The organism is Thiomicrospira sp. (assembly GCF_014859555.1).
In the GTDB taxonomy this organism is placed as follows: Bacteria; Pseudomonadota; Gammaproteobacteria; order Thiomicrospirales; family Thiomicrospiraceae; genus Thiomicrospira.
In genome coordinates this window covers 1-44,493 of record NZ_JACUTY010000011.1, presented here as the reverse complement: position 1 = coordinate 44,493, position 44,493 = coordinate 1, and the positions used below count along the sequence as shown (strand labels likewise).

Sequence of the window (44,493 nt, the reverse complement as noted above, 5' to 3'; positions counted from 1 at the left end):
TTGGGCTGTAGCTATTGTTGGTTTACGGTCTTCGACCTAAACCAACCTACTGTTTGGGGTTTAAATATAGTAGGTCGGCTTAGTGAAACGTAAGCCGACAAGATTTGCTTGGTGATACATAAAAATAAGAGAGAACAATGAACAGTTTGAATTTTGCGCAGATTATTGCAGATGAGTTAAAGGTTAAGTCAAGCCAAGTTGAAGCCGCCATTGCGTTGTTAAACGAAGGCGCAACCGTGCCGTTTATTTCGCGTTATCGTAAGGAGGCCACCCAAGGGTTGGATGACATTCAGTTGCGCCAGCTCGAGACGCGGTTGGGCTATTTAACCAGTCTACAGGAACGCAAACAAACCATTCTTAAAAGCTTAGAGGCGCAACAAAAACTGACGCCTGAACTGCAAAGTGCAGTGGAAAATACCTTTAGCAAAACCGAGCTGGAAGATATTTATCGGCCTTATAAACTCACGCGTAATTCTAAGGCGTTAAAAGCCAAAGAAGCCGGGCTTGATCCGTTGGCGCAGGCGTTATTAGCCAATCCAAAACTTGATCCATTTGCCGAGGCGCAAGCTTATGTTAATGCGGAAAAAGGCATAGAAACCGCCGAAGCCGCATTAAGTGGAGCGCAGGATATTTTGACCGAACAATTGTCACAACCACCAGGCCTGGTGGCACAACTGCGTGAAACCTTGTGGCGCGAAGGGATCGTAACCAGCCGTTTGGTTAAAAATCAGGTTGATGAAGGCGAGAAGTTTAAAGACTATTATGAGTATGACGAACCGATTCGTAAGGTTCCTTCGCACCGTGCTTTAGCTTTATTTCGTGGAGAACAGGCGGGCATTCTTAAGCTTAAGCTCGAATTGCCGCAGGTTGAATCGTCTGCTTCTCATCCGTTTTTGGCGCGGATTCAGCAGTTTCATCAATTACAGTTTGAGCGTTTAGCGAGCCAAACCTTCTTTAGCCAAATTATCCACCAGGTCTGGCGCTTGAAGCTTGCTAAATCACTCGAAACGGAATTGTTTAGTCGTTTACGTGAAATGGCGGAACAGGGCGCAATAGAGGTATTTGCACACAATTTAAAAGACTTATTATTGGCCGCTCCGGCGGGTGCTAAGGTGACTTTGGCGCTTGATCCAGGCTTTCGTACCGGCGTGAAACTCGCGATAGTGGATCAAACCGGCAAATTTTTACATCATGGCGTGATCTACCCGCATGCGCCACAAAGCCAGTGGGATCAAAGCAAACAAACGCTGGCTAAACTGATTAAAGACTATGGTGTTAAGTTGGTGAGTATCGGCAATGGTACCGCCTCACGCGAAACCGAGCAGTTGGTTAACGAGGTGTTAACGCAAAACAAACTTACTAATACCCAAAAAGTGGTGGTGTCAGAGGCGGGCGCATCGGTTTATTCAGCTTCTGAAATCGCCCAGCAAGAATTCCCGCAATTGGATGTGACGATTCGTGGTGCGATTTCGATTGGCCGTCGTTTGCAAGATCCGCTTGCCGAGTTGGTTAAAATTGACCCAAAAGCGATTGGTGTGGGTCAATATCAGCATGACGTGAACCAAACCGCGTTGGCGTTATCTTTGCAAAATACGGTCGAGGATTGTGTGAACTCGGTTGGGGTCGATTTGAATACCGCATCGAGCGCATTATTGAGTTATGTATCCGGTTTGTCGTCGCGTTTGGCACAAGAAATTGTTAAATGGCGTGATGAAAATGGCTCGTTCCGTAATCGCCAGCAATTAAAGAAAGTGCCACGTTTAGGACCAAAAGCATTTGAACAGTGTGCGGGTTTCTTGCGCATTCGCGAAGGGGAGCATCCGTTAGATCAATCGGCGGTGCATCCTGAATCCTATGAGATCGTTGAAAAAATGGCGTCAAAATTGGGGGTGGATTTGGCGCATTTAATTGGCCAAACCGAACAGGTTAAACGCATTAACGCGACCGAGTTTGTGAATGAAAACATTGGGTTAATGACGCTTCGTGATATTTTGTCTGAACTCGAAAAACCCGGTCGTGATCCGCGTCCAAGTTTTGAGGTGGTGAAGTTTGACGATGCGATTACCGAAATTAAAGACTTATCACCAGGCCTGGTGCTTGAGGGTGTGGTGACTAATGTGACGCATTTTGGCGCGTTTGTGGATGTGGGCGTGCATCAAGACGGTTTGGTGCATATCTCACACTTATCAAACGGCTTTGTCAGCGATCCACATACGATTGTTAAAGCCGGGCAGATTGTGAAGGTCACGGTATTGGAAGTGGATGAGGCGCGCAAACGCATTAGCTTGTCGATGAAAACTTCACCAACTATAACTGCACCAAGCCTGGCTGCATCGACTAAAAATATTGACAAAAATAATCAGTCACAGCAAAGCCAGGCTAAAAATTCTAATGCACCGAGCCATCATAGTTTGGGCACCTTAGCGGATAAATTCGCCGCACTGAAAAACAAATAATCTGGTTTACTCGAAGAGGTTCTGTTAAATTATTTAATGCGCATAACTTATGCGCATTAAAGCATGAGGTAACTATGTCTTCTTTATTTGATAAAACAGCGGCAAAAAAACCGACAAATGTCAGCTTAAACAGTGATTTGTTAGCGAAGGCACGTGCTGAAAATATCAATATTTCAGCAACGTTAGAGCAGGCATTGTTAGAGAAGTTAAAACAAAATGCACGCGAAAAATGGTTAAGCCAGAATCAAGCGGCGATTAAATCCATGAATAAGTTTACGCAAAAACATGGGCTTTTTTCAGATGAGCATCGAGTGCTGTAATGGCGCAGTTCACGCTCTATAAAAATGAGAGCCTAGCATCAAAGGAAATTTACCCTTTTTTTGTCGACATCCAACATGAATTGCTGAGCAACCTTAATACAAGGGTTGTGATCCCATTATCGCCACTTGAGTTGGTTGACCAGCATTTAGACCGACTCACTCCAGTCATCGAGCTTAATCAGGCTGATTATGTAATGATGACGCATCTCCTTACTTCTATTTCAAAAAAGCAGCTTAGTGAGTCAGTCATTTCCGTTGAGGCGCATCGAGATACCATCATGTCCGCAATTGACATGTTGGTTTCGGGGATTTAAATCTCGCTGATAATCTGGCTTTCTGCCCAGCGAGATTTGGGGAGGCTGGCGTTAAAGTCATCGGCTTGTTTATAACCCAGCGCCACCACGGCGAGTGCTTTATAACCTTGGCTTGCTAGATTAAATTCTTCATCCAATACTTGGGTATCTACGCCTTCAATCGGGACCGCGTCTAAGCCTAAAGCACCGGCGCCTAATAACAAAGCGCCCATGTTTAAGTAGACTTGTTTTTCCATCCAGCATTGAGTGTCATGCCAATTTACGCGGTGTAGGTCTGCATAAAAGGTTCGAACCGCATTGACCTTATCTTTCATTTCTTGTGAGTCAATCCGGCCATCAGCCTCTTCTTGGTTGGTGATGGCGTGGATATAGTCGTCACTGAAGTCGGTTTTTACACAGTAAACAATCACATGTGAGCAATTGAGGATTTTGGACTCATTCGCCACATAAGAGCCTTGGGCGGCTTTAGCGATGCGCGTTTTGCCTTCATCTGTGCCACTCATAATAAAGTGCCAAGGCTGAGAATTCACACTTGATGGGCTTAAGCGTAGCAGGGCTTTAACTTGTGCCAAATCCGAATCGGAAATTCGGCGAGTTTTATCAAACTTTTTGGTGGAATAACGGGTTTGTGCGATTTCAACTATGTTCATTTCGATAGCCTTTATGTATTCAATAATGTATTTAAAACCAATTATAAAAAGGTTATATCGGCGTGTGTTTGCTGTTTAAAACAGGTCGCGATTAAGCGTTCCGCTGCGGATTCGACCGTTTCGTTTTGGCAAGGTGGTTCGCCTGGATAAAGTTTGCTACGGAAGTGGCTGGCGAGTGCGGGGAAGTGTGCAATCACACCTTGTAAATTGGCATTTTCTTCGACCACGAGCTGGGTGAGTTGTTCTAAACCGGCTTTGGCCACGGCATAAGCGCCATAATATTGCTGATTGTTTTTTACGGCTTGGTCAGAAATGGTGACTAACCAGGCCTGGTGGCTGGCTTTGAGTTTAGGCAAACAGGTTTGAATTAGATGGAAATTAGCATTCAAGTTGGTTTGCATGACTTCGTACCATTGCAGTGGGTCAAAGTGTTCAATCGGCGTTAAAGCGGGCAAGATGGCCGCGTTTAGAAATAAACCGTCTAGTTTTGGAAACGCGTCCAGTCCTTCGGCGAGTTGTTCAAATTCGGCTTGCGCTGAACCGGCTAAGTTCATCGGGAACAAAAACACGTTATTCCAACCGCTCGCATCTAATTCGTCATAGAGTTTATTGAGTGCTTTTAAATCACTATCTAGCAGAATCAGCTGATGTTGTGGGTTATGCAAATGTTGGGCTAACGCACGACCCAAACCATTGGCCGCGCCGGTGATTAAAAAGGTTTTGTTTTCGGTTAAATTTTGTTGTAAATCCATTAGTTAAAACGCTCTTTTAGAAACTGAGTAATATCGTATGGCGTGCGGAAAATAAAATCGGCCTGGTCTAAATTGTCGATTTTATCTTCTGGCAAATAACCAAATAAAGCTGCACCCGTTTGCATGCGGGCATTGATGCCGGCTTCGATATCGCGAGGGTGATCACCTAGATACAAGCACTTTTCGGGCGCAAAACCGCATTGCTCGGCGGCTAACCACATAGGCTCTGGATTGGGTTTACGAATCGGCAAGGTATCGCCACACACAATACTTTGTGGGGCACTTGGGAAATCAATGTTTTTTAACAGGTGATGGGTTAATTTTTCTGGCTTATTGGTGACGATGCCCCAAGGAATGTTTTTTTCGGCCAAATGCACCAGGCCTGGCAATAGGCCGGGGAAGACTTGAGTGTGCAAAGCAATATGATCGTAATAGTTGGCTAAAAACTGTTGGCGACGTTGTTCAAATAAATCATCATCGGCCTCTGGAAAAGCTAAGCGGGTAAGGGCGGCGCCACCTTGCGATACCGTATTGCGAACTTCCGCATAACTTGGCGGGGTTTGGCCTAGCTCGGCACAGATTAGGTTTAAGGCGTAGCTAAAATCGTATGAGGTATCAAGCAGGGTGCCGTCTAGGTCAAATAAAATGCATTCAATTGGGGTCATGGTTTGGGTTAATCCAGCTTTTGAAAGGCCATTAAGTAGTTAATGTCAATGTTGTGACTTAAAGCATAGTGTTTTAGTAATGGATTGAAGTCGATACCTGATGAGTCTATGAGTAACAGACCCTCTTTACGCGCCATTTGTGAGAGTTCGCTGGGCTTGATGAATTTGTCATGATTATGAGTGCCACGCGGCACTAGGTTCAACAAATATTCGGCGGTAATAACCGCTAACAACAAGGATTTATTGGTACGATTTAACGTCGAGAAAAACACATAACCACCAGGCCTGGTGGCTTGTGCCGCGGCTTGAATAATCGCTTGCGGGTTGGGCACGTGTTCGAGCATTTCCATGCAGGTCACCACGTCATAATGTTGAGGATATTGTTGTGCGTGGTCTTCGGCTGAGATCAGTTGGTAGTCCAATTCAATGCCCACGTCTAAAGCGTGCAGTTTAGCAACATTTAAAACGTCTTCAGCCAAATCAATCCCGGTGACATTCGCGCCCAATTTGGCCATGGATTCACTTAAAATACCGCCACCACAGCCAATATCGAGCGTGGTTTGGTTTGCTAAAGCTACATGACGCTGCATAAACTCTAGCCGTAGTGGGTTAATTTTATGCAACGCACCAAATTCTCCCTCGGTATCCCACCAAGTTTGTGCATGTTGGTTAAAATTGTGCAGTTCTTGTTGATCAAAATTGTCTGAGACGTTCATAGGGCTTATGTCAGCTTTTTAGTTAAAACACATAGGGCGATATTCTACTGGATTAAAAACGCTTTGTACCCGCTTATTTTTTGCATTTCGCGTTCATAGTCTGGTCATAATTCGGTTATAATGCATACTTTATGTCAAAAATATAATTAGATTGGATGCTCCATGTCAGACTTTGCACGTGAAATACACCCGATATCGCTTGAAGATGAAATGAAACAGTCTTATTTAAGTTACGCGATGAGCGTAATTATAGGACGAGCGTTGCCAGATGTACGCGATGGTTTAAAACCCGTTCACCGCCGTGTCTTATTCGCCATGAATGAATTGAAAAACGATTGGAATAAGCCGTATAAAAAATCGGCACGTGTGGTCGGTGATGTAATTGGTAAATACCACCCGCACGGTGATACGGCCGTGTATGACACGATTGTTCGTATGGCACAACCTTTCTCTTTACGTTATATGTTAGTTGATGGCCAGGGTAACTTTGGTTCGATTGATGGTGATAACGCCGCCGCCATGCGTTATACCGAAGTGCGTATGTCTAAAATCGCACATGAGCTGCTAGCCGACTTAGAAAAAGAAACGGTTGATTTCACAGCAAACTATGACGGTTCTGAGCATGAACCAAATGTAATGCCAAGTCGCATCCCTAATTTATTGGTGAATGGTTCTTCCGGTATTGCGGTGGGTATGGCGACCAATATTCCGCCGCATAACTTAAGCGAAACCATTGATGCCTGTTTAGCGTTAATCGAAAACCCAGACATTGATGTGGCCGGTTTGATGGAACACATTCCCGGTCCAGATTTCCCAACCCGCGCCATTATTAACGGCACACGCGGTATTCGCGAAGCCTATGAAACCGGGCGTGGTCGTGTACAAATTCGTGCACGTACTAAGATCGAAACCGATAAGTCCGGCAAGCAAACTATCGTAGTCTACGAAATTCCTTATCAAGTTAACAAAGCGCGTTTGATTGAACGTATTGCGGAATTAGTTAAAGAAAAGAAAGTTGAAGGCATCACCGCGTTACGTGATGAGTCTGACAAAGATGGCATGCGTATCGTCATCGAATTGCGTCGCGGCGAAGTACCGGAAGTCATGATTAACAATCTATATAAACTGACCACAATGCAAACCGTGTTTGGTATCAATATGGTGGCGTTGATTAACGCCCAGCCAAAGTTGCTTAACCTGCGCGAAATTGTAGAAGCCTTTGTACGCCACCGCCGTGAAGTTGTCACGCGTCGTACCATTTTCGAACTGCGTAAAGCCCGCGAAAAAGCACATTTACTAGAAGGTTTGGCGGTTGCGCTAAGCAATATTGATGAAATGATTGAATTGATCAAATCATCGCCTACTGCCAGTGTCGCTAAAGATCGTATGTTGGATCGTAACTGGCCAGCTGGCAACGTCATCCAGCTTTTGGAACGAGTAGAAGCAAAAGATACGCGCCCTGAAGAACTCGATGCTAGTTTTGGTATGGTGGAATCGGATATTTATCGTTTATCACCGACCCAGGCTCAAGCTATTTTGGATATGCGTTTAAACCGTTTAACCGGTTTAGAACAAGACAAAATTTTAGAAGAATACAAAGGTTTGATCGAAAAGATCTTTGAATTCCTAGAAATCTTGCGTAACCCGGATCGCTTAACCGAAGTGGTTCGCGAAGAATTGGTTGAAATTAAAACGCTTTACGGTGATGCACGTCGTACCGAAATTGACCATGCTTACGTTGATCTAGATGAAGAAGACTTAATCGCAGTTGAAGACCGCATTGTGACTTTATCGCAAGACGGTTATATCAAAACTCAGCCAGTCAGCGATTATCGCGCGCAAAAACGCGGTGGACGCGGTAAATCAGCCACTGCGATGAAAGAAGAAGACGAAGTTGGTCAAATCCTGGTCGCCAGCACACACGATATGCTGTTGTGTTTCTCAAACCGCGGCAAACTGTACTGGCAGAAAACTTGGCAGTTACCTTTAGCTAGCCGTGGCGCGCGTGGCAAGCCAATTGTAAATGTATTCCCACTAGAAGATGGCGAGCATATTTCAGCAATCTTACCAATTAGCCAATTTGATGATGAGCACTTTGTGTTTATGGCCACCAAACATGCGGTGGTCAAACGTGTACGTTTGACTGATTTCTCACGTCCACGTGCCAACGGCATCATCGCGGTTGATTTATTGGATAACGATGAGTTGGTCGGCACCGCGCTTACCAACGGTAATCAAGAAGTTATGCTGTTTGCCGATGGTGGTAAAGCGATTCGCTTTAAAGAGTCGGATGTGCGTGTAATGGGTCGTCAGGCCCGTGGTGTGCGTGGTATGAAACTCGCCGCTGATCAAACCATTATTAGTATGCAAATTGCAACACCGTCAACGTTGATCTTAACCGCCACCGAACATGGCTACGGTAAATGTACAACAGTTGAGGATTACTCAACCATTAACCGAGGCGGCCAAGGCGTGATTTCGATCAAGACTTCCGAGCGCAACGGCAAAGTAGTCTCGGCCTTGTCGGTGGTGCCTGAGCAAGAAGTGGTATTGATTACCAATAAAGCCACGTTGGTACGAACTCGTGTAAGCGAAATCTCAGTAGTAGGTCGTAACACACAAGGCGTTAAGTTAATTAACGTTGGTAAAGACGAAGCGGTTGTGGGTCTGGCGGTGGTTAATGCGTCAGATGATGACGATATCATGGATGAAGATGCCGTTGAAACGGATGGCAGCGTCGTTGCAACTCAAACTACCACAGTGGTTGAAGACGCGCAAAACACACAAAATGAATCAACTCAAGCTGAGGAACCGGATGATTTTCAGCTTGATTTAATTGATCCTAACGAAGATAAATAAACTCGGAGAAAGCCTGAAAAATGTCAAGAGCCTTTAATTTTAGCGCCGGGCCAGCCATGTTGCCAGAAGCTGTAATGCGCAAAGCGCAAGCGGAAATGCTGAACTGGAACGACACCGGCATGTCTGTGATGGAGATGAGTCACCGCTCAAAAGAATACATGCAAATGGCCAAGCATGCCGAGCAGACACTGCGCGAAATTATGGGCATTCCTGATAACTATAAAGTTTTGTTCACCCATGGTGGCGCGTCTTTACAGTTCAGTGCGATTCCATTAAACCTAAGCCAACCTACTGATGTGGCTGATTATTTTGATACGGGTGTTTGGTCGCATAAAGCGATTAAAGAAGCCCAGCGTTATGTGAATGTAAATGTGGTGTGTGAAAACCACCACCGCATTCCCGATTCATCAGAATGGTCGTTATCTTCAAACGCCAAATATGTGCATTACACACCTAACGAAACCATTAGTGGTGTAGAGTTTATGCAGCCGCCGCAGGTGAATGTACCTTTAGTTGCGGATATGTCATCTACGATTTTGTCACGTCCAATTGATGTCTCGCAATTTGGCGTGATTTATGCGGGTGCACAAAAAAATATTGGCCCAGCCGGCTTAGCGATTGTGATTGTGCGTGAAGATTTGCTCGGGAAAGCCCGTAATGACACGCCGATTTTAATGAATTGGCAAGTTACCGCTGAAAACGATTCAATGTATAACACGCCGCCTACCTATGCCTGGTATTTAGCCGGCCTGGTGTTTGACTGGATTAAAGAGCAAGGCGGTGTGGAGGCGATGGCTAAACACAACCAAACCAAAGCCTCAAAACTTTATGCGGCGATTGATTCGAATCCTTTCTACAGTAATCCGGTTGAGCCCAGTCAGCGTTCATGGATGAATGTACCCTTTACCTTAAAAGACCCAAGTTTGGATGCACTTTTCTTAGAAGAATCCAAAAAAGCCGGTCTATTAAACTTAAAAGGTCATAAAGTTGTCGGTGGTATGCGCGCCAGTATTTATAATGCGATGCCAGAAGAAGGCGTGGAAGCGTTAATAACGTTTATGAACGACTTTGCACAACGCCACGCATAAATGAAGAGTTTGCGCATGACACCGAATACACAAGAAGCCGAACAACTGAATACCATTCGCAATGAAATTGACGCAGTTGATGCCAAAATTCAGGAACTGATCAGTGAACGCGCACGTTGCGCACAAAAAGTCGCGGACATTAAAACCCAAGGCGGCAAGGTTGAAGCGGTTTTTTACCGCCCAGAACGTGAAGCCCAAGTTTTACGCGCCGTTAAGCAACGAAATAAAAGCCCGTTATCGGATAATGATATGGCGCGTTTATTTCGCGAGATTATGTCGGCCTGCTTGGCACTTGAACAACCGATCAAGGTCGCGTATTTGGGGCCAGAAGGCAGTTATACGCATGCAGCGACCATTAAACAATTCGGTTCGTTTGCGCAACCTTATGCTGTTTCAACCATAGAAGACGTCTTTAAGTCGGTCGAAACCGGTGTCACCCACTATGGTTTGGTGCCAGTTGAAAACTCCACTGAAGGTGTAGTAAACGCCACCCAAGACAGTCTGATCACCATGCGTGCGCATGTCACCGGTGAAGTGGATTTAGCAATTCACCATTGCTTGTTATCCAACGCCAAAGATATGGGTTCAATCTCTAAAGTGGTGGCACATGCCCAAGCTTTAGGCCAATGCCGAAGCTGGTTAAAGAACAACTTACCTGGCGTTGAGCTGGAAGCGGTTGAATCTAATGCGTTAGCTGCCAAAATGGCGCAGGCTGACACATCATTGGCGGCGATTGCTTCTGAGCAGGCGGCGGTTTTATATCAATTGACGATTTTAAAATCACACATTGAAGATGTCAGCGATAACACCACCAAGTTTTGGGTGATTGGGACTGAATCCACCTCACCCAGCGGAGAAGATAAAACCGCATTGGTGTTATCCATTCAAAACCGAGCGGGTGCTTTAGCCAAAATTTTAGACAGTTTCGCAAAACGCGAGATTGGTATGACTCGAATTGTATCTCGACCATCCAACAATAAAAAATGGGATTATGTGTTTTTTATTGATATTGTGGGTCACCAAACTGACCCCAAAGTAGCCGAAGCCTTAAAAGAAGTAGAAGCGCAAACCAGCTTTTTCAAGCTATTGGGTTCTTATCCGGTTTCACCACTCGAATAAATCGCTAGAAAACGCTTAGATTGAACCCATTTAACTTTAGAGAGCCCTGTATGAATCCCGTATTTGAACATTTAGTTCAGCCGCAAATTCAATCAATTCAACCCTATGTTCCCGGCAAGCCGGTAAGCGAACTGCAACGTGAACTTGGGTTAAAACACATCAGTAAGTTAGCATCTAACGAGAATCCGCTAGGCGCGAGTCCGAAAGCTTTGAGCGCTATCGAGATTGCCCTCAAAGACATTGCACGTTATCCAGATGGAAATACGTTTTATTTACGCAAAGTATTGAGTGATTTCTTGTCGGTACCGGCTAGCCAAATCGCGTTAGGGAATGGCTCGAATGAATTGCTTGAGTTGGTTGGCCGAGTTTTTTGTGCTCAAGGCGATGAGATTGTTTACTCGCAATATGGGTTTGCGGTTTATCCGATTACGGCGCAAATTGTAGGCGCAACAGGCGTAGAAGTTCCGGCCAAAAATTACGCTCATGATTTAGATGCGATGGCTCAGGCGGTCACGTCAAAAACCAAACTGATCTATGTCGCTAATCCAAATAATCCAACCGGAACGCTATTTGGTCGAGCCGAATGGGAAAGCTTTATGCAAGCCGTGCCTGAAAATGTAATGGTGGTGCTAGATGAAGCCTATTTGGAATATGTTGAAACATCCGACTATCCGAATGGTTTGGATTATTTAGCTCAATATCCAAACTTGATCGTGTCACGCACTTTTTCGAAAGCTTATGGTTTAGCCTCTTTGCGTGTGGGTTACATGGTGGCAAGTGAAGAAATCATCTCTTATATTAATCGGTTACGTGCGCCATTTAATGTGAATCATTTTGCCCAAGTTGCGGCGGCCGCGGCTTTGCAGGATCAGCAATTTGTTTTGCAATCGGTAGAACTTAATCGCCAAGGTAAACAACAAATTTGCGAAGCTTTAGTTGGTTTGGATATTCCATTTATCCACTCAGAAGGCAATTTTGTGTGTGTTGAGTTTGGTGATAAGGCTTCAGAAATAAACACCAAGTTGTTGCATCATGGCGTGATTATTCGCCCAGTTGGGAATTATGGTCTAAACCATTTTTTACGTGTTTCGATTGGTAATCGCAGCGAAAACCAACACTTTATTGATGCCTTACATCAGGTGCTTTAAGCTATGAGAATAGGGCGTCTTTGTGTAATCGGGGTCGGGCTAATCGGTGGTTCGTTTGCCTTAAAACTCAAACAACTGGGTTTAGTCGACGAAGTCGTCGGTTACGGGCATCGAGTTGAAAATTTAGAGAAAGCCGTTGCTCTCGGTGTAATAGACCGTTATGAAACGGATGTGACTTTGGCGGTAAAGGGCGCGGATCTAGTGATGCTAGCGGTGCCATTGGGTGTCATTGGCTCGTTATTTGCCGAAATTGAACCACATCTAGATGCAAAAACCATTGTGACGGATGCCGGTAGCGCGAAAGACAGTGTAATCAAAGACATTATTGAGAAAGTGGGGGGTTGTCCGCCTAACTTTGTGCCCGGACATCCTATTGCTGGTCGTGAAAAAAGCGGCGTTGAAGCGGTTGATGCCGATTTATATCAAAATCACCGCGTGATCTTAACGCCGACTGAAACCACCAATGAATCAGCGGTTGAATTGGTTCAAACACTGTGGAGCGAGGTTGGCGCAAATGTGAGTTTGATGGCGGCGAGTTTTCATGATGAAGTATTTGCCGCGACCAGTCACTTGCCGCATATGTTGGCATTTGCATTAGTCGATATGTTGAATGAACATGCTGAACTTGGCAATGTTTTTCAATATACCGCTGGCGGCTTTCGCGACTTTACCCGCATTGCATCAAGTGATGCCACCATGTGGCGCGACATTGCACTGCATAACTCGGTCGCTTTGGTAAAGTGGTTAAATGCATACCAAGCGGAATTGCAAACACTTACCCAGTTAATCGAATCCCAAGATGGTCCGGCGTTATTTGCGTTGTTTGATCAAGCCAAAACTGCGCGCGATCAGCATATTTTGCATAGAAACGCGGATTTATAAATCCTAATCCTTTAAATTAAAATCCAATATTAAGAACAACCTTATGAAAAATATACGTTTTATTGTCCAGCCTGGTGGCGCCTTAACAGGCACGATTCGAGTTCCAGGGGATAAATCCATTTCACACCGCAGCATTATGCTGGGATCGATTGCTGAAGGCACCACCACCGTAACGGGTTTTTTAGAAGGTGATGACAGCCTAGCGACCTTAAAAGCCTTCCAAGCGATGGGCGTTAAGATTGATGGCCCGAACCAAGGCAAGGTAGTGATTAAGGGGGTTGGCTTAAACGGCTTAAAAGCGCCAAGTCACACACTTAATATGGGGAATTCAGGCACCTCGATGCGCCTGTTATCTGGCATTTTGGCAGGTCAGAGCTTTAGTTGTGAGTTAACTGGTGATGCGTCTTTAAGTAAGCGCCCAATGAAACGTGTGATTGACCCCTTAACACTTATGGGTGCGAGTATTACGAGCGAAGAGAAAGGTTTACCTCCGCTAAAAATTCAAGGAAACGCTAAGCTTAAAGCGATTGATTACACCTTACCCATGGCGAGTGCGCAGGTTAAGTCTTGTGTATTATTGGCGGGCTTGTATGCCGAAGGCGTAACCAGTGTTGTTGAGCCTGCACCAACCCGTGATCATACGGAACGTATGTTGCGTGGATTTGGTTATGAAGTGCAATCTGAAGCCCTAGATAAACTGGCTACACGTGTCACATTACAAGGCGGCGGCAAACTTAAAGCGGGCCATATTGATGTGCCATCTGATATCTCATCCGCCGCTTTTTATATGGTAGCCGCATCGATTGCGCCAGGTTCGGATTTATTGATTCAACATGTCGGCATGAACCCGACGCGCACCGGTATTATTGATATTTTGCGTTTAATGGGCGCTGACCTAACTTTAGAAAATGAGCACGAAGTCGGCGGTGAACCTGTGGCTGATGTGCGTGTTCGTTACGCTAAATTAAAAGGCATACAAATCCCAGAAGCTTTAGTGCCGTTGGCGATTGATGAGTTTCCGGTTTTATTTGTGGCGGCTTCGGCGGCTGAGGGCACAACGATACTAACTGGTGCCGAAGAGTTACGTGTTAAAGAATCGGATCGCATTCAAGTCATGGCCGATGCCTTGCAAGCGGTGGGCATTGATGCACAACCGACACAAGACGGCATGATCGTTAAAGGTGGTCAACAAAAGCCACAAAAATCAAAAATTATTAGTCACCATGATCATCGCATTTCTATGTCAATGACCGTGGCGGCTTTAACGGCGGTCGCACCTATTGAAATTGAAGATTGTGCCAACGTGAATACCTCTTTCCCGGGTTTTGTTGAATTGGCTAATTCGGTTGGCCTGAAAGTGGTCGCGCAGGAGGGTTCGGAATAATGCATACAATCGTGACTGTTGACGGCCCAAGCGGTGTAGGTAAAGGCACATTAGCTCAGCTTTTATGTGACTACACCGGGTTTCATTTTTTAGACAGTGGGGCGATTTATCGCACACTGGCTTATGGTGTGATTGCTAAAAATATTGATTTGGATAATCTGGCTGAATTGGTGGCTTTAGCCGAAAGCTTGCCGGTATTGTTTGAATCTGGCCGTGTATTATTTGACGGGGAAGATATCACCACCGAAATTCGTAATGAAGAGGTCGCCGCCATGGCTTCTAAAGTGGCCGCTATTCCTCAAATCCGTGCGGCTTTATTGCAACGCCAAAAGGATTTTTCACAAGCACCAGGCCTGGTAGCGGATGGCCGCGATATGGGTACGATCGTTTTTCCCCAAGCTAGCGCAAAATTGTTTTTAACCGCCTCAGCCGAGGTGCGTGCAGAAAGACGCGTTAACCAGTTGAAAAATCAAGGTGTTACTGTTAATATTGCCCAAATAACTCGCGACATTATAGAACGTGACGAGCGTGATCAAAACCGCTCAGTATCACCTTTAGTGCCTGCGCAAGATGCTTTTATCATAGATACGAGCGATTTAAATATCGATCAAGTCTTTGAAAAAGCAAAAGAATTCCTACAGAAACGTGGGATATGACGACAAGGTTGATTATTGGGGAATCGACCATTGCTAACTGACCCGAAACACTTTACTTGCCCCAAAATTGGTATTGTATTCGGTTTTGTAATTTAATTTGGTAATCCACTCATGAGTGAAACTTTTGCACAGTTATTTGAAGAATCTCTTCAGCTAGACCGCTTCCAAACAGGCGCTTTAATCATCGGTACCGTTGTTGGTATTGATAAAGAAACCGTTATGGTTGATGCCGGTATGAAATCAGAATCGGCCATCCCAAGAAAACAATTTGAAGACGCGAATGGTGAACTAGAAGTTGCCGTTGGTGATGAAGTTGAAGTTTGCCTAGAGGCCTTAGAAGATGGCTTCGGTGAAACTCGCTTGTCACGCGAAAAAGCGAAACGCGCGAAAACTTGGGATCGTCTTGAAGCTGCCGTTGAAGACAACGAAACCGTTATTGGTTTTGTTACCGGTAAAGTTAAAGGCGGCTTGACCGTTGATGTTGAAGGTGTACGTGGTTTCTTACCAGGTTCATTGGTTGACACACGTCCGATTCGCGACTTTGGTTTCCTAGAAGGCAAAGAAGTTGAGTTGAAGCTGGTTAAGATCGATCGTAAACGTAACAACGTGGTGGTATCACGTCGTGCCGTGATCGAAGCTGAGAGCAGTGCAGAACGTGAAGCGTTATTGGCTAACATGGAAGAAGGTGCGGTTCTTAAAGGTATCGTTAAAAACCTTACTGACTACGGTGCATTTATTGACTTGGGTGGCGTTGACGGCCTATTACATATCACCGATATGGCATGGCGTCGTGTTAACCACCCTTCTGAAATTGTACAGGTTGGTGATGAAATCGAAGTTAAGGTTCTTAAGTTTGACAAAGAACGTAACCGTGTTTCTCTAGGCTTAAAGCAGATGGAAGAAGATCCATGGTCTGATATGGTTTCGCGTTACCCAATCGGTTCAGAAACCGCTGGTAAAGTGGCCAATATTACAGATTACGGTGCATTCATCGAAATTCAAGAAGGCATTGAAGGCTTGGTTCACACTTCTGAGTTGGATTGGACTAACCGCAACATTCACCCATCTAAAGTAGTTCATTTGGGTCAAGAAGTGCGCGTGAAAATCCTAGACGTAGACCAAGAACGTCGTCGTATTTCATTAAGTATCAAACAGTGTACTGTTAACCCATGGGAAGGCTTCGCAGCGACTCATAATAAAGGTGACAAAATCACGGGTAACATCAAGTCAATCACTGACTTCGGTATCTTTATCGGTCTAGACGGTGGTATTGATGGTTTGGTTCACTTGACGGATATTTCTTGGGCTCAGAATGGCGAAGAAGCGATTCGTGAATTCAAGAAAGGTGATGAACTAGAAACTATTATTCTTTCTATTGATCCAGAAAGAGAGCGTATTTCGCTAGGTCTAAAACAACTTGAGCAAGATCCTTTCTCACAATATGTGGCGGCCAATGGCAAAAACAGCATTGTAGTCGGTACGGTTAAGACTGTAGATGAGAAGGGCGCGGTTATTGATTTAGCTGAAGAAGTTGAAGGTTACCTTCGTACTTCAGAGCTTAAAGAAGAAACCCGTGATGCTTCAAGCGTTCTAAGTGTTGGTGATCAGGTTGAAGCTAAAATCACAAACATCGACCGTAAGAGCCGTAGTTTGTCTTTATCTGTTAAGGCAAAAGATAAGCAGGATGAGGCTGAGGCGATTAAAGGCTATACCTCAAATCAAGATCAAGCTACCAATACTCTTGGTGACTTATTGAAAGGTCAGCTCTAAACCTGACAAAAACGATTTTCACTTCAACGTATTGAATTGAAAATATTGTTTGGTCGTTCAGTGTTGGTTAATGTAATTAATCCAACACTGTTCCTCATCATTAGTGAGAAGGTAAGAGTATTGAAATGACCAAGTCAGAATTGATTGAGCTCATAGCGAGAAAACAAACCCAACTCTCACAAAAAGATGTCGAGATTGCGGTAAATCAGATTATTGAGTCAATGATTAATGCTTTAGCTGAAGGCGATCGAATTGAAATTCGAGGTTTCGGCAGTTTTAGTTTGCATCATAGACAAGCCAGAATGGGGCGCAACCCTAAAACTGGTGAAGCAGTAAAACTACCCGAAAAGCGTGTTCCACACTTTAAACCGGGTAAAATTCTGCGTGAACAAGTTGATGCCTCCAAAACATCAACTGATATCATATGTTAAAAGTTGAGCCAACCGCCTTATGATTAAGCTCCTATCTTTAATTGCAACCCTTGCATTTGTTGGATTTGGAGTCGTATTGGGTTTGCTCAATTCAACACTTGTGTCGTTTGATTATTTATTTGGTCAGCGGCACATTCCTCTTTCCGTTTTACTCAGTATTTCATTTGTGTTGGGTATGCTTTTCGCCGGTTTATTTGTGTTTACGCAAGTCATACGTCTGCAATGGAAATTGCATCGTTTAAACAAACAACATAAACAACAAACGATTGAAATCATCGAACTCAAAAAACAACTGCATAGAACACCCTTAGCCAAATCACAAGATATTACGCTTAAGAATCTGAGCTAAGTGTTTAAATTTACATTCATTTTACGTTACTAGGGGAACGATCGTGTCGTCATCTTCTCGTGTTATTGTGGCTTTAGATTTTGCTAATCAAGCTGATGTGTTTAAGCTGGTTGATCAGCTTGATCCAATCCAATGCAAACTCAAAGTCGGCAAAGAATTATTTGCCATCGCAGGACCAGGCCTGGTTGAACAGCTAATCAAGCGTGGCTTCGATGTATTTTTAGATTTAAAGTACCACGACATCCCAAATACAGTCGCGATGGCTTGTAAAGCCGCCGCAAATATGGGGGTTTGGATGGTTAATGTACATGCTCTGGGCGGCCCAAACATGATTTCAGCTGCCAAAGAAGCCATTCTGACAGCCGAACATCAGCCGATTTTAACCGCAGTAACGATCCTTACTAGCTTTGATCAAGCTCAGTTAAGTGCGATTGGTTTACCTGGTAGTATTCAAGATAATGTGCTGCGCCTGGCTAAATTAGCGCAGAATTCAGGGGCCGATGGTGTGGTGTGTTCAGCACAAGAAGCCTTCGAGCTGAGAAAACATGTTTCAAAAGACTTTTGTTTGGTGACACCGGGTATTCGTCCGGTTGGTTCAAAATCAGATGATCAAAAACGTATTATGACCCCAGCAGAAGCGATTCAGGCTGGATCGGATTATTTGGTTATCGGCCGTCCGATTACACAATCAGCTGACCCATTAGCCTCGTTATTGGCGATTAACCAATCTTTAAGCTAGAAACCCCTCTAAACTTATTGCATTAAGGCATGGATTTCTCTATAATTCTCGCCTTTCATACGGCATAAAACGCCGTTATGGAATTCCTTGCCTTATCACAAAATGTGATAAGGCTCTGTATTAGATCCATAAGGAGAGACCATGCGTCATTACGAAGTAGTATTCCTAGTGCATCCTGATCAAAGCGAGCAGGTGCCTGCAATGATCGAACGTTATCGTTCGATCATTGAACAAGCTGATGGAAAAATCCACCGTCTAGAAGACTGGGGTCGTCGTCAATTAGCTTATACAATCAATAAAGTGCACAAAGCCCATTACATTTTAATGAACATTGAATGTAACCAAACGGCTTTGGACGAACTTGAAAATGCGTTTTATTATAACGATGCCGTGTTACGTAAAATGGTAATCGCACGCAATGAAGCGGTTACTGAGCCGTCTGTCATGGCAGGCAAGAAGGATGATAAACCTGAAGCCACTTCATACCATAGGGGAGAGTAACATGGCGAGAAATTTTGGACGTAAAAAATACTGCCGTTTTTCAGCAGAAGGCGTTAAAGAAATTGATTATAAAGACATTGATACCTTGCGTGCTTATATTACCGAAACCGGTAAAATCGTACCTAGCCGTATTACAGGTACCAGCGCTAAGTATCAGCGTCAATTGTCAACAGCTATTAAGCGTGCGCGCGTATTAGCTTTGTTGCCATACACTGATCAGCACAAGTAATTAAAGTTCTGAAGGAACCCATAATACTATGATAGCAATCGCCAATTTTGTGATGAAAGGCCCTATGCAGGCTTATCTTGCAGCAATTGGATTTGCCTTATTGACTGTTTGGTTTAGCCCGTTTGGTGTTTTTGCGGGTGCCATCATTGCGCTGATTACGTTGCGAGTTGGTGTTAGCGATGGCTTTAAAACTCTATTAGCTGCGATGGCTGTAAACCTAGTTGTTTCGGGGTTTTTATCTGGTAGTTATTTGCCGGGTTTGGTCGCAATTCTGGAGTTTATGGTTCCTGTTTGGATTCTGGCGCTTGTATTACGTCAAACTAACTCCATGGGATCCACACTTCAGATAGCTGCGTTAATGTCAGGTGCTGGTTTATTAATAGCGCATCTCATGTTAGGTGATTTACCGACATGGTGGATGGGTTTATTTGACCAAATGTTGCGACCAGTCCTAGAAGAAGCCGGTGTCGCTTACTCATCTGAAATGATTGAGCAAGTGACGAATGTCATGTCTATGTTATTAGCCATGTTTGCGGTTGTTCTCTGGTTTGGTACGCTGTTAATCGGGCGTTGGATGCAAGGTGTTTTATATTATCCAGGACAGTTTCAGAAAGACTTTCATCAGTTAAGATTGCCAAAAAATGTCGCAATTGCCACTGTGATTGTCGCCATCGCAAGCTTGTTTTTAAACGAGGCAAGCGGTGGACTGTTAGGCGACCTGTTTGGATTGCTTAGCATGGTATTAATGTTTCAAGGGCTGGCAATTACCCACCATGCTGTGTTTGTTAAAAACTTAAGCAAGGGCTGGTTATTTGCTCTGTATTTCTTACTGCTTGTGTTTCCGCAAACAGTATTAGTTTTAGCGATCGTTGGCTTGGCGGATACATTTAGTGATTTCCGTCGCCGATGGGTAGAAAGTAAATAGAGGTTTTCTTATGAACGTTATTCTGCTTGAAAAAGTACAAAATTTAGGCGGTTTGGGTGATCAGGTAGCGGTTAAGGCCGGATACGCTCGTAACTTCCTAATTCCACAAGGTAAAGCCAAGCCTGCTACAAAAGATAACGTAGCCGAGTTTGAAGCACGTCGTGCAGAGCTTGAGAAGCAAGCGGCTGAGTTATTAGCCCAAGCTCAAGCGGTATATGAAAAAATGAACGGTATGGTTGTGACTGTTGAAGCTAGCGCTGGTGAAGAAGGCAAGCTTTTCGGTTCAATCGGTACACAAGATATTGCCGATGCATTAAAAGCATCAGGTTTCGATATCGAACGTCGTTATGTTCGTATGCCTGAAGGCCCACTACGTCATACTGGTACGTTTGAAATTGATGTTCAATTACACACTGATGTAATTGCTTCAATCAATGTTGAAGTAAAAGCAGCGGCTTAATTCGCTCGCTTTACGTGTGTTAGTAAAAAGCCAAAATGAATTAATCATTTTGGCTTTTTTTATTTCAGCTCGACAGCGCCGATTTTTCTATCGCATCGTTTATAATAAGGCTTCATTTATAAACTCAGCATGTTGGTTATGAAAGGCAATCTCCAAAGCGTCACATCGGCCTCCCAAACGCCCTTTAAAGTGCCACCGCACTCCATCGACTCAGAGCAATCTGTATTGGGTGGATTAATGTTATCAAATGCCTCGTTTGAGGATGTATCGGTTGTCATTAACGAATATGATTTCTATACCAAACAACATCAAGCAATTTACTCCGCTATTTGTGAATTAAGCCGCAGCAATAAACCATTTGACCTAGTTACTGTGGTCGAAGTGCTGGAAGCTTCAAATCAAATTGAACTGGCGGGTGGAAAAGGCTATCTTGCCGATTTGGTATCGAATACACCAGGGGCTGGTAACATTTTATTCTACGCCCAGATTGTGCGTGAGAAATCAGTGCTTCGAAAGCTAATTGATGCGACTAATGAAGTGTCTGAAAGCTGTTTCTTTACCAAAGGCAAAGACATTCGCGAAATTTTAGACTTTGCTGAGTCTAAAATTATGGCGATTGCCGAGCATGGTGAAGGCAAACAACGCCAATACAAAACGATGGATGAGTTATTAGCCTCGGCAATTAACCGAATTGATGAACTATTTAACTCCGATGGCTCTATCACTGGAATTGAAACCCATCTGACCGAGTTTGATGAAATGACTTCTGGTTTACAGAATGGCGATTTATTGATTGTGGCCGGGCGTCCATCGATGGGTAAAACCACTTTTTCGATGAACTTGGCTGAAAACGTGGCGACCAGAAGTGGTTATCCGGTTGCGGTATTCAGTATGGAAATGCCTGGTGAACAATTGGCGATGCGTATGATTAGCTCACTCGGACGAATTGATGCCCATCGCATGCGAACCGGTAAACTCCAGCCTGAAGACTGGGCTAAGATGAATAAAGCCATTTCGCTTTTATCGAGCGCCGATATTTACATAGATGACACGCCCGCGCTGATGATCACCGAGTTAAGAGCCCGCGCACGTCGCATTGATAAAGATATTCGTGACAAACAACGCCGTAAAGCGATCGAAGCGGGAGTTGAAGATCCCGAATCGAAAGTAACCGGTTTAGGTTTAATCGTCATCGATTATCTTCAGTTGATGCGTGGTTCTCAAAATACCGATAACCGTGTAAACGAAATCTCTGAAATTTCGCGTGGTTTAAAAGCGCTTGCCAAAGAATTGCATATTCCGGTGATTGCTTTATCACAGCTTAACCGCAGCTTAGAACAGCGCCCCGATAAGCGCCCCAAAATGTCAGATTTACGTGAATCAGGGGCGATTGAGCAGGACGCCGATTTAATTATCTTTATTTACCGCGATGAAGTTTATTACCCAGACACCGACGATAAAGGTACCGCTGAAATTATTATTGGTAAACACCGTAATGGGTCAATCGGCACGGTTCGTTTAACCTTTATTGGCGAATACACGCGTTTTGAAAACTTCGCTTCCATACCTTCACAGGATATGCATTATTAATATGTCTCGTCCAATTTGTGCCCAAATCAATTTAGCCGCCTTACGTCATAATTTAAACCAAGTTCGTGCTTTAGCGCCCAAGGCTAAAATTTGGGCGGTGATCAAAGCCAATGGATATGGCCATGGTGTTGGGCGAGTGGCGAATCAATTGGCTTCCGCTGATGGGTTTGCGGTGGCCTCAGTGGATGAGGCGCTTATTTTGCGTCAGAAAGGGTTTTTGCATCGAATTTTACTGCTCGAAGGTATCTTTGGTGCCGATGAAATCAACTTAGTTGAACAACATCGGTTAGAAATGGTGGTGCATTCACCTTACCAGGTTAACTGGTTACTGGCGGCGAATATTCAAACGCCGATCAAAGTTTGGGTAAAAATCGATACCGGTATGCATCGATTAGGTTTTAGTCCGCAAGCTTTTAAACAAATCATGATTAAGTTGCAAAATGCGCAACCCAAAATCAGCTTGCATGTGATGTCACACTTTGCAAGCGCCAGCGAAAGTGACTTGTTTACGGCTAAGCAATTACAGGTATTTGAACAGGCCACCAAGAAGCTCGACTACCCAAGAAGTTTCGCCAACTCAGCCGCCGTACAAAACCTAACCTGCGCTCATTTTGACTGGATTCGCCCTGGCATTATGTTATATGGCGCGGGTATTTTGAGCAAATTACAAACTCAGTTCCGTGCCGTATTAACTTTCCGAACCCAACTTATCAGTCTTAAATGGCTTGATCAAGGTGAGGGGGTCGGTTATGGCCAAACTTGGCAAACTCAACGCCGCAGTTTAATCGGCGTGGCTGCGGCGGGTTATGGTGATGGTTATCCTCGACATGCGCCCAGTGGTACGCCGGTTTTAGTCAATGGCCAACGCGCTCAAATTGTTGGCCGGGTTTCGATGGATATGATTACGATTGATTTAACCGACTTTGCGGACTCGGTACAGATTGGCGATCCGGTCATTTTGTGGGGAGACGGTTTAAGTGTAGACGAAATCGCCGACTCGGCCGGTACGATTGGTTATGAGCTCTTATGTGGCATTACCCAACGTGTACCCATTATTGAAATAAACGATGAGATTTAAGCAGATGAAGAAAACGCTTAACATTCATTCAAAAACAATCGCTTATCAAGGTTTCTTTAAAATAGAATTAGTCGATTACCAACACAGCCTTTACCAAGGCGGCATGAGCCCAAAGATTAGACGTGAACTATTCAACCGAGGCCAAGCGGTGGTTGTGCTACTTTATGATTTAACAAAACAATGCGTGGTTTTAATTGAGCAATGTCGCGCGGGTGCATTAGAACAAGCAATCATCAGCCAACATGACCACCAGGCCTGGTTAATTGAACCGGTTGCTGGCATGATTGATGAAGGTGAAACCGCACAACAAGCCTGTGAGCGTGAAGTGTTAGAAGAGGCCGGAATCGCTTTAAAGGATTTTGAATACATCAGCCAGTTTTACCCCAGCCCAGGGGGATCAAGCGAAATTTTACATCTTTATGCCGCGCAACTCGACAGTGACCAGCTCGCGGAGTTTTCTGGTTTAGAGCATGAAGTTGAGGATATTCGGATTATCAAACTAGCGTTTTCTCAGGCCAAGCAACGTTTACTGAACGGGGAATTTAATGTAGCTAGCACCATCATTGGGTTACAATGGCTGTTTTTTCAACGTTTAATTTCCTAAACCACTGAGTACCTCATGCTTGATCTATTTCGATATGCCCATCCCAGCAAAAAACTGCATCAGATCATGGTTCTGATCAGCGCGATCGCCGCTTTGATGTGGTTGTACTATACGGTCGTAGCGCAGCAACTTCTACCCCGAATGATAAAAGGTGAAACGGAGTTGCTTGATTCCTTAATCGGTTTCCCCTTAATTCTGGCCTTAGCCATTGTTATTTACGCGATTGTGTATTGGTCGATTAAATGGCTGATTATCTTTATTGCGCCCCAAAAACTCAGTTTGCCGCCTGAGGAAGATGAGGTGGAATTCGATCCTTCGACTCAGGATGATCAACCCCCTTCAGACAAACCATAAACGCCATGAACTTTCCTGCTATTAAAGCTGAAATTAAACAGTTAATCCGCTTGGCTTTACCTATTTTTACCGCGCAATTAGCCTTAACCAGTTTAGGGGTAGTCGACACCATTATGTCTGGTTGGGTAGGGGTGGCTGACTTGGCGGCGATTGGTTTAGGTTCGAGTATTTTATTGCCAGTATTTATTTTCACGACCGGCATATTGCTGGCCGTCACCCCTATGACTGCTCGATTCCTGGGTCAAAACAAAGTCCAACAAATTGGCTACAACTTATCGCAAGGTTTATGGTTGGCATTACCACTCGGCATCGCCAGTATGCTGATATTAATGCATCCGCAAGCCTTATTGAATCTGCTGAACTTAGCGCCAAATGTATTTTCTTTGACCGAAGATTATTTATTTTGGGCCGCATTTGGTTTGCCGGGCATTGCGCTGTTCCAAGTCTATCGATTCTTCTGGGAAGGACTGGGGATTACACTTCCAACCCTAACATTAAGTATGGCGGCGTTATTGCTAAATATTCCGCTTAATGCGTTATTTATCTATGGATATGGCCCAATAGAAGGCATGGGAGCGGTAGGTTGTGGTGTGGCGACCGCAATTGTGATGTGGTCGATGTTGATTGGCGCTTGGGTTTATGTGCGTTTTTCATCTAAAACCCAAGTTTACCGTTCTATAACAACCACACGCCCTAGCTGGTCAATGGGCTTTAAACCTATTTTGCTGCTTGGATTACCGATGGCGTTTGCTTTGTTATTTGAAGTCGGTATGTTTAGCTTTATTGTCTTGTTTATTGCACCCTTAGGCACGAGTGTGATTGGTGCACATCAAGTAGCGATGAGTTTTACGTCTTTATTGTTCATGTTGCCGCTGAGTTTAGCCATGGCGATGACGGTGCGAGTTGGAATGGCTTACGGCCAAGAAAATCGCGATGCTTTGCTCTGTAGCATCTATACAGGGGCAGGGCTGGCTTTGATATTCGGCGTTCTGTTATCCTTGTCTACGCTAAGCTTTCGTGAATCCATCGTTGCTTTATACACCAGCCATACCGATGTCGTGCAGATTGCGTTGATCCTATTTTTATTTGCCGCGTCTTATCAAGTATTTGATGCGATCCAAGTCGCCATGGCCGGTGCGCTAAGAGGGCTGCATGATACCCAAGTTACGATGTGGGTGACCTTTATTAGTTATTGGGGTGTAGGGTTAGGCGGCGGCTATATACTGGCTTTTTTTAATCCGTTTGGTGAGCCTATGGGTGTATTTGGATTCTGGCTCGGCATAGTGTGTGGTTTAGCGATGGCGGCCATTTTATTAATATATCGCTTACGATGGATGATTCAACATGTTGAATTCAAACAATAAACCCTATAATTCATTGGCAGATTGCATGTGCAGTTCAGGCCAACCCTATTCAGCCTGCTGCCAACCTATTCATACTAAAATCCAACCGGCTTTAAGCGCTGAGGCCTTAATGCGATCGCGTTTTAGTGCATTCCGCTTGGGCTTGGTCGATTATTTATTGGAAAGCTGGTGTGCAAACACTCGACCCAGCGAGCTCGATTTAACCGACCAACCTGATTGGTTTAAATTAGTCATTTATCAAACTCAGCTAGGCTCTGAAAATGATGCAACTGGAGTCGTTGAGTTTGGCGCATTTTACCAGCAAGGCAAACAGCTAGGGGAAATGCGCGAAATTAGTCAATTTCAGCGCAACTCGAGTGGCTATTGGTGCTATCTTAGCGGGGTAGTTTTAGATTAAAACGTATTTAATCGGGTTTATTTGATTGGTTGGGGTTTTCGTCTTTTTGGTTTTTAAAAAAACGATATAAGCCAAACATCAGTAGACCCACGATAGTTACGCTGATAGCGGTTAAACTTAACATAATTAGTAACGCATCCAGCACATGATTCAAAGTAATCGAAGCCATTTAAATTTCCATTTATTTTTTATGGCTTACATTTTACAATAAAAAACTTAATTCACATCACCATTAAGGCAGTTGGGAAGATTTTATGGCACAAACAATTTCAGAACTTGAGAAAGAGCGCGCTAAGTTGCTCGAAGCGATCGAAGCTCAAGCCAGTCAGATTTCAACTAAACGTTCACCTTCATCGGGCTCATCATCTAATGAAGCGCGTCCTCATACTCTTAACGATTGGCTAAACGCCGCGGAGCAAGTTATGCCTGTATCTCAAAATACATCATCAAGCCATTCACGTGATGCCTCAAGACAACAAAGCCGTCCGGCTTCAAACAAGCCGCCGATGAACACCACTAATAATAAGGTGTCTTTTTTTGGTGTCATCATCATGTTGTCCTTGCTGTTAACGGTTATTGGTGTGGTTTATATTGCCTACACAACGGTTCAAAAAGACTTGCAGCAAATGAGCAACCTCCATAATGAAACCTTAGAAACCATGGTTCAGTTGCAAGAAGATATGATCGCATTACGTGACACGGTTGAGCAGGGTGGCAACAGCGATGCTTTTGAAACGGTCATGGCGCGCTTGGATCAATATGAGCAGGAATTAAGCGGTTTAAAAAATCTACAAGCCAATATGCAGAATCAACGTCCTCGTTTAAACCCAAATGCTTTAAATGACGTTACTCAAACCTTAGAACGCCAGATGGAATCGCGTTTGCAAGGTTTAGTTGACCAGCTTAAACGTTCTGGTGTTGCGCTAGAGGCGTCAACGTCTAATGGCTCGCAAACGACTCATAATGACATGTCGGTGAACCAGCCAACCGTTGCCGAACCAAAAGCACCGAGTGTCCCCAGAGCTGAGGAAAGGTTGGTTCGTCTGGTTGAATCAAAATCAACCAGCAGTAATGGCGTGAACTGGTTAAAACAACAAACACCGGAACACTATGTGTTACAGCTCGCGAGCATGCAAGAACGGGCCGGTATTGAGAAAATCATGGCGGATAAAAATATTAGAAATGCTCAAATTATTCCGCAAGTACGCGATGGTAAGCAAAGTTTTGTGTTGGTAGTGGGCAGCTATAGTCAGCGCACAGAAGCCAACCAAGCCTCAATTCAGATTAAAGACGATACCAATATCTCACCTTGGATTCGTCGCGTACGTGATTTAAGTGGTCGCGTCGAGTAAGTCCAAACTCAATTTAAAACTCACTCCTTGTAGGTCGGCTTGTTTCCAATTGCTGGCCTGCAAATCCGCTTGATGAAATTCGGCAATTAAGTGAGCTAAATACAACCCTAATCCTAAATGCATTTCATCTGTTTTATTCGGCAAACGCATGGATACCATGCCTTCGAATATTTGCGTTTCAAAACCAACCGGCAATAACGGACCGCAATTAATCACTTCGATACACATTTTTTTGTCCGTGTTGGCTAAGCGAATTCGAATCGGACAGACGGCGTTATTAAAAGACAACGCATTGTCGATTAATTTATCTAACAACTGTTCAAGCAAGAAACCATCCGCCATGACAGACAGATTACGTTTCGAAAACTGATCTTCGATTAGCACCAGGCCTGGTGCTTGACTGGCTTGCACATCGTTAAAATAATTTAGCAGTCTTGGCACGACTTTAAGCGGGTTTAAAGAGTGGTTTTGTAAACTTTGCTCAAGGCTCGATGATTCAGATAAAGCTTGAATGATCTGCTGAAGTTGCAGCAGGCTTTGCTGAGCTTGCTCTATTCTTGGATGATCCGACTCTAAGCTGAGTAACTCTAAAGTTGCACTTAAACGGTTAATTGGGTTATGCAATTCGTGGCGCAAACTATTGGGTAATTGTTTGAGATAACGTTCATAACTGGCTATTTTTCCAAGGATTTCTAGGATGGTCTGGCGTAAGTCTGTAATTTCATCGGCATAGGGCTCTGAACGTATCAAAGCATCAGGTTGCCATTGCCGGCGCTCTAATTCAAAACTGTTGGTTACATCGCGACTCAGGCGCATAATGCGATTGGATAAAGAACCTGAATACCACCAAATTCCCAACAACACTAACAGCATTAATACACTGCCCAATCCAACCAAATAATGAAAGTGACGCAAAGTTTGATTAAAAATGGTGTTGAGGTTTTGTTCAAACACAATCGCACCCACTTGTTGTTTATCAAGATAAAGCGGGCTCGCTGACATTAAGCTAACCGCTTGGCCTTGTTGATCGGTGCGGTATTGTTGGCTGGATTGACCGTCTAAGGCTAACTTAATTAAGGTGAGTTCGGGTTTCTCGCTTTGTGGAAAAGGGTAAGGTAAAATTTGACCGGATAGTTGACCCACCAAACCAATAATTTGCGCACCTAGCTGTTCAAACACCGGGATAGATTGTGGGGTTTGTTTGGCAAGCTGTCCCATCACATAGTTGGTTTGACCTTGTGAATTAACCAACCAAATTGAGCTGGTTTGCAGATCAACATGCGATAAAACTTGGCCAGCGGCCTGAGTTTGTCCCCACAGATCAGGACGGCTCTCTAAAATCAGCGCCAGGTTTTTCACGGTGTGTTGGTGTAGACGTGCTTGATGTTCAAGTAACAGATGTTGAAAATCCATCGCAAACCGATAAGCCAATAGCGGTAATAAACCTAGCATTAAAAGCAGCAGAATTAAACGACGTCGAATCGTAAACTTGAAGGGCAAGTTAAGCAATTTCATAAACTATTTGATTGGGCTTAATGCGTCAATCCGCATCTCGCCAACTATATCCTCGTCCGTAAACATTATGGATATGATCGAAATGCGCGCAATGCTGTTTAAAGGCTTGGCGAATTCGGCAAATATGGGTGTTGATGGTATTACGTTCCACCACTCCTTGTGTAGCCACCTGCAATTGTTGATAAGAAATCACCGACCCGGCGGCTTGTTGCGCAAACTGCTCAAGCATTTCGAGTTCGGTAATAGTCAAAGCCAAAGGTTGATTATGCCAATAAGCCTTTAGGTTTGGCTTATCAATGGTTAAACCGGCTAGCTGGCTGGTCGTTTGGTTGGCGGCGGCTTGTGAAACCGACTGGTTCAAGCCTTTTGTAAGCCAAAGAATATTGGTGACTTTGCGTTGCAGAACGGCCAAGCTCACCGGTTTGGGTAGATAATCCACCGCACCCAAATCATGACCAAGCATTATGTCGAACTCTGATTGACGTTCAGATAGAAAAATAATCGGAATAGGGCGCTGGTAGGATTGCAGCTCACGCGCCAAATCAAAACCAGCATCGGTATCAGAACCTAAAATAATGTCGGCTATAAACAGATCGGGCAGTTGCTGTTTAAAGCGTTGTTGAACATCTGATTTGGTTTGGTAGGTTTCTAAAGTTAGGTTGTTCTGAGTTAGCGCCGCACGCAAGTTTTCAAGTTGCGTGCGGTCGTCTTCAACAATCAGTACTCGGTAAAGTTCAGGTTCCGAGGGCATCATCAATCACCAGGCCTGGTTATTTAACAAACTGGAAATCAAGAATTTGCATATTCATTATTAAACCAGCATCTTGAATAGGCAATACAACCGCATCTTCATCCGACTCATTATGGTGTGAATGCCACCAACCCGGCGGTGTAATAAACACCGAACCAGCGACCCAGTTAGCACGAATCGGATCGACAATTTGACCGTTTTCATCTAACTCTTTACCAATCATGGTATAGGTGTTTTCACCCGCCGCGACGCAATAATCAATGGCAATCGAGTTATGACGGTGCGGTTTTTGAACCACCTTTTTTGGCAACACATTATATAAAGACCAAAGTGTGTGAGTTAAAGTCATAGTTAATGGGAAATTAGGGTTGGACAACAAAATACCGGTACGGTTGCGGCCTTCACCTTGAGCACGCACCTTGGCCAGTTCTTCGTGTAGACGTTGTTTGGTGTAAAGCACGGGTTCAAAACGTTGCTCTGTAGGTTGCACACCTAAATAGTTTAATAAAGGCGCATCGTGAACCCAATAAAGCGCTGAATCAGCGGTCGCACTATGCAAGGCATCTGGCACCGAAGGTAAGGTAAACAGGTCGCCTTCGTTCCACTCAATCGTGCCATGTTGCATTTGAGTGCGGCCTTTGCCTCGGATCACATAAAACATTTGTGAGGTGGCTTTAGCATCGGTACGAATGCTGGTGCCATCACCAATACGAATAAAGTTCGCCATCAAATTAGGCGTGGTCGCATCATAGTTAGTTTTTAACTGTTGTTTTAGATCAAACGGGATAACACGTGTCGCCCCATCTTCATGCAAACTATGCGGAAAACTCAACACATCAATGTTCGGCATGGGCGGATTTACCGCTGACATATATTCTTTAAACTCAGCTTGATGTTGCCATTTCTGTTGGGCGGCGTGCTGAACTTGTTCGATAGGCTGTCTAGTCATCATAGAATTTATCTCGCTATTTAAAGTAATCTTGTTGTTATGCAGGATGAATGATTATTTGTTATTAATAGATAGTGTATTAATTTAACGGAAGCGGTGCAGTTTTTTACGTTCGCTAGAAGAGGGAATACCCAAAGCTTCACGGTATTTGGCGATCGTGCGACGTGCGACACTGATGTCTTTTTCTTCTAATAACTCCATTAACTTATTATCACTTAAAGGTTTCTTGGCCTCTTCTTGTGAAATCAATTCTTTAATATGTGCTTTAATCGCAATCGCTGATTGGTCATCGCTGCCATATTGACTGACACCGGTAGAAAAGAAATATTTTAGCTCGAAGGTTCCGCGCGGAGTTTGAATATATTTTTGGTTGGTGGCGCGCGAAATCGTTGATTCATGAAGTTCTAAAACTTCGGCCACTTCACGCAAAACCAAGGGCTGCATAGCTTGTTCGCCTTCTTCAAAAAACCGATGCTGTTTTTCGACAATATATCGCCCAACCCGCAACAATGTTTCGCCACGACTTTGTACACTTTTAATCAAGCCCCGCGCTTCAACCAATTGTTCTTTGATTTTACGCGCTTGCTCGCTATTGGTTAATTTACTCGCCAGATCAATGTAGGTAGCATTCACGTTTAATCGCGGAAAAGCCTCGGCATTCAGCTCAACCACCCAACCTTGGCGCGATCGAAATAGGCGTAAATCGGGCACAACAATATCCGCTTGTGTTACCGAAAATTCACGGCCAGGGCGCGGATTCAGCGATTGGATACTGCGCAACAGCTCATCGAGCTGAGCATCATCCAATCCATACACCTTTTTAATGCGTTTATGGTCACGATACGACAACCAGTCAAAATGCTCTTCGATCAACTGTTTGGCGGTGACAAGGTAGGGCGTTTTAGGCAGGGATTTAAGTTGTAGAAGTAGACATTCTTGAACTGATCGCGCGCCGACACCCGACGGCTCGAACTGTTGAATAATTTCCAAAACCGTTTCTAGATCTTTTAAGCTGATCTTTAGCGAAGGTTCATGTTGATGAATAGAATTGAGCACTGATTCGAGAGGCGCATGCAGATAACCTTCGTCGTTGATTTCATCAATTAAGAATGAGGCAATAGTCGCAAAGCTGTCCGATGGCCAAGCATAAATGTCGGCTTGCCAGTTTAGGTGGCTATGCAAACTAACTTGTTCAGCTGTATAGTTTTCTGGTGCGCTATATTCATCAGAATCTTGCGAACGGCTGGTTTGAGACGAAGAAGGGGTGGTTTGTCGGTCGCTATATAAGTCATCCCAAGAATAATCTGCGCTGTAAGCCTCATCGGCATGGTTGGCATCATCACTAATATCAAGTGCTTTTAGGTCTTGATCAGCGGCTAGTTGACCGCCAGCCTCTAAATCCTCTAACGCATTTTTATCTCGCGATTCATCAGAGTTGTCCAAGTCATCAACCAAATCATCTTCAATTTCGAGCATAAAGTTGGTTTCAAGCGTCGCTTGAATCGTCTGCTGAACCTCCAGAGCGGAATACTGCAATATCTTAATTGACTGTTGCAACTGGGGCGTCAATTTAAGTTGTTGACCAATATTTATTTGTAAACCTGGCATCATCGCCATCTACAAACACTCCTTTAATTCGTCGTTTGCTTGAGCTTATTTTAACAATAAAACTCAAGCAAACGACGCAGACTAAGTATCAAATTCACCCCTAAAGCTTAGAGTTGTCGATATAATAATCGAAAACTAATAAAAACGTAACGACAACATCAAAAAGTCTTGGGAGGACCCAGAAATGACAATGAAACTTGAAGCTAAACAACTTATTGATCAGCTAGATGACAGTGCAAGTTGGGATGACTTAGTTCGTGAGTTAATTCGCCAACGTAAAGTCACCTTCGGCATGCGGGATGAAGAAATTCAACAAGCCGAAGAACTCAGCGTATCGGATGCAAATGCTATTATTGCGCGTTTAAACTCTGGCAATTCGTTGCCTGATGATATGCGTAATACCAATAAATACAAGCCTGGCAATGCGACCACTTTTGGTATGGTGACCGGTATTTTGGCGATTCTATTTTTTGTGATTCCGCCCATTTCATGGATTGCGGCCATAGCCGCTTTTGGTGCTGGGGTTTATGGCTTGATTAAAAAAGAAGACAAGGCTTGGATTCCAATTTTGTTAGCTATCGTGTCTTTGTTTGCATATTTTGTAATCGGGATAGGCGATTAAGCGTTTCAGCAAGATAACTCGTCGAACGACAGAAACCAGCTTCAGGCTGGTTTTTTTGTGTCTAAAATTGCAAATTATGTTCCACGCAGTACAGGTTAAGTTTTATTCAACTTCTAGTATTTGTTATATTTAACAATCAGATAGAAACAATTCGTGTTGATATAAACCCAACTAGTTGTTCGCATAATGTATATTATGTTAAATTGGATAATGTAGAAATTAGCCCTATTAGCCCTAACCAATCAGCCGTTAGCCCTCACTACAAAACTTACCCAAACTCGGAACTATGAAAATAACCGCGTCACTTCTTCAGGTGGTCTGGCGATAACGGCTTGGTTACCAATCACTACAATCGGTCTTTGAATCAACTTAGGATGCGAGCTTAAAATCTCTAACCAGGCCTGGTGCTCACGATCATCACTCACATTTAAACCCATGGCTTGAAACAAGACTTCGTTTGTTCTGATAATGTCGATGGCCTGACTCTTTAATAGTTGACATAATTCGTTCAATTCCTTGACACTAGGCGGTGTTTCTAAATAACGTATTTCTTCAACTTCATAACCATTCGCGTGCAATAAGGTTAAAGCCCCTCGACTTTTTGAGCACATGGGGTTGTGGTAGATGCGGGCTTGTTTGGCTGTCATAAACCTATCCTTGATCTTATTATTATCTTGATGCTTTTATTCTTTGTTCTCTTTATCTAAACGTTTACTTAAGGCGGCTTCCACCGCATCGAGACGCGATTTGCAAACCTGGTAGGCACGGCTAGCGTCATCAACCATTGGTACTAACTGGTCAATATCGACTTCTTCCGCATGCGTTAATTGCTCGGCAATTTCTTGCAGGCGTGCATAATTTTGTTTGAAGCTTTCGGCTTTTGCAGATGCTTTGGTTTGAACTTTAGCCGTCATGTTGACTGGACTCCTGGTTAATTAAATTCTTAAGCGGTTTTACCTGAACTATACCGTCTTGAAATTCGATTCCAAATTGGCTTAAGGATTGAGCGTGAGCGGCACTGGAAATCGGTGTGCCTTGTTGTGTTTTTGCAATGGTAAAACCGCGTTTAAGTTGCGATTGCGGTCCTGAACTCAAAATAAACCCCATAGTTTTCTTGAGCTGTTGACGATACAAACCAATCGCCCTTTTAGCATTCTGCTCAATCAATTGTTGGTTAAGCTCCAGCTGCTGTTTTGCCCGATTTAAGGGTTGCTGAGCTTGGCTAATGATATGGCGCAATTGATAATCTAAGCTTGCACGTTCACTGCTCACCCATTGCTGGCTGGTGTGTTTTATTTGGGTATATAAGGGCTCAAGCTGCGTTTTCCAATGCGTCAGGTTACGTTGTTGTGAATAATCAATGTGTTGTTTGAGCTGCTGCAACTGAGCTTGCGTGGTCTGCAATTGCTGCTGACTGAGGCGTTCAATTTGCTGCCAGTTCTGCATAGCTTGCTTTGCGCTGCTTTCTATTCGGTGCCAAATGCCGGCGGCCACTTTACTAGGTGTATCAAATCTTAAGCACGCGACTTCATCTAAAATCGTATTATCACGTTCGTGTCCAATTCCAGTTAAAACCGGTAATGGCTGAGTCGCCAAGGCTTTTGCCAATTCCAATTGGTTTAACGGATTGAGATCTAACTTAGCGCCACCTCCGCGAATAATCACCAAGGCATCAAACGGATTATTTTGGTGAATACCGCTAAATGCATCCAGCGCACTCAGCATTTCACTTAACACCGCTTCGCCTTGAAAACTGCTATGAAAATACACAAACTCGCATAAGTTATAGTGTTCAAGTGCATCCGCTTCGGCGCGAAAATCGCCTAAACCAGCCGCGTTAGGTGGCGAAATCACCGCGATTCTAAACAAATCAGAGGGCAAAGGAATTTGTTTATTGGCTTGATAAATCCCTAACTTTATCAATTCCTTACGAATGGCAATTAAGTTAGCTTCAATCTCACCTAAGGTGAACTTAGGATCAAGATCTTCAACTACCAGCGAAAAGCCAAACTTCTCATGAAAGTTAACCGCGACCTGGATCAGCACGTTTTGACCGTCTTGTAGCTCACTGCCGGTCACTTGTTCAAACCTAGCCAATAAACGACTGGCATTCGAAGCCCAAATCATCGCACGACACGAAGCCAAGGTTTGACCTTGGTCGTTGTTTTCACTCAGCTCTAAATATATATGGCCGCGACGCTCATTAATATTCGCAATCTCCGCCCTCACCCATACAGCCTGTGGGAACGCGCCTTTTAGTTTGATCTGCACCTGACTTAGCAATTGCGTCAAGCTGACACTGTTAGTGGCGCTTTCATCACCCGATGGATTAGCAACCGAATCGAAACTTAAATCCAGCAAACCGGTCAGCGGATCTACAGCCGCAGCTTCGACAATTAAATCGGTTTGACTTGCAGGATCAAGCCATTGTGAAAACAAACTTAAATCAACTTGCTCAGGGTCAGGCAAATACCATTTACGTTTAAGCGGGTCCCAACGTGCGCCCTGCTGTTTGGCTAAATCCTTGTCTGGATAGGGTACATCAAGATACAGCATCTTGAGACTCCGTTCGTCGTTCAGTCGCTTGCTGAACTAAGGCGTAAGCCTGTTGCAGCACCTCAATACCCGCGCCTGGTTTAAACGCGTTTTCGGATAAATACCGTCGCCATAATCGTCCACCGGGTTGACCATGAAACAAACCCATCATATGACGGCTGATATGATTTACACGCCCACCGGACGAAAGATGCGTTTCAATGTAGGGATACATGCTTTCTAATACCGCTTTACGTGTTTGGCTGACGCTTTCATCACCATAATATAAAGCGTCAACCTCGGCCAATAAATAGGGTTGCTCATATACGGCGCGCCCCAACATTACACCATCTACGGCTGGCAACTGATTATAAACTTCGAGATGCGCCAGGCCTGCTTGGGGCGAAGCAATGCCGCCATTAATCATCACTTCAAGCGCGGGAAAAGCTTGTTTTACTTCATGCACCCAATTGTAATTAAGTGGTGGCACATGTCGGTTTTGTTTGGGCGATAAACCTTGCAGCCAAGCTTTACGCGCATGAATAATTACACCGTCCACTTGGGCTTCGACCAAGCCACCGATGAAACTTAATAAGGTATCTAGGTCTTCTTGATCATCAATGCCAATTCGGCACTTAACCGTCACTGGAATCGATACTACGGCTTTCATGGCGGCGACAGAATCAGCAACTAATTTTGGATGCTCCATTAAACATGCGCCGATTAAGTTGTTTTGCACACGATCACTCGGGCAACCGACATTTAGATTAATGGCACTGTAGCCCCACTCTTCGCCTAACTTAGCACAATGAGCTAAATCAGCCGGATCGCTCCCACCTAATTGCAATACGACCGGTATATCTTGTTCATCATGACCCAAAAAACGTGGTAGATTTTTGCCATAGATAATCGCACCAGTGGTGACCATTTCGGAATACAACCAGGCCTGGTGGCTAAGTTTACGATGAAAAACACGACAATGGCGATCGGTCCAATCCATCATGGGCGCAACGGCGAAGCGGTGCGGGCTGATTTTTGAAGTTGCAGAGCTAAAAGATTTGGTCACAGGTTACTTTAAGTCAGGTAATTTAAAGTCTAAGATTATCCATTAAGATGCATTAACATGCAATTCTGGCGCCCATAACCGACCAGTTTGTTGATAGCCGTCTTAATTATCTTGAGTTTGATTTGGACTTTTTGGCGTTTCATTGTAGTATTACGCGCTCGAATGGCGTGCAAACTGAGTATATACAACAGGTCACGCTGAAAAAAAATTGTCCCTAACATAAGGAAAGCACTATGGCACAGCGCGCATCAGCTCGTCACCTATTGGTTGAAACCGAACAACAATGTTTAGACCTAAAAAAACAAATTGAAGACGGCGCGGATTTTGCCGACATCGCTAAACAACACTCAAGCTGCCCATCGGCTTCTCAAGGTGGCGAATTAGGTGAATTTGGCCCAGGTATGATGGTGCCTGAGTTTGATAAGGTCGTGTTCAGCGCACCCGTTAATACCGTACAAGGTCCAGTTCAAACTCAGTTTGGCTATCACTTGTTAGAAGTAACCAGCCGCACAGAATAAGTTTCCACTTTATGTATCGTTGCCCACTCTGCCAACATCCACTTGTGCGTGATGGGCAACAATGGCACTGTGACCAACGTCACAGCTTTGACATTGCCAAACAAGGCTACGTCAATCTCCTACCGGTTCAAAACAAACGTTCTAAATCCCCTGGCGACAATGCCGATATGATGCAAGCCCGCCGCGACTTTCTTAATGCCGGCTTTTATCAGCCATTATCTGACCAACTAAACCAGCTTTTTATAGATTACCTTGGCTTTATGCCGACACCACAAATTTTGGATTTGGGCTGCGGTGAAGGTTATTACAGCGCCCGCCTCCATTCGGCTTTCAACCTGAAAAATCAAGCGCAAATTTGGGGTTTAGACATCTCTAAAGACGCGATTCGTTATGCGGCTAAGCGTGATAAACAAATCCAGTTCTGTGTTGCCAGTGCGTATGATTTGCCGTTTTCGGATCAGGCCTTCGATGGCTTAATGCGAATTTACGCGCCCTCTTTAGCGTCCGAAATTGAACGTGTCACCCGACCGGGTGGATGGTTAATCACGGTTCAACCAGCGGCGGATCATTTGGCGGAACTAAAACAAGCCATCTATAGCCAACCTCAACCCCACGATGAAACTCCTGAATCGATTCAAGGCTTTGAGTTAATTCAACAGCATAAACTCAGTTATGAGATGACGCTTGATTGTGAGGCTGATCGTCTGAATTTGCTTAACATGACCCCATTTGGTTGGAAATTAAACCCCGAGCAAAAACAAGCCTTATCCCATTCGTTAGTTAAAGTTAAAGCCGATTTCCTAATCTGTGTTCAGCAAAAAAATCAATAATTAAGTAAATACCAATATTTAGGCCGCTAACCAGGCCTGGTGACTCCTTTTAAATCTCAAATCTGTTAGCATATTGGCTTAATTTAATGGACCGAACGCAATAAGATGACACCTGAACTCGACTTAGCTCAACGTTTATTTCCAAAACGCAATCCAGACCAGTTTTCGACTGAGCTGCTGAATGCCTGTAAGTTGGCTCTAGAAGCGGAGTACCTGCCGGAACGTCGCTTAATTTCTAGCTTAGAAGCCATGGATGTGTTGCTCAGTCTTAGCTTGGATGATGACACCTATATTGCGACTTTAATTAGTGACCTTAATTTAGAACCGCTTTACACCATTAAAGATTTTGAAAAGCAGTTTGGCAAAAACACCGCCAGGTTAGTTGAAGGTATTCGCCGCTTAAACAATTTTAAAGAGTTTGATGTGGATACACATGGCGATGAAATTCAAACCGAGCGGTTGCGCCAAATGCTACTAGCCATGACCTCGGATATTCGTATTATGGTGGTCAAGCTCGGTTATCGCGTGGCACGTTTGCGCCACTTGAAATTAGAAGACGAAAATACCCGCCGCTTAATTGCCGAAGAAACCCAACTCATCTTTGCACCGCTCGCTAATCGTCTAGGCATGGCCCAACTAAAATGGGAACTGGAGGATTTGTCGTTTCGATATCTGCATCCAGATACCTATAAAGCCATTGCAAAACAGCTTGCGGATAAACGCGCTGAACGCGAACACTACATTCACGACTTGACCGTGACGCTGAAATCACTGCTTGATCATGAAGAGTTAATCGCCGAGGTGTCTGGCCGTCCAAAGCATATTTACAGCATCTGGAAAAAGATGTCGAAAAAACACTTGGAACTGGATGAGCTGTACGATCTGCGTGCATTGCGTATCTATGTGTCAAACGTATCCGATTGTTATCGTGCTTTAAGCCTAGTTCACAGCAAATGGAATTTTATTCGTAATGAATTTGATGATTACATTGCAACCCCAAAAGAAAATGGCTATCAGTCGATTCATACTGTCATCATTGGCCCGCAAGGTAAAACGGTTGAAATTCAAATTCGTACCCATGAGATGCACCAGCATGCCGAGCACGGCATTGCCGCGCACTGGAAATACAAAGAAGGTGGCAAAGGTCATGATGTCAACTTAGAAGCTAGCATTAACAGTATGCGCCAACTGCTTGAAAATCGGTCAGATTCTGAGGTTTTCAACGAAATCAGTATGGAACTGCAAAGTCAGAACATCTATGTTCTAACCCCAAATAACCAAATCATTACCTTGCCGCAAGATGCCACCCCACTCGATTTTGCTTATGCGATTCATACTGATTTAGGCCACAGTTGCCGAGGTGCAAAACTAAACGGCAAAATCATTCCATTAACCCAGGCATTAAAAACCGGTGATCGGGTTGAAATTTTGTCGATTAAACACGGTGAACCCAACCGTAACTGGCTTAACCCAAATTTGGGTTACCTCAAAACCAGCCGCGCCCGCACACGCATTAAAAACTGGTTTAACAAACGCAATAAAGACGCCAATATTGAATCAGGTGAACAGTTATTCCAACGTGAAATAAAACGATTAAATGCGCGTCATATAACGGCTAAAAACATCGCTGAACACTTTCATTTTGAGTTGGAGAAAGATTTTTTTGAAGCCTTAGGCAAAGGTCAGCTAAATGAACGCCAGCTTTTGAATGCGATTCAAAAACGCATTCGGCCTTACTTAAAGCAGAAAAAAACACTGCCAACGCAACCCAGTATCCTGCCGACTGAAGAGATTCAGCCATTTGTGGTGGGTGCGCCAAACTTACGCACCCAGCTTGCGCCCTGCTGTGAGCCCAAGCCCGCTAATCAAATCATTGGCTTTGTCACACGTGGGCGCGGCATCACGATTCACCGTGTTGATTGTGCGAATATATTAAATTTATCCGACAGCGATAAACAGCGTTTAATTGATGTGCGCTGGAGCAATCAATCCGATCAGCAATCCATCTTTATGATGACATTGCATATTTTGGCCTTTGATCGCAAAGGTTTATTGCGCGATGTAATGGCCAAGTTGACCGAGTTTGATGTCAACCTAGTGCGTTCCGACACGCAAACCGACCGCCAAGAGCGGTCAGTGGATATGCAGATGGAACTAGAAATCAGCGAGTCAACCGACTTAGGTCAGTTGCTCGACCAACTTGAAGCTTTAGCGAATATTGAAGAAGTCAGTATTGAACAACATGAGGTAACCGATGCGATCGATTAAAATGGGCATTTTGAAAGGCATTCGATCTATCAAATACAGTAGCTGGTTAAATGAGAAATTTCCTGGTCTAAAAAATCGAGACCTTTGGCGTGGTGATCGCAATACATTTGCGAAAGCCGGTTTTGTAGGCATTTTTTGCGCCTTTATTCCGATGCCGCTGCAAATGCCAATGGCGGCTATTATGTCTTATTATGCAAAAGCTAATATTCCGTTGGCCGTGGCCTTGGCCTGGATCACCAATCCGCTAACGATGTGGCCTATTTGGAGCTTTGGTTATATTGTGGGCGCACGTCTGTTGGATATGCCAACCGTTCAACATATTGAAGTTACCGATGGCGTGGGGATTTGGGGCTGGATGATTGAAGTATTACCCCAAATCTGGTTACCACTCTGGTTTGGCAATATTTTTATTGGCACATTGTTAGGCACGATCTTATATCTGGTGATTCGCTTTATGCGTTTGCCGCATATTCGACTGCACCTACCCAAACGCAAACAAACCAAACGGCCTCCTTCAGCAGACTAAAGGGGCGCTTGGTATTACCCAAAGTAAGCGGCTTGATCAATATAAACCCAGGTTTGTTGGTTCGCTGTTAATTGATTAATGGGTAAGGCCTGGTGATCCAACCAAGCCTTAACGGCTTGATGTTTACCCGCACCGCTAATAAGTTTAAGCATCACTCGAGTGTTAGCTAAGCGCTGATAACTCAAACTCACCCTTTCCAAAGGCGATTTAGGTGAGTTATCAATGCCAATCACATCCGCACTTACGTCTTGATTATGATGTCCGGGAAACAAACTCGCGGTGTGGCCGTCCTCACCCATGCCCAACATCACCAAATCAAATTGATCCACTGACTCTAAAGTTTGGCTATAAAGTTGAACCGCGTGCTCTAAGCCTAATTCAGTAGGAATCGTTTTGATGTTTTGAGCCGGAATCGGCACAAACGACAACCAGGCCTGGTGCAATGCTGCGCTGTTGCGCTCTGGATCATCCACTGGCAAAACACGTTCATCCCCCATATAAATAAACCATTTCGACCAGGCCTGGTGGTTCTGTTCGCGCAATAATTCATAACAGCGATTAGGTGTTGTTCCACCAGCGGTGACCAAATGAAACACCCCTGTTTCGGCAATCGACTGTTCAGCGGTCTCAATAATTAAGTTAACCGCCTGTTTGGCAAGGCTTTCAGCTTCATCAAACAAACACCAACCTGTCGGTAACTCACTCATGTTCTGGTTCCAACGAATAACGCCAGGTTTGGCCAGGCTGATCAAATAACTTCACTGAATCTTTAGGCCCCCAAGTGCCCGATGGATAGGTATCAATATAGCCACGTTCGCTTGACCAGTTCTGTAACACGGGATCGACCACTTTCCAAGCGGCTTTGACTTCGTCATAACGTAAAAATAATGACCGGTCACCTTTAATCACATCCAGTAACAGGTCTTCATACGCATCACTTCTTAATGCACCGGGTTGGTGCATAAAGGCATCCAAGCTAATTTGGTGTGTATTGATTTCCAAACCGGGTTGCTTGGCGGTCATTTCAATCCGAATCGTCTCTTCTGGCTGAATCCCAAATACTAACCAGTTTGGCTCCATCTTTTTCACTTGAGAATCCCTAAAAAACTGTTTAGGCGGATGTTTAAAACAGATTGAAATCAGGGTCTGGTTTTTAGGCATATTTTTGCCGGTTTGAACATAAAACGGCACACCCGCCCAACGCCAATTTTCAATATACAATTTTAAAGCCGCATAGGTTTCGGTCACGCTATCTGGTGATACGCCGGGCTCATCTAAGTAGGATACCGCTGGTTTACCTTCGACTTCGCCGGCCGCATACTGAGCGCGATACGCTTGCGCGTTGACCGAGCTTTTGCTAATGGGTCGGATGGATTTAAGTAACTTAACCTTTTCATCACGCAAAGCTTCGGCTTCAATTGAAGCAGGCGGCTCCATTGCAATCAGTGCAAGCAATTGCAATAAATGACTTTGAATCATATCGCGTAACGCACCACTACCATCGTAATAACCGGCTCGTTCTCCAATCGGTTTGGCTTCAGCGTGGGTGATTTGAACATGGTCAATATAATTGCGGTTCCAGAGCGGTTCCATTAACAAGTTGGCAAACCGAAAAACCAGTAAATTTTGCACCATGCCTTTACCCAGGTAATGGTCAATTCGGTACATTTGACTTTCATCAAGTTGTTTATTGAGTTGAATTTGAAGACTTTTTGCACTCTCGACATCATAACCAAACGGCTTTTCAAAAACCACTCGCTTCCAGCCATCCTTCTCATTCAGCAAATGGGTTTTGCCTAAATTTTCCACCACCGGAGCAAAGTCTTTGGGGCTAATGGATAAATAAAACGCCATGTTTTTTGAGAATTGATTGGCTTCAAAATAGCTCGCTAAACGTTTAAAACTTTCGAGCTCATCAATGTCGGCTTTAAAGTAATCCAGCCGCTGGCTAAACTTTTCAAATAAATCATCCTTAATACCGCCACGGGCCAATGGAAAAATGGCTTCGCGTGCCGCCTTAATCCAGTCTGCTCGCTGCCAATCACGACGACCAATCGCGACAATTTTGACACCTTCGTCTAAACGCCCGACTTCCTCTAAGTGATAAAACGCCGGTAACAATTTGCTAAGCGACAGATTGCCGGTCGCGCCAAAAATGACATAAGTACAATGGGTTGTCATACTTAAACCTCGTAGGTGCTAGAGCGGATATTTCCACCAGACCCAACCCAGTCCGTATGAAACCATTCACCGCGGGGTCTATCAACACGTTCATAAGTGTGGGCACCAAAATAATCACGCTGTGCCTGAATCAGATTAGCCGACACTTGTTCGCTGCGATAACCGTCGAAAAATGCCAGCGCTGAACTTAACGCTGGCGTTGGAATCGAGTTTTGTACACCAAAAATAACCGCATGGCGCCAGTTAGATTCGGCTTCTTTAATCGCCCGTTCAAAAAACGGCGCTTGTAATAAATTCGCTAGATCAGGCTGTTGATCAAATGCGCTTTTTATTTCAGCCAAAAACCGACTACGAATAATACAACCGCCACGCCACATTAAAGCGATGCCACCGTAATTAAGCGGCCATTTGAATTCGCTGGCCGCTTGCGCCATCAACATATAGCCTTGGGTATAAGAAATAATTTTAGCCGCGTACAAGCCATCATGAATCGCCTGTAACATCACTTCACGTTCAACTTCTACCGTCGGTAAGCTACGTGGGTAAATTTTTGCGGCTTGCAAACGTTCATTTTTTAATGCCGATAAACAGCGCGCATACACCGACTCGGTAATTAAGGTCAATGGAATGCCCATTTCGAGCGAGCTAATTCCGGTCCATTTTCCGGTACCCTTCTGCCCGGCGGCATCTAGAATCTTATCTACCAACGGTTCGCCGTCGGTGTCTTTAAAACTCAAAATATCCGCGGTAATTTCAATTAAGTACGAATCCAACACCCCACGATTCCACTCGGTAAACACTTGGTGGCATTCATCGGCACTCATACCTAAACCTTCACGCATAAGCTGATAAGCTTCCGAAATCAGCTGCATATCACCATATTCAATGCCGTTGTGCACCATTTTAACGTAATGCCCTGCGCCTTCTGGGCCAACCCAATCACAACAAGCCTCATCGTCCGAATGCGCCGCAATTGCTTGGAATATAGGTTGAACAAATGGCCAAGCCTCTGGATGTCCACCCGGCATAATAGATGGCCCAAAACGCGCACCTTCTTCACCACCCGACACGCCGGTGCCAATAAAATACAAACCTTTGTCAGCCAGCTCACGCGTGCGACGCGTTGAGTCGGTATAAAGTGAATTGCCACCATCAATAATAATATCGCCCGCCTCTAACAAAGGCGTGAGTTGATCAATAAAATCATCCACCACCGACCCGGCTTTTACCATCAACATGATTTTGCGTGGTGTTGACAAGGAATTCACCAAATCGGTTAGGTTTTCAGCCGCTTGAATCGTTTTGCCCTTTGCCGTTCCTTCTATAAAAGCCTGTGTTTTGTCAAAAGAACGATTGTAAACCGTGACTTTAAAACCATGGTCGGCCATATTTAAGACCAAGTTTTGCCCCATAACCGCCAGGCCGATTAAGGCAATATCTGCTTGAAACATAATGCGTTTCCTTTGTATGCGTTAAGCATAGTTTGTGATGGTTGGTGATGACAAATTGAAAAACCAAAGCCAATTTTTTAGCTGAATTTAATTCAATTGATAATATAAACGGCACCATGAAGTGAAAGACATTCTGCTTATGAATGTACCATAAGATTAAGAAAATTAAAGCCGCAGAAATGAAAAAGCCCGAGCAAATTAAATTTACTCAGGCTTTAGTGTTGGCGTCCCGTAGGGGAGTCGAACCCCTGTTACCGCCGTGAAAGGGCAGTGTCCTAGGCCTCTAGACGAACGGGACGTGTTTTGCATTCCATGCTAGGCATGGATTAGGTCAAACTGAATAGGGTTATATTTCAAACCGGCCTAGGCTATTCAATTCAACAAAATTTGGAGCGGGAAACGAGACTCGAACTCGCGACCCCAACCTTGGCAAGGTTGTGCTCTACCAACTGAGCTATTCCCGCAATGGCGTCCCGTAGGGGAGTCGAACCCCTGTTACCGCCGTGAAAGGGCAGTGTCCT

The 44,493-nt window shown here is 44.3% G+C and carries 46 protein-coding genes and 2 tRNA genes; 30 read left to right on the top strand and 18 right to left on the bottom strand.

What is annotated here, in order from left to right; translation table 11 throughout:
- The first annotated feature begins 137 nt into the window (after positions 1–137).
- The 3 genes from IBX48_RS03495 (at position 138) to IBX48_RS03485 (ending at position 3,090) form a co-directional block, all read left to right on the top strand.
- On the top strand, positions 138–2,456 hold the full coding sequence (locus tag IBX48_RS03495) for a Tex family protein (protein WP_296830778.1): 2,319 nt from the start codon (positions 138–140) through the stop codon (positions 2,454–2,456).
- Positions 2,457–2,530: 74 nt separating this feature from the next.
- Positions 2,531–2,776, top strand: a complete 246-nt coding sequence (locus IBX48_RS03490) for a type II toxin-antitoxin system CcdA family antitoxin (protein ID WP_296830775.1) — start codon at positions 2,531–2,533, stop codon at positions 2,774–2,776.
- Entirely contained in the window at positions 2,776–3,090 is a 315-nt protein-coding gene (locus IBX48_RS03485; RefSeq protein ID WP_296830773.1) for a CcdB family protein, read from the top strand. Before IBX48_RS03490 ends, IBX48_RS03485 begins: the two co-directional genes overlap by 1 nt.
- Here the strand turns inward: IBX48_RS03485 and nfsB are convergent.
- The 4 genes from nfsB to ubiG are packed head-to-tail and all read right to left on the bottom strand — an operon-like array spanning position 3,087 to position 5,873.
- Positions 3,087–3,740 carry an oxygen-insensitive NAD(P)H nitroreductase gene (nfsB, locus tag IBX48_RS03480; RefSeq protein WP_296830771.1) on the bottom strand — a complete coding sequence of 218 codons (654 nt, stop codon included), beginning with the start codon at positions 3,738–3,740 and terminating at the stop codon, positions 3,087–3,089. The genes IBX48_RS03485 and nfsB overlap by 4 nt on opposite strands.
- Before the next feature lie 41 nt (positions 3,741–3,781).
- Complete coding sequence (locus IBX48_RS03475; RefSeq protein ID WP_296830769.1) at positions 3,782–4,492, bottom strand: SDR family NAD(P)-dependent oxidoreductase; 711 nt, start codon at positions 4,490–4,492, stop codon at positions 3,782–3,784.
- A complete protein-coding gene (locus tag IBX48_RS03470; RefSeq protein WP_296830767.1) occupies positions 4,492–5,157 on the bottom strand; it encodes an HAD-IA family hydrolase in 666 nt (221 codons plus the stop codon). Before IBX48_RS03470 ends, IBX48_RS03475 begins: the two co-directional genes overlap by 1 nt.
- Before the next feature lie 8 nt (positions 5,158–5,165).
- Complete coding sequence (ubiG, locus tag IBX48_RS03465; RefSeq protein ID WP_296830765.1) at positions 5,166–5,873, bottom strand: bifunctional 2-polyprenyl-6-hydroxyphenol methylase/3-demethylubiquinol 3-O-methyltransferase UbiG; 708 nt, start codon at positions 5,871–5,873, stop codon at positions 5,166–5,168.
- Between the two features lie 162 nt (positions 5,874–6,035).
- Here ubiG and gyrA point away from each other — a divergent pair, with 162 nt between their 5' ends.
- The 21 genes from gyrA (at position 6,036) to IBX48_RS03360 (ending at position 25,800) form a co-directional block, all read left to right on the top strand.
- The gene (gyrA, locus tag IBX48_RS03460; protein WP_296830763.1) at positions 6,036–8,732 is read left to right on the top strand and encodes a DNA gyrase subunit A; all 2,697 of its coding nucleotides are present in this window, start codon (positions 6,036–6,038) and stop codon (positions 8,730–8,732) included.
- A 20-nt stretch (positions 8,733–8,752) separates the two neighbouring features.
- Positions 8,753–9,820 (top strand): 3-phosphoserine/phosphohydroxythreonine transaminase, encoded by a 1,068-nt coding sequence (gene serC, locus IBX48_RS03455; RefSeq protein WP_296830761.1) that lies wholly within the window; start codon positions 8,753–8,755, stop codon positions 9,818–9,820.
- Positions 9,821–9,835: 15 nt separating this feature from the next.
- Positions 9,836–10,939, top strand: coding sequence for a prephenate dehydratase (gene pheA, locus IBX48_RS03450; RefSeq protein WP_296830759.1), 1,104 nt, complete (start codon positions 9,836–9,838; stop codon positions 10,937–10,939).
- Between the two features lie 50 nt (positions 10,940–10,989).
- Positions 10,990–12,087: a histidinol-phosphate transaminase gene (gene hisC / locus IBX48_RS03445; RefSeq protein WP_296830757.1), complete on the top strand. Its 1,098-nt coding sequence runs from the start codon at positions 10,990–10,992 to the stop codon at positions 12,085–12,087.
- 3 nt (positions 12,088–12,090) lie between these two features.
- The gene (locus IBX48_RS03440; RefSeq protein WP_296830754.1) at positions 12,091–12,969 is read left to right on the top strand and encodes a prephenate dehydrogenase/arogenate dehydrogenase family protein; all 879 of its coding nucleotides are present in this window, start codon (positions 12,091–12,093) and stop codon (positions 12,967–12,969) included.
- Between the two features lie 43 nt (positions 12,970–13,012).
- Positions 13,013–14,353, top strand: coding sequence for a 3-phosphoshikimate 1-carboxyvinyltransferase (gene aroA / locus IBX48_RS03435; protein ID WP_296830752.1), 1,341 nt, complete (start codon positions 13,013–13,015; stop codon positions 14,351–14,353).
- Positions 14,353–15,009, top strand: a complete 657-nt coding sequence (gene cmk, locus IBX48_RS03430; protein ID WP_296830750.1) for a (d)CMP kinase — start codon at positions 14,353–14,355, stop codon at positions 15,007–15,009. Before aroA ends, cmk begins: the two co-directional genes overlap by 1 nt.
- A gap of 111 nt (positions 15,010–15,120) precedes the next feature.
- Complete coding sequence (gene rpsA, locus IBX48_RS03425) at positions 15,121–16,779, top strand: 30S ribosomal protein S1 (RefSeq protein WP_296830748.1); 1,659 nt, start codon at positions 15,121–15,123, stop codon at positions 16,777–16,779.
- 125 nt (positions 16,780–16,904) lie between these two features.
- The gene (locus IBX48_RS03420) at positions 16,905–17,210 is read left to right on the top strand and encodes an integration host factor subunit beta (protein ID WP_296830746.1); all 306 of its coding nucleotides are present in this window, start codon (positions 16,905–16,907) and stop codon (positions 17,208–17,210) included.
- 19 nt (positions 17,211–17,229) lie between these two features.
- On the top strand, positions 17,230–17,559 hold the full coding sequence (locus tag IBX48_RS03415; RefSeq protein ID WP_296830744.1) for a LapA family protein: 330 nt from the start codon (positions 17,230–17,232) through the stop codon (positions 17,557–17,559).
- 43 nt (positions 17,560–17,602) lie between these two features.
- Positions 17,603–18,298: an orotidine-5'-phosphate decarboxylase gene (gene pyrF / locus IBX48_RS03410; RefSeq protein ID WP_296830742.1), complete on the top strand. Its 696-nt coding sequence runs from the start codon at positions 17,603–17,605 to the stop codon at positions 18,296–18,298.
- Between the two features lie 141 nt (positions 18,299–18,439).
- The gene (gene rpsF, locus IBX48_RS03405; RefSeq protein WP_296830740.1) at positions 18,440–18,799 is read left to right on the top strand and encodes a 30S ribosomal protein S6; all 360 of its coding nucleotides are present in this window, start codon (positions 18,440–18,442) and stop codon (positions 18,797–18,799) included.
- 1 nt (position 18,800) lies between these two features.
- On the top strand, positions 18,801–19,028 hold the full coding sequence (gene rpsR, locus IBX48_RS03400) for a 30S ribosomal protein S18 (RefSeq protein ID WP_296830738.1): 228 nt from the start codon (positions 18,801–18,803) through the stop codon (positions 19,026–19,028).
- 28 nt (positions 19,029–19,056) lie between these two features.
- Positions 19,057–19,953, top strand: a complete 897-nt coding sequence (locus IBX48_RS03395; protein WP_296830736.1) for a DUF2232 domain-containing protein — start codon at positions 19,057–19,059, stop codon at positions 19,951–19,953.
- Positions 19,954–19,963: 10 nt separating this feature from the next.
- Positions 19,964–20,413 (top strand): 50S ribosomal protein L9, encoded by a 450-nt coding sequence (gene rplI, locus IBX48_RS03390; RefSeq protein WP_296830734.1) that lies wholly within the window; start codon positions 19,964–19,966, stop codon positions 20,411–20,413.
- A gap of 138 nt (positions 20,414–20,551) precedes the next feature.
- Entirely contained in the window at positions 20,552–22,003 is a 1,452-nt protein-coding gene (gene dnaB / locus IBX48_RS03385; RefSeq protein WP_296830732.1) for a replicative DNA helicase, read from the top strand.
- 1 nt (position 22,004) lies between these two features.
- Positions 22,005–23,081, top strand: coding sequence for an alanine racemase (alr, locus tag IBX48_RS03380; RefSeq protein WP_296830730.1), 1,077 nt, complete (start codon positions 22,005–22,007; stop codon positions 23,079–23,081).
- Between the two features lie 4 nt (positions 23,082–23,085).
- Positions 23,086–23,685, top strand: coding sequence for an NUDIX domain-containing protein (locus IBX48_RS03375; protein ID WP_296830729.1), 600 nt, complete (start codon positions 23,086–23,088; stop codon positions 23,683–23,685).
- A 15-nt stretch (positions 23,686–23,700) separates the two neighbouring features.
- Positions 23,701–24,039 (top strand): hypothetical protein, encoded by a 339-nt coding sequence (locus tag IBX48_RS03370; protein WP_296830727.1) that lies wholly within the window; start codon positions 23,701–23,703, stop codon positions 24,037–24,039.
- 5 nt (positions 24,040–24,044) lie between these two features.
- Positions 24,045–25,403: an MATE family efflux transporter gene (locus tag IBX48_RS03365; protein ID WP_296830725.1), complete on the top strand. Its 1,359-nt coding sequence runs from the start codon at positions 24,045–24,047 to the stop codon at positions 25,401–25,403.
- Positions 25,384–25,800 (top strand): YchJ family metal-binding protein, encoded by a 417-nt coding sequence (locus IBX48_RS03360; RefSeq protein WP_296830723.1) that lies wholly within the window; start codon positions 25,384–25,386, stop codon positions 25,798–25,800. The genes IBX48_RS03365 and IBX48_RS03360 overlap by 20 nt, the downstream gene beginning before the upstream one ends.
- Positions 25,801–25,807: 7 nt before the next feature.
- Here the strand turns inward: IBX48_RS03360 and IBX48_RS03355 are convergent, their stop codons facing one another.
- Positions 25,808–25,969: a hypothetical protein gene (locus tag IBX48_RS03355; protein ID WP_296830721.1), complete on the bottom strand. Its 162-nt coding sequence runs from the start codon at positions 25,967–25,969 to the stop codon at positions 25,808–25,810.
- Positions 25,970–26,054: 85 nt separating this feature from the next.
- Between IBX48_RS03355 and IBX48_RS03350 the strand changes: the two genes are divergently transcribed.
- Positions 26,055–27,152, top strand: a complete 1,098-nt coding sequence (locus IBX48_RS03350; RefSeq protein ID WP_296830719.1) for an SPOR domain-containing protein — start codon at positions 26,055–26,057, stop codon at positions 27,150–27,152.
- Here IBX48_RS03350 and IBX48_RS03345 read toward each other — a convergent pair.
- The 4 genes from IBX48_RS03345 to IBX48_RS03330 form a co-directional block, all read right to left on the bottom strand.
- The gene (locus IBX48_RS03345) at positions 27,132–28,667 is read right to left on the bottom strand and encodes an ATP-binding protein (protein ID WP_296830717.1); all 1,536 of its coding nucleotides are present in this window, start codon (positions 28,665–28,667) and stop codon (positions 27,132–27,134) included. The genes IBX48_RS03350 and IBX48_RS03345 overlap by 21 nt on opposite strands.
- 25 nt (positions 28,668–28,692) lie before the next feature.
- Complete coding sequence (locus IBX48_RS03340) at positions 28,693–29,421, bottom strand: response regulator transcription factor (protein ID WP_296830715.1); 729 nt, start codon at positions 29,419–29,421, stop codon at positions 28,693–28,695.
- Between the two features lie 16 nt (positions 29,422–29,437).
- Positions 29,438–30,370, bottom strand: coding sequence for a hypothetical protein (locus tag IBX48_RS03335; protein ID WP_296830713.1), 933 nt, complete (start codon positions 30,368–30,370; stop codon positions 29,438–29,440).
- Between the two features lie 81 nt (positions 30,371–30,451).
- The gene (locus IBX48_RS03330; RefSeq protein WP_296830711.1) at positions 30,452–31,984 is read right to left on the bottom strand and encodes an RNA polymerase factor sigma-54; all 1,533 of its coding nucleotides are present in this window, start codon (positions 31,982–31,984) and stop codon (positions 30,452–30,454) included.
- Positions 31,985–32,159: 175 nt separating this feature from the next.
- Here IBX48_RS03330 and IBX48_RS03325 point away from each other — a divergent pair, with 175 nt between their 5' ends.
- Complete coding sequence (locus IBX48_RS03325; protein ID WP_296830709.1) at positions 32,160–32,597, top strand: hypothetical protein; 438 nt, start codon at positions 32,160–32,162, stop codon at positions 32,595–32,597.
- A gap of 284 nt (positions 32,598–32,881) precedes the next feature.
- Here IBX48_RS03325 and IBX48_RS03320 read toward each other — a convergent pair whose 3' ends face one another.
- The 4 genes from IBX48_RS03320 to dusA are packed head-to-tail and all read right to left on the bottom strand — an operon-like array spanning position 32,882 to position 36,198.
- Entirely contained in the window at positions 32,882–33,244 is a 363-nt protein-coding gene (locus IBX48_RS03320; protein ID WP_296830707.1) for an arsenate reductase family protein, read from the bottom strand.
- Between the two features lie 36 nt (positions 33,245–33,280).
- Positions 33,281–33,511, bottom strand: coding sequence for an exodeoxyribonuclease VII small subunit (gene xseB / locus IBX48_RS03315; protein ID WP_296830704.1), 231 nt, complete (start codon positions 33,509–33,511; stop codon positions 33,281–33,283).
- Complete coding sequence (gene xseA / locus IBX48_RS03310; protein ID WP_296830702.1) at positions 33,501–35,153, bottom strand: exodeoxyribonuclease VII large subunit; 1,653 nt, start codon at positions 35,151–35,153, stop codon at positions 33,501–33,503. The genes xseB and xseA overlap by 11 nt, the downstream gene beginning before the upstream one ends.
- The gene (gene dusA, locus IBX48_RS03305; protein WP_296830700.1) at positions 35,140–36,198 is read right to left on the bottom strand and encodes a tRNA dihydrouridine(20/20a) synthase DusA; all 1,059 of its coding nucleotides are present in this window, start codon (positions 36,196–36,198) and stop codon (positions 35,140–35,142) included. Before dusA ends, xseA begins: the two co-directional genes overlap by 14 nt.
- Positions 36,199–36,431: 233 nt before the next feature.
- Here dusA and IBX48_RS03300 point away from each other — a divergent pair, with 233 nt between their 5' ends.
- The 4 genes from IBX48_RS03300 to IBX48_RS03285 all read left to right on the top strand — a co-directional run bounded on the left by IBX48_RS03300 (position 36,432) and on the right by IBX48_RS03285 (position 40,340).
- Positions 36,432–36,716 (top strand): peptidylprolyl isomerase, encoded by a 285-nt coding sequence (locus tag IBX48_RS03300; protein ID WP_296830697.1) that lies wholly within the window; start codon positions 36,432–36,434, stop codon positions 36,714–36,716.
- Between the two features lie 11 nt (positions 36,717–36,727).
- Positions 36,728–37,546 carry a 23S rRNA (guanine(745)-N(1))-methyltransferase gene (gene rlmA / locus IBX48_RS03295; protein ID WP_296830695.1) on the top strand — a complete coding sequence of 273 codons (819 nt, stop codon included), beginning with the start codon at positions 36,728–36,730 and terminating at the stop codon, positions 37,544–37,546.
- 105 nt (positions 37,547–37,651) lie between these two features.
- Positions 37,652–39,814: a bifunctional (p)ppGpp synthetase/guanosine-3',5'-bis(diphosphate) 3'-pyrophosphohydrolase gene (locus tag IBX48_RS03290; RefSeq protein ID WP_296830693.1), complete on the top strand. Its 2,163-nt coding sequence runs from the start codon at positions 37,652–37,654 to the stop codon at positions 39,812–39,814.
- Complete coding sequence (locus IBX48_RS03285; RefSeq protein ID WP_296830691.1) at positions 39,801–40,340, top strand: DUF2062 domain-containing protein; 540 nt, start codon at positions 39,801–39,803, stop codon at positions 40,338–40,340. Before IBX48_RS03290 ends, IBX48_RS03285 begins: the two co-directional genes overlap by 14 nt.
- Before the next feature lie 14 nt (positions 40,341–40,354).
- Here IBX48_RS03285 and pgl read toward each other — a convergent pair whose 3' ends face one another.
- The 5 genes from pgl to IBX48_RS03260 all read right to left on the bottom strand — a co-directional run bounded on the left by pgl (position 40,355) and on the right by IBX48_RS03260 (position 44,436).
- Positions 40,355–41,047, bottom strand: a complete 693-nt coding sequence (pgl, locus tag IBX48_RS03280) for a 6-phosphogluconolactonase (protein WP_296830689.1) — start codon at positions 41,045–41,047, stop codon at positions 40,355–40,357.
- Positions 41,040–42,521, bottom strand: a complete 1,482-nt coding sequence (gene zwf / locus IBX48_RS03275; RefSeq protein WP_296830686.1) for a glucose-6-phosphate dehydrogenase — start codon at positions 42,519–42,521, stop codon at positions 41,040–41,042. Before zwf ends, pgl begins: the two co-directional genes overlap by 8 nt.
- Before the next feature lie 2 nt (positions 42,522–42,523).
- Positions 42,524–43,972 carry a decarboxylating NADP(+)-dependent phosphogluconate dehydrogenase gene (gnd, locus tag IBX48_RS03270; RefSeq protein ID WP_296830684.1) on the bottom strand — a complete coding sequence of 483 codons (1,449 nt, stop codon included), beginning with the start codon at positions 43,970–43,972 and terminating at the stop codon, positions 42,524–42,526.
- A 222-nt stretch (positions 43,973–44,194) separates the two neighbouring features.
- A tRNA-Glu gene (locus IBX48_RS03265) sits at positions 44,195–44,270 on the bottom strand.
- 90 nt (positions 44,271–44,360) lie between these two features.
- Positions 44,361–44,436, bottom strand: a tRNA-Gly gene (locus IBX48_RS03260).
- Positions 44,437–44,493: the final 57 nt, after the last annotated feature.

Bases quoted from the DNA above. Each gene is read 5' to 3' on its own strand.
- IBX48_RS03495 (WP_296830778.1), top strand. From the start codon at position 138: ATGAACAGTTTGAATTTTGCGCAGATTATTGCAGATGAGTTAAAGGTT.
- IBX48_RS03490 (WP_296830775.1), top strand. From the start codon at position 2,531: ATGTCTTCTTTATTTGATAAAACAGCGGCAAAAAAACCGACAAATGTC.
- IBX48_RS03485 (WP_296830773.1), top strand. From the start codon at position 2,776: ATGGCGCAGTTCACGCTCTATAAAAATGAGAGCCTAGCATCAAAGGAA.
- nfsB (WP_296830771.1), bottom strand. From the start codon at position 3,740: ATGAACATAGTTGAAATCGCACAAACCCGTTATTCCACCAAAAAGTTT.
- IBX48_RS03475 (WP_296830769.1), bottom strand. From the start codon at position 4,492: ATGGATTTACAACAAAATTTAACCGAAAACAAAACCTTTTTAATCACC.
- IBX48_RS03470 (WP_296830767.1), bottom strand. From the start codon at position 5,157: ATGACCCCAATTGAATGCATTTTATTTGACCTAGACGGCACCCTGCTT.
- ubiG (WP_296830765.1), bottom strand. From the start codon at position 5,873: ATGAACGTCTCAGACAATTTTGATCAACAAGAACTGCACAATTTTAAC.
- gyrA (WP_296830763.1), top strand. From the start codon at position 6,036: ATGTCAGACTTTGCACGTGAAATACACCCGATATCGCTTGAAGATGAA.
- serC (WP_296830761.1), top strand. From the start codon at position 8,753: ATGTCAAGAGCCTTTAATTTTAGCGCCGGGCCAGCCATGTTGCCAGAA.
- pheA (WP_296830759.1), top strand. From the start codon at position 9,836: ATGACACCGAATACACAAGAAGCCGAACAACTGAATACCATTCGCAAT.
- hisC (WP_296830757.1), top strand. From the start codon at position 10,990: ATGAATCCCGTATTTGAACATTTAGTTCAGCCGCAAATTCAATCAATT.
- IBX48_RS03440 (WP_296830754.1), top strand. From the start codon at position 12,091: ATGAGAATAGGGCGTCTTTGTGTAATCGGGGTCGGGCTAATCGGTGGT.
- aroA (WP_296830752.1), top strand. From the start codon at position 13,013: ATGAAAAATATACGTTTTATTGTCCAGCCTGGTGGCGCCTTAACAGGC.
- cmk (WP_296830750.1), top strand. From the start codon at position 14,353: ATGCATACAATCGTGACTGTTGACGGCCCAAGCGGTGTAGGTAAAGGC.
- rpsA (WP_296830748.1), top strand. From the start codon at position 15,121: ATGAGTGAAACTTTTGCACAGTTATTTGAAGAATCTCTTCAGCTAGAC.
- IBX48_RS03420 (WP_296830746.1), top strand. From the start codon at position 16,905: ATGACCAAGTCAGAATTGATTGAGCTCATAGCGAGAAAACAAACCCAA.
- IBX48_RS03415 (WP_296830744.1), top strand. From the start codon at position 17,230: ATGATTAAGCTCCTATCTTTAATTGCAACCCTTGCATTTGTTGGATTT.
- rpsF (WP_296830740.1), top strand. From the start codon at position 18,440: ATGCGTCATTACGAAGTAGTATTCCTAGTGCATCCTGATCAAAGCGAG.
- rpsR (WP_296830738.1), top strand. From the start codon at position 18,801: ATGGCGAGAAATTTTGGACGTAAAAAATACTGCCGTTTTTCAGCAGAA.
- IBX48_RS03395 (WP_296830736.1), top strand. From the start codon at position 19,057: ATGATAGCAATCGCCAATTTTGTGATGAAAGGCCCTATGCAGGCTTAT.
- rplI (WP_296830734.1), top strand. From the start codon at position 19,964: ATGAACGTTATTCTGCTTGAAAAAGTACAAAATTTAGGCGGTTTGGGT.
- dnaB (WP_296830732.1), top strand. From the start codon at position 20,552: ATGAAAGGCAATCTCCAAAGCGTCACATCGGCCTCCCAAACGCCCTTT.
- alr (WP_296830730.1), top strand. From the start codon at position 22,005: ATGTCTCGTCCAATTTGTGCCCAAATCAATTTAGCCGCCTTACGTCAT.
- IBX48_RS03375 (WP_296830729.1), top strand. From the start codon at position 23,086: ATGAAGAAAACGCTTAACATTCATTCAAAAACAATCGCTTATCAAGGT.
- IBX48_RS03370 (WP_296830727.1), top strand. From the start codon at position 23,701: ATGCTTGATCTATTTCGATATGCCCATCCCAGCAAAAAACTGCATCAG.
- IBX48_RS03365 (WP_296830725.1), top strand. From the start codon at position 24,045: ATGAACTTTCCTGCTATTAAAGCTGAAATTAAACAGTTAATCCGCTTG.
- IBX48_RS03360 (WP_296830723.1), top strand. From the start codon at position 25,384: ATGTTGAATTCAAACAATAAACCCTATAATTCATTGGCAGATTGCATG.
- IBX48_RS03355 (WP_296830721.1), bottom strand. From the start codon at position 25,969: ATGGCTTCGATTACTTTGAATCATGTGCTGGATGCGTTACTAATTATG.
- IBX48_RS03350 (WP_296830719.1), top strand. From the start codon at position 26,055: ATGGCACAAACAATTTCAGAACTTGAGAAAGAGCGCGCTAAGTTGCTC.
- IBX48_RS03345 (WP_296830717.1), bottom strand. From the start codon at position 28,667: ATGAAATTGCTTAACTTGCCCTTCAAGTTTACGATTCGACGTCGTTTA.
- IBX48_RS03340 (WP_296830715.1), bottom strand. From the start codon at position 29,421: ATGATGCCCTCGGAACCTGAACTTTACCGAGTACTGATTGTTGAAGAC.
- IBX48_RS03335 (WP_296830713.1), bottom strand. From the start codon at position 30,370: ATGATGACTAGACAGCCTATCGAACAAGTTCAGCACGCCGCCCAACAG.
- IBX48_RS03330 (WP_296830711.1), bottom strand. From the start codon at position 31,984: ATGGCGATGATGCCAGGTTTACAAATAAATATTGGTCAACAACTTAAA.
- IBX48_RS03325 (WP_296830709.1), top strand. From the start codon at position 32,160: ATGACAATGAAACTTGAAGCTAAACAACTTATTGATCAGCTAGATGAC.
- IBX48_RS03320 (WP_296830707.1), bottom strand. From the start codon at position 33,244: ATGACAGCCAAACAAGCCCGCATCTACCACAACCCCATGTGCTCAAAA.
- xseB (WP_296830704.1), bottom strand. From the start codon at position 33,511: ATGACGGCTAAAGTTCAAACCAAAGCATCTGCAAAAGCCGAAAGCTTC.
- xseA (WP_296830702.1), bottom strand. From the start codon at position 35,153: ATGCTGTATCTTGATGTACCCTATCCAGACAAGGATTTAGCCAAACAG.
- IBX48_RS03300 (WP_296830697.1), top strand. From the start codon at position 36,432: ATGGCACAGCGCGCATCAGCTCGTCACCTATTGGTTGAAACCGAACAA.
- rlmA (WP_296830695.1), top strand. From the start codon at position 36,728: ATGTATCGTTGCCCACTCTGCCAACATCCACTTGTGCGTGATGGGCAA.
- IBX48_RS03290 (WP_296830693.1), top strand. From the start codon at position 37,652: ATGACACCTGAACTCGACTTAGCTCAACGTTTATTTCCAAAACGCAAT.
- IBX48_RS03285 (WP_296830691.1), top strand. From the start codon at position 39,801: ATGCGATCGATTAAAATGGGCATTTTGAAAGGCATTCGATCTATCAAA.
- pgl (WP_296830689.1), bottom strand. From the start codon at position 41,047: ATGAGTGAGTTACCGACAGGTTGGTGTTTGTTTGATGAAGCTGAAAGC.
- zwf (WP_296830686.1), bottom strand. From the start codon at position 42,521: ATGACAACCCATTGTACTTATGTCATTTTTGGCGCGACCGGCAATCTG.
- gnd (WP_296830684.1), bottom strand. From the start codon at position 43,972: ATGTTTCAAGCAGATATTGCCTTAATCGGCCTGGCGGTTATGGGGCAA.